The following is a 57,671-nucleotide window of genomic DNA, read 5'->3' as shown; positions in this document are numbered from 1 at the left end:
GCCTGCCGCTACGCCAGCCGATCCTGCCAGTCCAGCCAACGCAGCCGTGCCGGCTTCGCTGGTCGATGCCAATGGCGCACCGGTCAAACCAGCGGGCGAGATTGCGCCTGAAGATGCTTTGCCAGCGGGCGCTGCGCAGGTGGCGACTCCAGCCGCTGAACAGCCACTCGCCGTCGAGCCGGTCGCGGCTCCGGAAGAAGAGGACACCCTGCAGAAGATTCTCGACAACCCGGTATTGCTGGGGTTGATCGGTGGTGCGGTGCTGCTGATTCTGGCGCTGATCCTGCTGTTCATGGCGCGCCGCCGTGCTGCCAAGGCCGAAGCCGAGAAGCACCGCCGCATGGCTCGCGCACTGGCTGAAGAGTCGCAATTCGTATCCGACATGGACATGAACGCACCGCCTGCCAGTTTTGACGGCCTTGATGTCGTGTCGCCTAACGTACGCATGGGCGCAGGTCCCGCTGCCGCAGCGGCAACAGCTGCGCGCGAACGACCGGCCGACCCTCTGGTGCAGGCTGAGATTCACATTGCTTACGGACGTATGAATCAGGCAGTCGAGCTGCTCGAGGAGTCGGTGAAGAACGAGCCCGAGCGTGATGACATCCGCCTCAAGCTGATGGAAATCTACGCTGAACAGGGCAACAACAAGGCCTACGCTGCGCACGAGCGTAAACTGGTGGCCTCGGGAAAGCTTGAAGCTGAGGGCGAGCAGCTAAAAGATTCACACTCGACCCAAACTCCTGTGGCGCCGGTCGTCGCTGAGCCGGCATCGGTGGTCGCTCCTGTGGCAGTGGCAGCAGGCGCCGCCACAGCAGCAGCCCTGGCTGCGGAGCTGGATGCCAAGTATGTCGAAGAACTGCTGGCCGACGATTCTGCAGAGCCAGAGCCAGAGCCGGAACCAATTCTTGAGCCGGAGCCTGAGCCTCTTGTGGCGTCCGAGGTCGAGTCTCCGGTGGTAGAAGAGCCACCCGTCGCCTCCGAAGAGTTCGATCATGATTTCGATCTGAGCCTGGACGAGTTCGACGAGCCTGCAGCGCAAGCGCTGCCGACTGTGACCGATCCTGACGATCTGTTGCTGGACGAGCCGGCCGTTTCCGCTGCGCCTGATGATGAAGAGCTGAGCTTCGAATCGATCATGCGCGAGCAGGAGGCCGCTCGTGCGGCAGCGACACCTGACGACCTGGCTGATTTCGATCTGGACCTCACAGAAGAGGATCCGGTGCTCAAGAACGAGGATGATTTCCTGCTTGGCCTCGGCGACGATCCTGTCGAGCCAGTTGTCGACGCTGCACCGCTGGAGACGCCGCCGGTCAGTGACGATCTGGAACTGCCGGAAGACTTTGACCTGTCGCTGGCTGATGAAATCGAATCGGACCAGGCCAGTCAGGCTTTCGCATCTGAAATCGACGATGTGAATGCCGAGCTGGACCGTCTTTCGCAGAACCTCGAGCATCCGCCTCTCGACGAGCCAAGGTTCACCGCAGAAGACGCCATGGCGCTGGACGATGAGCCGGACTTCGATTTCATGGCCGGTACCGATGAGGCCGCGACCAAGCTGGATCTGGCGCGTGCCTACATCGACATGGGTGATGCCGACGGGGCGCGGGATATTCTCGACGAAGTCGTCAATGAAGGTGATGACGGTCAGAAAAGCGAAGCGCGTGACATGCTCTCGCGGCTTGCCTGAGTTTATTCATGCTGATCCCGGACGGCCGCTTTTGCGGCCGTCCGCATTTGGCGCCCGGTGTGGCGTCTTTTTTTTGCGGCCGTATAATGGCCGACTTTTCGCAAACCGACAGGCTGTAACACCTTGGCGAACATAGATAACCCGGCCGCCGAGATGGCTGCCGAGGGCTTTTCCCGAATCGCGCTGGGCGTGGAATACAAAGGGTCGCGCTATTGCGGCTGGCAGCGTCAGGCGTCCGGCGTGCTGACGGTGCAGGAGACCCTGGAAAATGCCCTGTCCAAAGTGGCCGACTCGCCGGTCTCGCTCATGTGCGCGGGGCGCACGGACGCCGGTGTGCACGCCTGTGGGCAGGTGGTGCACTTCGATACGCAGGCCGAGCGCTCCATGAAAGCCTGGGTCATGGGTGCCAACATCAATCTGCCCCACGATATCAGCGTGACCTGGGCTCGGGTGATGCCCGCCGAATTTCATGCGCGTTTCAAGGCCATCGCCCGCCGTTATCGCTATGTGATCTATAACGATCAGATCCGTCCGGCGCATCTGGGGCAGGAAATCACCTGGAACCATCGTCCGCTCGACGTGACGCGTATGGCCGAGGCCGCGCAGCATCTGGTCGGAACCCACGATTTCAGTGCGTTTCGTGCCGGGCAATGTCAGGCCAAGTCGCCGGTCAAGCAACTGCATCACTTGCGCGTGACCCGGCACGGCAAGATGATCGTCATCGATGTGCGCGCCAACGCGTTCCTGCATCACATGGTGCGTAACATCGCGGGTGTGTTGATGACCATCGGCGCAGGCGAGCGTCCGGTCGAATGGGCGCGTGACGTGCTGGAAAGCAAAGTGCGTCGTACCGGGGGCGTCACCGCGCATCCCTACGGGCTCTATCTGGTGCAGGTCGAGTACCGTGAGCAGTTTCCGTTGCCCGAGCGTTATATCGGTCCGCATTTTCTGACGGGCTTCGCCGAACTTGACGGCTGACGCCCCGGCAAGCATTTGCTAACATCCGGGACTTTCCGAAAGGTCTGAGGTTTTCACCACATGTCAGCCGTTCGCAGCAAGATCTGCGGGATTACCCGCATAGAAGATGCCCTGGCGGCTGTCGAAGCAGGCGCCGATGCCATCGGGCTGGTGTTTTACGCCAAAAGTCCACGCGCCGTGAGCGTGCAGCAGGCGCGTGCAATCATCGCCGCATTGCCGCCGTTCATCACCACGGTCGGTCTGTTCGTCAATGCCAGCCGTTGCGAGCTCAATGAAACGCTGGATGCCGTTGCGCTGGATATGTTGCAGTTTCACGGCGACGAAACGCCGGAAGAATGCGACGGCTATCATCGTCCCTACATCAAGGCGTTGCGCGTGAAAGCGGGTGACGATATCGAACAGGCCTGCCGTGCCTACCGTAATGCGCGCGGCATCCTTCTCGACACCTACGTCGAGGGTGTGCCCGGCGGTACGGGTGAAACGTTCGACTGGGCATTGATTCCGAGTGAACTGAGCAAACCGGTCATTCTGGCGGGCGGGTTGACGTCGGCCAACGTGGCGCAGGCGATTGCCCAGGTCAAACCCTACGCGGTGGATGTCAGCGGTGGCGTCGAAAAAGGCAAGGGCATCAAGGATCGGGAAAAGATTCTCGCGTTCATGAGTGCGGTCCAGGGTGCGTGATGTGACGGCTGCGGTTCGGCCGCCGTCCATAAGCCTGTCCCCGCCACAAGTCCTGCGGGTCGAATTGAGTCAAGGGCGGTGCCGGTGCGCATCGTCCGGGTTGTAAAAAAATCGTGGTAGAGGGTGTGCAGGTCAGGCCGACGGTCGACCGTTCCCCGTCTCATCGCCAACTAACGAATTTAGCTGAGGGCATGCGTCTGGCGTGAAAACGTCATGCGTTCGAGCCACACCGGTACTGGAGAGATAAAGCATGAGCAACTGGTTGGTAGACAAACTGATCCCATCGATCATGCGTTCCGAGGTCAAGAAGAGTTCGGTTCCTGAAGGGCTGTGGCACAAGTGCCCGTCCTGCGAAGCAGTGCTCTATCGGCCTGAGCTGGAAAAGACCCTGGATGTCTGCCCCAAGTGCAACCATCACATGCGTATCGGTGCCCGCGCCCGTCTGGACATCTTCCTGGATGCCGAGGGCCGTGAGGAGCTGGGTGCCGATCTGGAGCCGGTTGACCGTCTGAAATTCCGCGACGGCAAGAAGTACAAGGACCGTCTGACCGCTGCGCAGAAGCAGACAGGTGAGAAGGACGCCCTGATCTCCATGAGCGGCACGCTGTTGGGCATGCCGGTTGTCGCCTCGGCGTTCGAGTTTTCCTTCATGGGTGGCTCGATGGGCGCCATCGTTGGCGAGCGCTTCGTGCGCGCTGCCGACTACGCACTGGAAAACCGCTGCCCGATGATCTGCTTTGCCGCTTCCGGTGGTGCGCGCATGCAGGAAGCGCTGATTTCCCTGATGCAGATGGCCAAGACGTCGGCCGTGCTGGCGCGTCTTCGTGAAGAAGGCCTGCCGTTCATCTCGGTCTTGACCGATCCGGTCTACGGTGGTGTTTCTGCCAGTCTGGCAATGCTGGGCGACGTGATTGTCGCTGAGCCAAAGGCGCTGATCGGGTTTGCCGGTCCTCGCGTCATCGAGCAGACCGTTCGCGAAAAACTGCCTGAAGGTTTCCAGCGCAGCGAGTTCCTGCTGGATCACGGCGCAATCGACATGATCATCGCTCGCAGTGAGCTGCGCCCACGTCTGGGCAACCTGCTGGCGCAAATGATGAACCTGCCGACGCCGAAATTCGTGGCGCCAGTGATTGAGCCGATCGTCGTTCCACCGGCTCCGGCCACGGTATGACCCCGTCGACCCTGGGCGACTGGCTCGCCTACCTCGAGCAACTGCATCCTTCTGCCATCGACATGGGGCTGGATCGGTCGCGAAAGGTGGCGCAGCAACTGGGGCTCACACGTCCGGCGCCTCGGGTCATCACGGTAACCGGTACCAACGGCAAGGGTTCGACCTGCGCCTTTGTCGCGTCCCTGTTGCAGGCTCAGGGGCTCAAGGTGGGTGTCTACAGCTCCCCGCATCTGTTGCGTTATAACGAGCGGGTGAAGGTGCAGGGTGTCGAAGCAACCGATCTTGAGTTGTGTGATGCCTTTGCAGCGGTCGAATCGGCGCGTGGCGATGTCACGCTGACCTATTTCGAAATGGGCACGCTCGCTGCGTTCTGGCTGTTCGAGCAGGCGCAGCTTGACGCAGTCGTGCTGGAAGTCGGTCTGGGCGGTCGCCTGGACGCCGTTAATCTGATTGATGCCGATCTCGCCCTGGTCACCAGCATTGGTGTTGACCATGCCGACTGGCTGGGCGACACGCGCGAATCCGTGGCTTTCGAAAAGGCCGGTATCTTCCGTGCCGGTCGCCCGGCACTCTGCGGCGACCTCGATCCGCCTGAGCCTTTGCTGGCCAAGGCTCGAGAGTTGGGCTGCCCCTTGCTGCTAAGGGGGCAAGACTTTGATCTGTCTGTCGGTCCGCAAGGCTGGGACTGGCGCGGTATCGCTCACGGCGAGTTGGTCGAACTGCGTGATCTGCCGTTACTCGATCTGCCCATGCAGAATGCCGCGCTGGCACTCCAGGCGTTTGCGTTGCTGGGCTACCCCCTGAATCACCAGATCGTCAGCGAGGCGTTGGCACAGACCCGACTCGTCGGCCGTCTCGACCGCCGTACCGTTCATTGGCAGGGCAGGGCGCTGACGCTGCTGCTCGATGTAGGCCACAACCCCCATGCTGCGCAGTTTCTGGCGCACCGCATGGCGCAGCGGCCAGTGGTCGGCAAGCGTCTGGCGGTGTTCGGTCTGCTCTCTGACAAGGATCTTGACGGTGTGGTCCATGAGCTGGCTTCCAGCATTCAGGACTGGGCCGTTGCGCCGCTGCCCACCTCCCGTAGTCGGCCAGCGGCAGAGTTGCAGGTTGCTCTGGAGAACCTTGGGGCGCGCGTGAAGTCCTACCAGAGTATTGCGTCTGCGCTGGAAGCTCAGTGCGCGCATGCCACGCCCGATGACGAAATTCTGCTGTTCGGATCTTTTTACTGTGTAGCCGAGGCCCTGGATTGGCTGGCCCGGCATACCGACGAGGACGCTGCAAATGGCTTTGCTGGATAACGTATTCAAGCAGCGGATGGTGGGTGCTCTGGTACTGATCGCCCTGGCGGTGATCTTTCTCCCGATGCTGTTCACCCGTCAGGACGAGAGCCATCCGGTTCAGGTCGATGCGCCTGCGGCTCCACAGGCGCCTGCGGGTCAGCAGGTACAGGTCGAGCCTGTGACCGTTCCCGAGCCTCAGGCATTGCCACAGGAACCTGTTCCGGATGAGGACAATGTAGCGGCAAGCAATCAGCCGCCGTCGATGCCGATTGCGCCTGCTCCTGCCGCACAGGCTCCAGCGGCCGCTGCGCCACAGGCAGCCAAGCCTGCGCCAGCACCGAAGCCGACACCGGCTCCGGCAGCGCCTGTAACAACGCCTGCTGCACCTGCTGCACCGGCGGTCGCCAAGGCCGCGCCGAGCGGCGTCGATGCCAACGGTCTGTCAGTCAGTTGGTCTGTGCAGTTGGCCAGCATGTCCAACCGTGCCAACGCCGACAATCTGCAGAAAACCCTGCGTACCCAGGGTTACAACGCCTACATTCGCACCGCCGATGGCGTCAACCGGGTGTTCGTGGGTCCTCTGATCGAGCGCGCCGAGGCTGATCGCCTGCGTGACCAACTCGACAAGCAGCAGAAACTCAAAGGTATTGTGGTGCGGTTCCAGCCTGAAAAGGGCTGATCTTCCCGCCCTCTGTACAGGCTCTGCCAAGCCGTTTGCACGGAAAATGACGCCCGCCGATAATCGCTGCTTACCGGCGGGCGGGCGCTCTGCTAAAATGCGCCGCCTTATCTGTCTGCAGGCTGCAACGTGCCATTTACTCCGGTTGACTGGGCAATTCTGGGAATTGTCGCCATCTCCGCCCTGATCAGTCTGAAACGCGGCTTCGTAAAAGAAGCACTCTCGTTGACGACGTGGATCATTGCAGGTGTCGTGGCCTGGATGTTCGGCGCGGGGCTGTCGCAGTATCTGGTCAACTACATAGAAACACCCTCGGCCCGCGTGATCGCGAGCTGCACCATTCTATTTGTCGCCACCTTGCTGGTCGGCGCCATGGTCAACTTTCTGATAGGCGAACTGATTCGCGTCACCGGGCTTTCCGGGACCGATCGTTTTCTGGGTATGGTCTTTGGCGCGGCGCGCGGAGGCCTGCTTGTCGTTGTAGCGGTCGGACTCTTGAGTCTCGGGCCGGTGCAACAGGATCAATGGTGGCAGCAGTCGAGACTGGTGCCGCAATTTCTCATGGTCGCTGACTGGTCGAAGAACCTGATTCTCGGGATGTCCAGCAAGTGGCTCGCCAGCGGCATCAGCGTACCTGCTGATCTGCCGTTCAAGGAGCAGATCCTGCCGTCTACAATACCGCAGGATGTGCTTGGTAAATCCAGTTCCACTAAGTAGGGGTTGTGTCGCATGTGTGGCATCGTCGGTATCGTCGGTAAGTCGAACGTTAATCAGGCGCTGTATGACGCGCTCACCGTCCTCCAGCACCGCGGCCAGGATGCTGCCGGTATTGTGACCAGCCACGACGGCCGGTTATTCCTGCGCAAGGACAATGGACTGGTGCGTGATGTGTTCCATCAACGCCATATGCAGCGTCTGGTCGGACACATGGGCATCGGTCATGTGCGCTACCCGACCGCGGGCAGCTCGACCTCGGCCGAAGCTCAGCCGTTCTACGTCAACTCGCCTTACGGCATCACGTTGGCGCACAACGGTAACCTGACCAACGTCGAGCAGTTGGCCAAGGAGATCTACGAATCCGACCTGCGCCACGTCAACACCAATTCCGACTCGGAAGTGCTGCTCAACGTGTTCGCCCATGAGCTGGCCGTTCGCGGCAAGCTGCAGCCGACCGAAGAAGACATCTTCGCGGCCGTGACCGACGTGCACAATCGTTGCCGTGGCGGCTATGCCGTCGTGGCGATGATCACCGGCTACGGTATCGTCGGCTTCCGCGATCCGGACGCCATTCGTCCCATCGTGTTCGGCCAGCGTCATACCGACGAAGGTGTCGAGTACATGATCGCCTCCGAAAGCGTTTCCCTCGATGTACTGGGTTTCACGCTGATCCGCGACCTGGCACCCGGCGAAGCGGTCTACATCACCGAAGACGGCAAGCTGCACACCCGTCAGTGCGCCGCCAATCCAAAGTACGCGCCCTGCATCTTCGAACACGTCTACCTGGCGCGTCCTGATTCGATAATCGACGGTATCTCGGTCTACAAGGCGCGTCTGCGCATGGGCGAGAAACTGGCCGACAAGATCCTGCGCGAGCGCCCGGATCACGACATCGATGTGGTCATCCCGATTCCGGACACCAGCCGCACGGCTGCGCTGGAGCTGGCCAACCACCTGGGCGTCAAGTTCCGCGAAGGCTTCGTCAAGAACCGTTACATCGGCCGCACGTTCATCATGCCGGGTCAGGCTGCACGCAAGAAGTCCGTGCGCCAGAAGCTCAACGCCATCGAGCTGGAATTCCGCGGCAAGAACGTCATGCTGGTGGACGACTCCATCGTTCGCGGCACGACCTGCAAGCAGATCATCCAGATGGCCCGCGAAGCCGGTGCCAAGAACGTCTATTTCTGTTCGGCCGCTCCGGCGGTGCGTTACCCCAACGTCTACGGCATCGACATGCCGAGTGCTCACGAGCTGATTGCCCATAACCGTTCCACTCAGGACGTTGCCGACCTCATCGGTGCCGACTGGCTGGTCTATCAGGACTTGAATGACCTGATCGAAGCGGTCAGCGGCAGCAAGAAGATCAAGATCGATAACTTCGATTGCTCGGTCTTCGACGGCAAGTACGTGACCGGTGACATCGACGAGCATTATCTGAACAAGATCGAACAGGCGCGTAACGACGCCTCCAAGGTCAAGACCCAGGCAGTGAGCGCGATCATCGATCTGTACAACAACTAATTGGTTTCAGGAGTAGCGGCATGACTCAGGAATGGGATGCAGGTCGTCTCGACAGCGACCTTGAAGGCGTAGGGTTCGATACCCTCGCCGTACGTGCCGGGCAACACCGCACGCCGGAAGGCGAGCATGGCGATCCGATGTTCTTCACCTCCAGCTACGTGTTCCGCACGGCCGCCGACGCGGCCGCGCGTTTCGCCGGTGAAGTGCCAGGCAACGTCTACTCGCGCTACACCAACCCGACAGTGCGTTCCTTCGAGGAACGCATGGCAGCGCTGGAAGGCGCCGAGCAGGCCGTCGCCACGGCGACTGGCATGGCTGCCACGCTGGCGGTCGTCATGAGTCTGTGCAGCGCCGGTGATCACGTTCTGGTGTCGCGCAGCGTGTTCGGTTCGACCATCAGCCTGTTCGACAAGTACTTCAAGCGTTTCGGCATCGAAGTGGACTACGTGCCGCTGGCGGACCTGAGCGGCTGGGATGCGGCGATCAAGGCCAACACCAAAATGCTGTTCGTCGAGTCGCCGTCCAACCCGTTGGCCGAGTTGGTGGATATCGCCGCGTTGGCGGAAGTCGCCCACGCCAAGGGCGCGATGCTGATCGTCGACAACTGCTTCTGCACGCCAGCCCTGCAGCAGCCGCTGAAGCTGGGCGCTGACATCGTCGTCCATTCGGCAACCAAGTTCATCGACGGCCAGGGCCGTTGCATGGGCGGTGTGGTTGCCGGGCGCAGCGAGCAGATGAAGGAAGTGGTCGGATTCCTGCGCACGGCCGGGCCGACTCTGAGCCCGTTCAATGCCTGGATCTTTCTCAAGGGTCTTGAAACCCTGAACCTGCGCATGCGCGCTCATTGCGCCAACGCTCAGGCGCTGGCCGAGTGGCTCGAGCAGCAGGATGGTATCGAGAAGGTCCACTACGCCGGCCTCAAGAGCCACCCGCAGCACGAGCTGGCCCAGCGTCAGCAGAAAGGCTTCGGTGCGGTCGTGAGTTTCGAGGTCAAGGGTGGCAAAGAGGGCGCGTGGCGCTTCATCGATGCAACTCGACTGATTTCGATCACCGCCAACCTGGGCGACACCAAAACCACCATTACTCACCCGAGCACCACGTCCCACGGGCGCCTGGCGCCTCAGGAACGTGAAGCCGCCGGCATCCGTGACAGCCTGATCCGTGTGGCGGTAGGGCTTGAAGATGTCGCAGACCTGCAGGCCGATCTGGCGCTGGGTCTGGCGGCCTTGTGACGACTGAAGTGAGCAGCGACGCGAGCGAGAGCATGAGCGACGACTGGGCGATGAAATTCTCCAGTACCCACAATGGCCGCGTTGCACTGGTTACCGGTGCCGCGCGCGGCATTGGTCTGGGCATTGCAGCCTGGCTGATTGCCGAAGGCTGGCAAGTGGTACTGACCGATCTGGACCGCAAGCGTGGTTCGAAAGTGGCCGGTGCGCTGGGCGAAAACGCCCTGTTCATCACCATGGACGTCGCGAACGAGGAACAGGTCGCAGCAGGCGTTGCCGAGGTGCTCCGGCGCTTCGGGCGACTGGACGCGCTGGTGTGCAATGCGGCGATTGCCGATCCGCATAACACCACGCTGGAAAGTCTTGAGCTTTCGCACTGGAATCGCGTGCTGGGCGTCAACCTTGGCGGGCCGATGCTGTTGGCCAAACATTGTGCGCCTTATCTGCGCGCGCATTGCGGCAGTATCGTCAACCTGACCTCGACCCGTGCCAGTCAGTCAGAGCCTGATACCGAGGCCTACGCTGCGAGCAAGGGCGGTCTGATGGCGCTGACCCATGCGCTCGCCATCAGTCTGGGTCCCGAGATCCGTGTCAACGCTGTCAGCCCCGGCTGGATCGACGCGCGTGATCCTTCAGTGCGCCGCGCCGAACCCTTGTCAGAGGCTGATCATGCGCAGCATCCCGCTGGCCGGGTAGGGACCGTGGAGGACGTGGCGGCAATGGTCGCGTGGCTGCTCTCGCGTAATGCCGGTTTTGTCACCGGGCAGGAATTCGTGGTCGATGGCGGCATGACCCGCAAGATGGTGTACGCCGAGTAGTTGCGCATCCGCGTTTGCAGGCGGGTGTGTTTGGCAGGTTGTGGCGTGTGGTGCGATTGAAGCAGTTTTTAAAAAAACTTCAATCAGGCTATTGACTTAGGTTCGTTAGGTGCGTAAATTTCGCGGCCTCAACGAAGCAAAGGGTGATTAGCTCAGCTGGGAGAGCAGCTGCCTTACAAGCAGCGGGTCGGCGGTTCGATCCCGTCATCACCCACCATCGTTGAGTTTGAAAGCTGAAGCATGAGGGCTTTCAAAGTTGAAACCGGACGCAAGTCCACACTGCGCAGCGGTAGTTCAGTCGGTTAGAATACCGGCCTGTCACGCCGGGGGTCGCGGGTTCGAGTCCCGTCCGCTGCGCCATATTTGTACAGATTCGGTTTTCCGGGTCTGAGGTTGAAAGGCTCAAGCCGCTCAATCCGATGTACAGGAAGCAAACTACCGAAAGTTTGTTTCAAACAGGTTTACAAGCGATACGCAGCGGTAGTTCAGTCGGTTAGAATACCGGCCTGTCACGCCGGGGGTCGCGGGTTCGAGTCCCGTCCGCTGCGCCATACAAAGCTTCAAGGCCCTTGAACTCCTTGAAGCAACAGAAAAGCGACCCAAGGGTCGCTTTTTTGTTGTCTGCGATTTGTGACCGTTTCTATCCGCGTGACGCGCCTTGTATCGAATCGTTGCGAACTCTGCGTTGATCCTGCGTCGGCCTTGTTGCAGACTTGTCGCCATTTCCAGTTTGCAGTCTTGCTGGCAGTCACTTCCTTCCTCAGGATTATCGATGCTTAATTTACTGAACGTTCGTACCGCGTGCGTTGTGTCCATGCTGTTCCTGGCTGCCGGCTGTTCTTCGCCCAAGCAGGCGGTCTACGACCATGAGCATTTCGACGATGCCGGGACGTTTTCCCGCAGCTATCCTGCAACGGATCTGTCTTACTGTGAAGCAGGACGCCGGGCCTTGCTGAGTCAGGGATACATCATCACCAGCAGCGATCCGAAAATGATTGCCGGGCGCAAGAGCTTTCAGCAGACGGGTGACACGCACATCGAGATCAGCTTCAACCTGGTTTGCGCTGCCGACGTGACAGCGGGCAGTTCGACCATGTTCGCCAACGCCCTGCAGGACCGCTACGCACTGAAGAAAACCAATAACTCGGCGAGCCTCGGAGTAGGGGTGCTGGGGTCGGTATCGATGCCGATCGGCTCTACCGATGATTCGATGGTCAAGGTGGCCAGCGAGACGGTTGCGTCTGCCAAGTTCTACGAGCGTTTCTTCGGTCTGGTGGAGAACTTCCTGCCGCCGGAGGTGAAGAAGGCTGCGCATATCGTCGAGAAGCCAAAGGCTGATCTGGGTGTGCCTGACCCGGTGCCTGCCGCAGCCGCGCCCAAGGCCGCAGAGCCTGCGCAGCTGGCACCTAAAGCGGTTGAGGCTGCGCCCAAGGCTGAACCGGTTACCGAGCCCAAGGCCGAGTCCGCAACGCCGGCTGCCAGCGAACCCGTACCGGCACCGGACGAGCCTGCCTCGTTCAAGGCCGAGACCGTCACGCCACCCGAGGCTCAGCCGGTCGAAATGACCACCCCCGCGCCGGTCGAGACCCAGCCAGCGCAGTAGTAGCTTCACACTGATCGTTCCTCAGAGCGTGGGCACGATCAAGATGCCAGCCTTTACGTTGATCGTTCCCATGCTCCGCGTGGGAATGCCGCTCAGGACGCTCCGCGTCCCGGTGTAAGCAGCTTGAAGGCCTCAGCCCAAGAACAACCGGTACGCCGGGTTCTCGCTTTCATCCCAGTACGGATAGCCGATCTCGGCCAGCGCCTGGCTCACCAGGTGCCGCTCGTCCTCAGGCACCACCAGCCCTGCAACCACTCGACCATCCGCCGCACCATGGTTGCGGTAGTGGAACATCGAGATGGTCCAGCGTCCGCCCAGACGGTTAAGAAAGTTGAACAACGCACCGGGCCGTTCGGGGAATTCGAAGCGCAGCACCACTTCATCGCTGACCCGCTCGGCGTGTCCACCCACCATGTGGCGGATGTGCAGCTTGGCCAGTTCGTTGTCGGTCAGGTCCAGCACCGGAAAGCCCTGCTCGGTCAGGCTGGCGATCAACGCGCTGCGCGGATCGTTCTCGGGGTGGGTCTGCACGCCGACGAAGATGTGGGCTTCGCGGTCGGTGTGGTAGCGGTAGTTGAATTCGGTGATCTGCCGTTTGCCGATGGCCTCGCAGAACGCCTTGAAGCTGCCGGGCCGTTCGGGGATGGTCACAGCGATGATCGCTTCGCGGCCTTCGCCCAGTTCGGCGCGTTCGGCCACGTGGCGCAGGCGGTCGAAGTTGACGTTGGCCCCGGAGTCGATCGCCACCAGGGTCTGGCCGCTGACGCCACGCTGCTCGACGTACTTCTTGATCCCCGCCACGGCCAGCGCGCCGGAAGGTTCGGTGATGGAGCGGGTATCGTCGTAGATGTCCTTGATCGCCGCACAGATCTCGTCGGTGCTGACCGTGATCACTTCATCCACGTAATGCCGACAGACCTCAAAAGTGTGATGGCCGATCTGGGCCACGGCCACGCCATCGGCAAACAGCCCGACCTGACTGAGCACCACACGCTCGCCCGCGGCCATGGCGGCTTGCAGGCAGTTGGAGTCGTCCGGCTCGACGCCGATCACCTTGATCTCGGGCCGCAAATACTTCACGTAGGCCGCGATGCCCGCAATCAGCCCGCCGCCACCGACCGGCACGAAGATCGCGTCCAGTTGGCCCGGCTGCTGGCGCAGGATTTCCATGGCAACCGTGCCTTGACCGGCAATGGTGTCGGGGTCGTCATAGGGATGGATGTACACAAAACCCTGCTCATCGACCAGCTTCAGCGAGTAAGCCAGCGCTTCGGGAAACGAATCGCCATGCAGTACCACGGTCGCCCCGCGTGAGCGTACGCCCTCTACCTTGATTTCAGGCGTGGTGCGCGGCATGACGATGGTCGCCTTGATGCCCAGCTCCCGCGCCGCCAGCGCCAGCCCTTGCGCATGGTTGCCCGCCGAAGCCGTGACCACGCCGCGCGCCGCGTCTTCAGCGGTCAGCTGCGCCAGCTTGTTATAAGCGCCGCGAATCTTGAACGAGAACACCGGCTGCAAGTCTTCGCGCTTGAGCAGCACCTGATTGCCGAGCCGTTCGGAGAGCTGACGCGCGCCATGCAGCGGCGTCTCGATGGCGACGTCGTAGACGCGGGAAGTGAGGATTTTGCGGGCGTAGTGATTGAGCAGATCGGGCTGGCCATGACTCATCGCGTCGTGTCCTTGCAGGTCGTTGTTTCGCAGGAGGCGTTGCAGGAAGAGGCAACGATCGAGTGCGCGGTTGCAATGAGGGCGATAGAGCGATGGATAGCGATCATGTCTGACTCCTGTTGAGCATTAGTGGCTCTGGAGGCAGAAAAAAACCCGCCTCCAGGGCGGGTTTTTTGCAAACGTCGGCTAACCCGCCATGACTGGAATGACGGTAATAATAATCTGGCCGAGGTTTTGCTGGATGAGGTTCATGTGGCCGAGGGTAGGGCGGCCGGGGCAATGAAGTCAAGGCTTGATTGCCAACATCCCGAGACGTCCGGCTTCTGAAGATCCTGTCAGGCTTTTTCGTTTATTGATGAGTATCAACATTTTTATTTCACATTGGCACTTTAATGTTGATCCAACGGTCAGTTATTCCAGCTTTACTGACCGTCGTAACTGACCTTGGTAAAACCACTGCATGACTCAATCAGCCGGAGGGCGAAGAAATGGATGAATATCAGGAAGAACTGCTCGAATATCGCGCATCGGAGCTGGACCCGGTAGAACCGGCCGATGACGCTACCGAACTGTGAAGGGCTTCAGGCACTTCGACGCTGGCTGCGGCGGAACTCCCCCGGAGTCTGTCCGTTCCAGCGTTTGAAGGCGCGTTGAAAGGCTTCGGCCGACGCAAAACCCAGCAGATAGGCAATCTCCCCGAACGCCAGTTCGGTGTCGCGAATATACGTCATCGCCAGATCACGTCGCGTGTCATTCAGGATCGCGCGAAAACGGGTGCCTTCTTCGGTCAGCTTGCGGCGCAGTGTCCAGGTCGGCAACTTAAGCCGCGCAGCCACTTCCTCCAGGTCCGGTTCCCTGCCTCCGCTCAATAAAGGTCCCAGCAACTGAGTGATGCGTTCACGCAGACTGCGTGTGCGGGTCAATTGATCCAGTTCCCTCTCGCACAACAGCAGCAGATGCCGCCAGGTGCTCGGACAGTGGTCGGGGTTTTTCAGCGCCAGGCTGTCCAGGTCCAGCCGAAGCTGGTTGGTGGTCGCACCGAACGCAATAGGGTTGTCGCTCAAGTGTGCGTATTGCGCGGCGTACTCAGGTGCTTCGAACTCGATTTCGACCCGTTGAGCGCGCAGTTGGCGACCGGCCAGCGCTGATAGTTGCGCGACCCAGCCGCTCAGGATCGAGTCCACGACAAAGCGGTTGTAACTGTTATAGGGGCTGATGGAATAGAAGCGTATCCACGCCCCGCCAGCCTCTTCATGAAAGCTCGACTGGCCTCGATAGTTTGCGCCGTACAGAGGCTCGAAGCGGATCATGGTGCGGGCTGCCTCGCGTACATTCGGTGCCTGGGCTGCGGTGACACCGGCAAGCCCCGCCTGACCGAGCCTGCTCAGCGCCCCCATGCGCAACCCCAGACCCGGTTGGTTGGTAAGCCGGATGGCGGCGTGGCCCAGTCGCATGTAGCGTGGAATCGACAGCCGTGCGCCGGCTTCGCTCAGGCGTTCTGCATCCAGACCGTATTGTTCGAGCAGCAGGTCGGGGTCGTGCCCGAAACTGCGTACCGCGTCGGTCAGGCTCTGTACGAAACCCACCGAGAGATCGCCCAAGCGCAGGGTCAGGTTCGGCATGTTCAGAGCCAGACGTTGATCAGGCGGGCACCACCGTCAGCAGCATTGTCCAACGGCTGCTCGGCGATGGTCTGACCGCTGCGGCTGACAAAGCTCTGCCCGGAAGTGCCGTGATTCCAGAATTGCCCGTGCATGAACACGCTGATACCGGCCCTGGCGGTGCTCTGTGGTTCGCGTGCGATGAGGGTCAGGCGGTGCCAGGCTTCGCGTTCGCTCAGGCTGCCGGGCTCAAGGTCCAGTGTCGGCGTGTCGTGCGTGCGGGTGCCATGCCACGCACCCGACCAGCTGTTTTTCCCGTTTACAAAGGCAGGTACGACGATCAACTCGACGTTTTGCTGATTCATCCGTGCGTAATTATCGGGGTACCAGCTGTCGGTGCCGATGAGGATCCCCAACCGGCCGGCCGGCGTGTTGATCACATTGATCCGGGAGTCGCCTGCCGCTTTGACGTAACGCTTATGGTAGCGGCTGGTAAACAGCTGGCGTTGGGGCTGGCCCAGCGGCTTGCCGTCACTGCCGAAGGTCACGCTGCTGTTGTACAAGGCGCCGCTGCCGACCTGCAACTGCCCGTCTTCCACGCGTGGGTCAGGCAGTACGATGGAGCCTGCCACCAGCGTTACCTCGAATTCCTTGGCCAGCCCGCCGAAAACGTTCTGATAATCGCGCACCATGGAGCGCGCCTTCATCCGCAGACGCGCATCGTCCACACGTTTTTCGCCCTCGGCAGTCATCATCGCCGTGACGAATTTCAGCGGATTGCTCCAGGCCAGCCAGTCCATGGACTCGTCCACGGTGGCAGCCTGATAGAACTGGTTCTTCTCACCACTGGCATACAACCAGGTGCCGATGTGCTCAGGCAGTACGACGATAGTCCGGGCATTGAGCAGTCCCTGGTCGCGCGCTTGCTGCAGGTAGGCTGCCAGTTTGCGATGCAGATGCGACAGGTCCTGATAATCGGTGGGAAACAGCTCGGGCTCGATGCCCAGCAGGTTGCCCCGTTCGCCGGGCTGCCCTTCATTGATGGCCAGGCGGATGCGCAGATCCGACAGGTAATGCCCCATCGGGCGCTGCTCGGTCCAGAGTGCGTAACTGACAAGGCTGGCCAGGCTCACCAGAATGAGGCACGTGGCAAAGAATTTACGCATAAGAGGGGCGCACGGCTGCCTGAGTGAAATAGTCGACTAGGGTAGGACTACACCCGGCGCTTGCCAAGGGGTGATGCGCGTTTGGATCAATAACTTGTCACTTTCGGTCATTGAGTGTGATCGGGCGGCTCTTTACTGTTGCGCCATAAAGGGTCTACAGGATCCTGATGAAGAGGGCACGCAGAGGTCCTCATCTACCCGTGATTGAAACGATGGAGCTCCGCCATGACTGCTGCTCATTACCCGCATCTGCTGTCCCCGCTGGATCTGGGCTTCACCACGCTGCGCAACCGCAGCCTGATGGGCTCGATGCACACCGGGCTTGAAGAGAAGCCAGGCGGTTTCGAGCGCATGGCGGCGTACTTTGCCGAGCGTGCACAGGGTGGTGTGGGCCTGATGGTGACGGGTGGCATCGCGCCGAACGAAGAGGGCGGCGTCTACGATGGTGCAGCCAAGCTCACGACCCCGGAAGAAGCCTTGCAGCATCGCGTCGTGACCCAGGCGGTTCACGAGGCAGGCGGCAAGATCTGTCTGCAGATCCTGCATGCCGGGCGCTATGCGTACAGCCGCAAGCAGGTCGCGCCCAGTGCGATTCAGGCACCGATCAACCCGTTCAAGCCGCGTGAACTGGACGAAGAGGGCATCGAAAAGCAGATCAGCGATTTTGTGACCTGCTCGACCCTCGCTCAGAGCGCAGGCTATGACGGCGTGGAGATCATGGGGTCGGAGGGTTACTTCATCAATCAGTTCCTGGCCGCGCATACCAACCACCGTACCGACCGCTGGGGCGGCAGTTACGAAAACCGTATGCGTCTGGCGGTAGAGATCGTGACGCGTGTGCGTGAGGCCGTTGGCCCGAATTTCATCATCATCTTCCGCTTGTCGATGCTGGATCTGGTCGAAGGCGGCAGCACCTGGCAGGAAATCGTGCAACTGGCAAAGGCCGTCGAGCAGGCGGGCGCGACGATCATCAACACCGGTATCGGCTGGCACGAAGCGCGGATTCCGACCATCGCCACCAAGGTCCCACGCGCCGCGTTCAGCAAGGTCACGGCCAAGCTGCGTGGTTCGGTGAACATTCCGTTGATCACCACCAACCGGATCAACACCCCGGAAGTCGCTGAACGGATTCTCAGTGAAGGCGATGCGGACATGGTCTCCATGGCGCGGCCTTTCCTGGCTGATCCGGAATTCGTCAACAAGGCTGCGGCCGGGCAGGCAGAACTGATCAACACCTGCATCGGCTGCAATCAGGCGTGTCTGGACCATACCTTCGGCGGCAAGCTGACCAGTTGTCTGGTCAACCCGCGCGCCTGTCACGAAACCGAACTGAATTATCTGCCCACCCGACAGATCAAGAAGATCGCCGTTGTTGGCGCAGGTCCTGCCGGGCTGGCGGCGGCCACCGTGGCTGCCGAGCGCGGACATCAGGTGACCCTGTTCGATTCCGCCAGCGAAATCGGCGGTCAGTTCAACATCGCCAAGCGCATTCCGGGCAAGGAGGAGTTTTCCGAAACCCTGCGCTATTTCACTCACAAGGTGCAGGACACCGGTATCGACCTGCGTCTGAATACCCGCGTGACTGCGCAGGATCTGTTGGGCGCGGGCTTTGACGACGTCATCCTGGCCACCGGCATCGCTCCGCGTACACCGGCCATTCCCGGTATCGACAACCCGAAGGTGCTCAGCTATCTGGACGTGATTCTGCAGCGCAAGCCGGTAGGGCGCAGCGTGGCGGTGATCGGCGCGGGTGGTATCGGTTTCGACGTGTCGGAGTATCTGGTCCATCAGGGTATCGCCACCAGTCTGGATCGTGAGGCGTTCTGGAAAGAGTGGGGCATCGACACCACGTTGGAAGCGCGCGGTGGCGTGGCGGGGATCAAGCCGGAAGTTCATGCGCCGGCGCGTCAGGTTTTCCTGTTGCAGCGCAAAAGCTCCAAGGTCGGCGACGGTCTGGGCAAGACCACCGGCTGGATTCATCGCACGGGCTTGAAGAACAAGCAGGTGCAGATGCTCAACAGCGTTCAGTACCTGAAAATCGACGATGCCGGTTTGCACATCCGCATCGGCGAAGAGGGTGAGGAAAAGCTGTTGCCGGTGGACAATATCGTGATCTGCGCCGGGCAGGACCCGTTGCGTGAACTGTATGACGATCTGGTCGCGGCGAAGCAGAGCGTGCATCTGATCGGTGGCGCGGACGTCGCAGCCGAACTGGACGCCAAGCGGGCGATCGATCAGGGCTCGCGGCTGGCCGCCGGGCTGTGACATCGCTCGCGGGCAGGTAAACTGCGGCTCGTTTCATAACCGGCCTTCACCATGATCCGCGATGCCCTCGACTGGCAACCCGTTGCAGCGCTTGAACCCCTCGACTTCGACTGGCTGCAACAGGCCGGGGTCGAGGTCAAGGTTTTGCGTCTGGACCTCATCGACCCGCTGATCAGCGGCAACAAATGGTTCAAGCTGATCGGGCACCTGACTCAGGCTGTCCGCGTCGGGGCAACGGGAGCGATCAGCCTGGGCGGTGCCCACTCCAACCATCTCCACGCGCTGGCCGCAGCGGGCAAGCGCTTTGGCTTCCCTACTGTCGGTCTGTTGCGCGGTCATCCGCAGGAAACCCCAACCGTGCTAGACCTACAAGCCTTCGGCATGCAGTTGCACTGGCTCGGTTACGCCGGTTATCGCGAGCGTCATGCGGCTGATTTCTGGCTTCCCTGGCAGGCGAGCCATCCGGCGTTCTACCCGATCCCTGAGGGTGGTGGCGGTTTGCCGGGCACCGTGGGCTGCGCCCGGCTGTTGTCGTTGGTTCGCAGCCAGCTTGGGCAATCGGGGTGGGACGATTATCACGGCTGGTGGCTGGCCGCAGGGACCGGCACGACGCTGGCGGGGCTGGTCATCGCCGAGCAGGGTCGCCATCCGGTGTATGGCGCGATGGCGGTGCCGGATGATCATGGCGTCGCGCAGAACGTTGTGACATTGGCCGGTGATGACAAGCCCGGCTGGCAGTTGCTCGATGCCAGCCGAGGCGCGTTCGCCAGAACCGACCCCCTGTTGCTGGAATTCATGACCCAATGTGAAACGCACAGTGGCGTGCCGCTTGAGCCGATCTATACGGGCAAAGCCTTGCTGGCACTGCATGACGAGGTGCTGGCTGGCCGCTTCAAGCCTGGCACCCGTCTGGTTTTTGTCCATACCGGTGGGTTGCAGGGCCGACGTGCGATGGGGCTAAAGCCCGCGCCAGAGCCATTGGCATGAAACCTGTACCGAATGCGCCGAGGCGTCGGCCCTGACTATGCGGATGACTGTTCTGGACTGAGGTGTCCGGGTCGCTGTCTCGATAATCGATCCATTCCAGATCAATACGCCGAGGTCAGCATGACAACTACCGCCGCAGAACACGTGGATCCTGCCACGCTGAGAAAAGTCATCGTGGCCGCTGCCATTGGCAACTTTGTCGAATGGTTCGACTTTGCCGTCTATGGCTTTCTGGCCACCACCATCGCCTTGCAGTTCTTCCCCAGCGGCGACACCAGCGCCGCGCTATTGAAAACCTTCGCCGTGTTTGCCGTGGCGTTTGCGTTCAGGCCGTTGGGCGGCATCTTTTTCGGCATGCTGGGTGACCGAATCGGCCGCAAGCGGACGTTGGCCATGACCATTCTGCTGATGGCGGCGGCAACAACACTGATCGGTTTGCTGCCCACGTACGCCGCCATCGGTGTGACCGCGCCTATTCTTCTGACCATCATCCGCTGCGCTCAAGGTTTTTCGGCGGGTGGGGAATATGCCGGTGCCTGCGCCTACCTGATGGAGCATGCTCCGCGCACGCAACGCGCCTGGTACGGCAGTTTCGTCCCGGTCTCGACGTTTTCCGCCTTCGCGGCGGCGGCCGTGGTGGCTTACGCGCTTGAGGCTTCGTTGTCCGCTGAAGCCATGGGCAGTTGGGGCTGGCGTCTGCCGTTCCTGATCGCCGCGCCGCTGGGGCTGGTCGGTTTGTACCTGCGCTGGAAACTGGACGAAACCCCGGCGTTCCAGGCGGTCACCAAGGAGCACGCGGTCGCTCATTCACCGCTCAAGGAAACGCTGCGTAACCACGCAGCCGCTATCTGTTGCCTGGGCGCGTTCGTGTCGCTGACGGCGCTGTCGTTCTATATGTTCACCACCTATTTCGCGACCTATCTGCAGGTGGCGGGCGGCTTGAGTCGGGCGTCGGCGTTGCTGGTGTCGTTGATTGCCCTGGCGTTTGCCGCCGCGATCTGCCCGCTGGCCGGGGCGTATTCTGACCGGGTAGGGCGTCGCGTCACCATGGCCACGGCTTGCATACTGTTGATGCTGGTGGTGTTCCCGTCGTTTTTGATGGCCAGTTCCGGCTCGTTCGCAGCGTCCGTGATCGGCGTGATGCTGCTGGCGGTCGGCGCGGTGCTGTGTGGTGTGGTTACGGCAGCGCTGCTGTCGGAGACGTTTCCGACCCGAACGCGGTACACCGCGTCGGCCATCACCTACAACATGGCTTACACGCTGTTTGGCGGCACGGCACCCTTGATGGCGACCTGGCTGATCAGCACGACCGGCAGCAACCTGTCCCCGGCGTTCTACCTGATTGCCGTCGCGGTGATGGCGATGGTGGGCGGTCTGGCCCTGCCCGAGACTTCCAGAGTTTCGTTGCATGATGTGGCGGTTGCGGATGAAAGCGTGGCAGCGCCTTCGGCGCACACGCATGCATAACGCCTGCTTACGGATGTGACGCTCCGCGTCACACATGGCACGGACTGCGGACTCAGTGAGCCGAGCGCATGGCTCACGTCCCCTTTTCGCCCCTCGGCGACTCACTTTGACGGAGCAAAGTGAGCAAACTCCTTCGCTCCGGTTTCGGCCCCGGCTTCGCCGGGGTTCCTTCGTCCTGACACTGATTCGGGGGTCGCTGCAAATGGGCCATCCATGGCCCAGTACAGCTCAATCGGCATCCATGCCGATTGCCCCCCGAATCAGCGCCAGGACTCAGCCTTCACCCACGTCGCAATCGGCGGTGTTCGCACTATCGCGCAAAAAAAGCACGGCAGTGCCGCTGTCTCACTGAATAGCCAGATGACTTGTGTATAACGATGAGCGCAGAACGATGGGCACGATCAGTCAAGTCACTGATCACCGATCATTACCACGCTCCGCGTGGTAATGCATCTCAGGACGCTCCGCGTCCCGGCGTGCACGCAGATATACCCCATTGATCAGACCCATTGGGATGCAGAGCGTCCCGAGCGGCATGCCAACGCAGAGCATTGGCACGATCACTGTCAAATACCTTGTCTTTGCCAATGGCTGAACCGGTTTACAAAAACGCAACAAAACGTGGCACACCTGCTCCAAAAAATGGCACATTGGCGCGCCCTGGTACGCGTGACACATCTTGTAATCATCCGTCCGGGGACACCCGAAAATCTTTTATGGATGAATCCCATGGCGACCAGTGCTCAGCCAGGTGCGGCGACGGCCACGACAACCCCACAATCCAGCCCGCTGGTGATGCGCATCATCGGTGCGGTTGCCCTCGCGCACCTGATCAATGACCTGATCCAAGCGATCCTGCCGTCGATCTACCCGATGCTCAAGGCCAGTTATGACCTGAGCTTCACCCAGATCGGCCTGATCACCCTGACGTTTCAGATCACGGCGTCGCTGTTGCAGCCCTGGGTCGGCTATTACACGGATCGCCATCCCAACCCGCTGGTATTGCCAGTGGGTTCGATCTGCACCCTGATCGGCATCGTGATGATGTCGATGGTCGGCACATTTCCGCTGATTCTGCTCGCCGCCGCGCTCATCGGCATCGGTTCGTCCACCTTTCACCCGGAAGCCTCGCGTATCGCGAGACTGGCCTCGGGCGGGCGTTACGGGCTTGCGCAGTCGACGTTCCAAGTGGGTGGCAACACCGGCTCGGCGTTCGGCCCGTTGCTGGCGGCTGCGATCATCATCCCGTTCGGGCAGGGTAATGTGGCCTGGATCGGCCTGTTCGCGTTGTTTTCCCTGGGCCTGCTCTACGCGATCAGCCGCTGGTACCGCGCGCACCTGAACCTGTTCAAGCTCAAGGCCGGGCAGGCCGCCACGCACGGCCTGTCGAGAAAGCGGGTGATCGCCTCGTTGGCCGTGCTGGCGTTTCTGGTGTTCTCCAAGTTCTTCTACATGACCAGCCTGACCAGCTACTTCACGTTCTACCTGATCGAGAAGTTCGACCTGTCCGTAGCCAGTTCGCAGTTGCACCTGTTCCTGTTTCTGGGCGCGGTGGCGGCGGGTACGTTCTTCGGCGGTCCGATTGGCGACAGGATCGGTCGCAAGGCGGTCATCTGGTTCTCGATCCTCGGCGCCGCGCCTTTCACCCTGGCGCTGCCTTACGCAGACCTGTTCTGGACCAGCGTGCTGAGCGTGATCATCGGCTTCGTGCTGGCGTCGGCGTTCTCCGCCATCGTGGTCTACGCCCAGGAACTGGTACCCGGCAACGTCGGCATGATCGCCGGGCTTTTCTTCGGTCTGATGTTCGGCTTCGGCGGTATCGGCGCAGCCTTGCTCGGCAGTCTGGCCGACAGCCACGGCATTCTCTTCGTTTACAACCTGTGTTCGTACCTGCCGCTGCTTGGCATTCTCGCGATCTTCCTGCCCCGGACTAAATGATGCTAATAGCAACGCTGATCTTCCTGTTCACCATCACGCTCGTCATCTGGCAGCCCAAAGGGCTCAGTGTCGGATGGAGCGCAGTGCTCGGGGCGGGTCTGGCGTTGCTGACCGGCGTGGTTCATCTCAGCGATATTGCAGTGGTGTGGGGCATCATCTGGAATGCCACTGCCACTTTCATTTCGCTGATCATCATCACGTTGCTGCTGGATGAGGCGGGTTTCTTTTCCTGGACGGCGCTGCACGTGGCGCGGTGGGGCAATGGCAAGGGGCGGCGTCTGTTCGCATTCTTCGTATTGTTCGGCGCACTGGTGTCGGCGCTGTTCGCCAACGATGGCGCGGTGTTGATCCTGACGCCGATCGTGATCGCGATGATGCTGGCGCTACGCTTTTCCCCGGCCTCGACCCTGGCCTTTGTCATGGCTGCCGGATTCATTTCCGACACTGCCAGCCTGCCGCTGGTGGTGTCGAATCTGGTGAACATAGTGTCGGCGGACTATTTCAAGATCGGCTTCAACCGCTATGCGGCGGTGATGGTGCCGGTCAATCTGGTCAGCGTTGCGGCCACGCTGGCGGTATTGATGCTGTATTTCCGTCGTGACATCCCGCGTGACTTCGATCCGGAGCAGCTTGAGAAGCCGGAAACCACCATCAAGGACCGGGCAACCTTCATGGCTGGCTGGTGGGTGCTGCTGATCCTGCTGGTGGGCTGTTTCGCACTTGAACCGCTGGGGATTCCGATCAGCGCGATCTCGGCGACCTGCGCGGTGCTGTTGCTGGGCATCGCCGCCAAGGGCCATACGATTTCCACGCGCAAGGTCGTCAAGGAAGCACCGTGGCACATCGTGGTGTTCTCGCTGGGCATGTATCTGGTGGTCTACGGCCTGCGCAACGCCGGGCTGACCGGTTATCTGGCCAGTCTGCTGGACTGGTTCGCCGGTTACGGTATCTGGGGCGCGGCGATGGGCACGGGCGTGATGACCGCATTCCTGTCGTCGATCATGAACAACATGCCGACAGTCCTGATCGGTCTGTTGTCCATCGAAGGCAGTCATGCGACCGGTGCCATTCAGGAAGCGATGATTTACGCCAACGTGATCGGCAGCGACCTGGGACCGAAAATCACCCCGATCGGCAGTCTGGCAACCCTGCTGTGGCTGCACGTGTTGCAACGCAAGGGCATCACCATCGGCTGGGGTTATTACTTCAAGGTCGGCATCGTGCTGACCTTGCCGGTGTTGCTGATCACACTGGCGGCGCTGGCAGTGCGATTGGGTTGAACGGATGGCTGGTGTCGGCCAGGTTCGGCCACAGGTCCGACACCAGAAACAATCGCTCGGCTTCTTCCCACTCGCCGTCGGCATTCTCGGTCAGGCGCACCAGCAGCTGCGCCGGTGCCAGCGGGTCGAGTTGGGTCAGCCAGTCCTGTAACTGTTCACTGCTCCACGCCTGTCGATAGTGCGCGGGTGCCAGCCAGGCGTGGCGGGGCAGCGGTTGCCAGCGACCTGTTTCGCTCTGGCTCATGAACCGCTCCCAGTCGCGCTGATGCAGCCAGCGGCCTTTCAAATGCTGATGATGCGCTCCCACAGGTGGATCGGCAGATCCGGGCCAAGGGTAGAGCAGATACCCACCCAGCCACAGCTCGGCGCTGAATGTCTCGATGCCCAGAGCTGCCAGGGTCGAGCGACTTTCCGGTCGTGAAGAAATCGGCAGTTGATGCTGGCTCAGGTGCGCCAGCTTGCGATCCAGCCGGTCGTGACAGCCAGGGCCCAGCCATTGCGTCGGGTCGCTGCCGTCGCCGTCCTGCGGGCCGAGATACAGCTTTATCGCCAGCTCTACATGATGCACGCCGTCGCGGTCGCGCAGCAGCATATCCAGTTCGCCCAGTGTCTGACCGTCCAGGCGGATCGGCAGGTTGGCGGCGATGATCTCCACGCCCGGCGCGTGCTGCACTGCGAATTGCCAGAGTCTTTCGTAATAACGCCCCAGACGGCGCGTGGAGGCCTGCGCGATCCAGTGCTCCAGCTCCCGGCTGTCCTGATCCAGTTCACGAAGGAAATCGGCCAGTCGTTGTGGCGCCTTGACCCAGTCGCTCCCGGCCAGTGGATGGCGTTGCGGCCAGGGCGTGGCATCGAGCATGGGCGGCGCCAGAATGACCCACGCAAGGTCGCGCACCTCAGGGTGTCGCAACTGACGCGGCAGGTCGATCAGATCGGGGAATAAAGTCATGTATCGAGAATAGCTTGAGTCGGGTATGGCAGGTCGAGTGTTTTATCAGACGTCAGGTCGATATTGTTCACACCACAGGCGATCAAATCACTATCACGCTGTCAGGCCGGCCAAAGCGATCATTGCTTTGTAACAATTGCTTCGTAGCAATTCCTTCGCAGCAATTGATTCGTAACAATGACAGGCATATCTTGATGCTGGCATTTTAATACGAGCTTGTATTCAGGCGTTGAATTGCAACAGGCTTGAAAGTCCCTTGTGCTGTTAACAGGATGGCACAGCGAACGGGGCAATATGTGTCGTGATCAGGGTTTGGAAGGCCTGGAGTTTTCAATGAATGCTGAAATGCAGGCCCGGATAAAGAATCTTCTCTCACCTGCCGTTGCACTTGCGCAATGCCTGGCGATCCTGTGCTGGGTCATTGTTCTGCTGGTGACACCGGGCGTCCAGTACGGCGTTCTGGAAATCGCGCTTACCCTGGGGCTTCTTTCTATCTGTGTGGTGCAATGCCGAGCAAGGAATTTCAAGGTCTGGCGGCTGGCGGGCGTTCTCTTCGTGATCATGGTCGCCTGCTGTTTTGCCAGAGCCAGTCAGTTGAACAGCGCCATGGGCATCAATTGGGCATTGCCCATTGCCGTAATGATTATTCTGGGGTCGACATTGTTGATGGTTTATACCCGGGATTATGTCGTCGTGACGATGCTCTCCTGGATCATTCTCTCTCCCGCGCGTGGTATTGAACCCGGCGCGGTGGCTTATATATTCATCGCGTTGCTGTTTATTGCATCGACCAGCCTCGGCATTCTTCTCAATCACACCTACACCCGGACGATTAGAAATGTACTGTCGCTGGAAAGCCGCTTTCGCGAACTTTCATTGACTGATCACCTGACGGATATATTGAATCGTCGCGCCCTGATGGAGTCGCTTGAATATCATCTGGATGCCCGAAGTGCCGGTTATTTTCTGATGCTGGATATTGATGACTTCAAGCGGATCAATGACGAGTCCGGCCATGACGTCGGTGATGACGTGCTGCGATACATGGCCTCGTGCCTCAAACGAACGGATGGCAGCCTCGCGTATGGACGTCTGGGCGGTGAGGAATTCGGCGTGATCCTGCCGGTCTGCGGCGAGCACCAGGCGCTGGACTATGTGAGCCGCCTGCTGGACACCATCAGGCAATCAGCGACCGGTTACCCCTTCACCTGCAGCGCCGGGCTGGCTGAAATCGACGCCGAATCGACCGCTTTTCAAGTGATCAAGACGGCGGACGTCAACCTGTATCAGGCCAAGGGGGCAGGCAAGGACATGGCCTTCTGGAAAAACTCGCCGCTGGCTGACTCGACGGCAGGGCGCTTGTACCCCGAGCGTGATCAGGTGCAGGGGCTGGTGCCGTCTCCCGGCCTGGAGCCCTGAAACGGCGCCTGCTGCTGCACGTCCGTTTGCCGCTGCGCGGTGCTTTCGCCCATAATCCCCTTTTCCAAGCCGTCTCGAACCCGCAGCAGGAGTCTCATGGAGCAATTTCGCAATATCGGCATCATCGGCCGCCTGGGCAGTGTTCAGGTGCTCGATACCGTGCGCCGACTCAAGAAATTCCTGTTGGACCGGCATCTTCACGTCATCCTTGAAGAGACCATCGCCGAAGTGCTGCCGGGTCACGGCCTGCAGACCTCGTCGCGCAAGATGCTCGGTGAAGTCTGCGACATGGTGATCGTGGTCGGCGGCGACGGCAGTCTGCTGGGTGCTGCCCGGGCGTTGGCCAGGCACAACGTGCCGGTTCTGGGTATTAACCGGGGCAGCCTGGGGTTCCTGACTGACATCCGTCCCGACGAGCTGGAGGTCAAGTGCGCCGAAGTGCTGGACGGGCATTATCTGGTCGAGAACCGTTTTCTGCTGCAGGCCGAGGTTCGCCGTCATGGCGAGGCGATCGGGCAGGGCGATGCGCTTAACGACGTGGTGCTGCACCCCGGCAAATCGACGCGGATGATCGAGTTCGAGATCTACATCGACGGCCAGTTTGTGTGCAGCCAGAAGGCTGACGGCCTGATCGTTGCCACCCCGACCGGTTCGACAGCCTATGCGTTGTCGGCGGGCGGCCCGATCATGCACCCCAAGCTCGACGCTATCGTTATCGTGCCGATGTACCCGCACACCTTGTCCGGCCGGCCCATCGTGGTCGATGGCAACAGCGAGCTGAAAATCGTGGTCGCCAAGGACATGACGATCTATCCGCAAGTCTCCTGTGACGGGCAGAACCACTTCACCTGCGCGCCCGGCGACACCATTACGGTCAGCAAGAAACCGCAGAAGCTGCGCCTGATTCATCCTCTGGACCACAACTACTACGAAGTCTGCCGCACCAAGCTCGGCTGGGGCAGCCGGCTTGGTGCTGGAGGCGACTGATGATCGATCCGGCGCGTGGCTACGATCTGATCGGTGACGTGCATGGGTGTGCTCATACCCTGGAGCATCTGCTGGAGCTTCTCGGTTACCGCCTCCAGGCTGGCGTGTGGCGCCACCCTGAACGCATCGCGATCTTTCTCGGTGACATCATTGACCGCGGGCCTCGCATCCGTGAGTCGCTGCATATCGTTCATGACATGGTCCAGGCCGGTCAGGCGTACTGCATCATGGGCAACCATGAATTCAACGCACTGGGCTGGGTCACGCCGGCGTTGCCGGAAAGCGGCCACCGCTTCGTGCGTGAGCACACGCCGCGTCACGCCAAGCTGATCGGCGAGACGCTGGCGCAGTTCGAACAGCATCCCGATGAGTGGAAAGCCTTCGTCGAGTGGTTCTATGAGCTGCCTCTGTACCTGGATGCAGGGCGTTTCAGGGTGGTGCATGCCTGTTGGGATGCAACCCTGATCGATCCGTTGCGCGGTCTGCACGGTACCGGTTGCATCGATAAACACTTCGTCCAGGCCTCGGCCGTGCCCGGCAGTTTTGCCAGCAATGTGTTCAACCGCCTGCTGCGCGGCACCGACATGCGCCTGCCGCACGGTCTGACCCTGACCGGTGGTGACGGCCTAACCCGTGCCTTCTTCCGCACCAAGTTCTGGGAAGACGATCCGCAGACCTACGGCGATATCGTGTTCCAGCCCGACGCGCTGCCCGAGGGCGTGGCCAAGACGCCATTGTCCACTTCCGAAAAGAACGCGCTGCTGCGTTACGGCAGTGACGAGCCGATGCTGTTCGTCGGTCATTATTGGCGCAGTGGTATTCCTGCACCCATCCGGCCGAACCTGGCCTGTCTGGATTACAGTGCCGTGCTCTACGGCAAACTGGTCGCTTACCGACTGGATCAGGAAACACACATCGATCCGGACAAATTCGTCTGGGTCGACGTACAGCGTCCCGAGGTTTCACGATGAACCCTGTTGCAGCACTGCGTCTGCCGTTGAACGCTGACCTGAGCGGTTTCGTGACCCTGTTGCAGCGTCTGCAGATTCCGCACCGGGTCAGTGAGGAAGTGGGCGAACAGGTACTGTGGGTGCCGGACGCGGGAGAGTTGGTGCAAGACGTCCGAGAGCTGTACGAGCGTTTCCCCCAAGGTGACGAAGCCTTTCAATTGCCCGGCAGCACTCAGGCTCCGGTCACCGGTGGTCCCGGTGTGATGCATCAGTTGCGACGTTGCCCGGTGACCGCGCTGGTGCTGCTGGTCACGTTGCTCGTCGCCGGTCTGACCTTGCTGGGCGACAATCTGGAAGCCATTCGCTGGCTGACGTTTCTGGACTTCCGCGTTCAGGGTGATTACGCCACCTTCCTGCCGCTGGATGACATGCTTGCCAGTGGTCAGTGGTGGCGGATCGTATCGCCCATGCTGATTCACTTCGGCATCCTGCATCTGGCCATGAACGGCATGTGGTACTGGGAGCTGGGTCGGCGGATCGAGATTCGTCAGGGCAGCTGGCAGTTGTTGGGTCTGACGCTGCTGTTCTCGGCAGTGTCCAACTATGTTCAGTACCTGTCGTCCGGTCCAAGTCTGTTCGGTGGGCTGTCCGGTGTGCTTTATGGTCTGCTCGGCCATTGCTGGATTTTCCAGATGCTGGCGCCCAATCCTGTCTACCGCCTGCCGCGCGGCGTGCTGGCGATGATGCTGATCTGGCTGGTGCTGTGCCTGTCAGGTCTGGTGAGCATGCTCGGCTTTGGCGAAATCGCCAACGGTGCCCACGTCGGCGGCCTGATCATTGGTTGTATTACCGGCCTGCTGGGTGGTGCGCTCGCGCGCCGCAAGGCCTAAAATTGCCCGCTATTTTCTGGAGTGCGCCATGTCGTCTTTTGTAGAAATGATTGAAAACATCACCCCGGATATCTACGAGAGCCTGAAACTGGCCGTGGAAATCGGCAAATGGTCCGATGGTCGCAAGCTGACCCAGGAGCAGCGTGAGCTGTCGCTGCAGGCATTGATCGCCTGGGAAGCGCAGAACCTGCCTGAAGACCAGCGCACCGGTTACATGGGGCCGCAGGAATGTTCGTCCAAGTCGGCACCGGTGCCCAATATCCTGTTCAAGTCGGATGCCATCCATTGATCGAGATTGGACGCGGCGCCGTAAACAAGATGTCCGTGCGCCAGGACGACGATTCATCGCTGGTGCAGTACGCTTTTCGCCTGGGCGACACTGAAATCGCCGTCAACCCGCTGATCGGCAAGACGGTCCGTCTGGAATTTCTGGGCGCCATTCATTGCAGCCACTGCGGTCGCAAGACCAAGTCCAGCTACAGCCAGGGTTATTGCTACCCTTGCATGCTCAAGCTGGCGCAGTGCGACGTGTGCATCATGAGCCCGGAAAAATGCCATCACGACCAGGGCACCTGCCGTGATCCGTCGTGGGGCGAGCAGTTCTGCATGACTGACCACATTGTCTACCTGGCCAATTCGTCGGGCGTGAAGGTGGGCATCACGCGTTCCACCCAGTTGCCGACCCGCTGGCTGGACCAGGGCGCCAGCCAGGCGCTGCCGATCCTGCGCGTCGCTACGCGTCAGCAGTCGGGCTTTGTCGAAGACCTGTTGCGCAGTCAGGTGGCCGACCGTACCAACTGGCGAGCCTTGCTCAAGGGTGATGCCCAGCCGGTGGACCTCAAGGCTATCCGTCAGGAGCTGTTCGACACCTGCGGCGCGGGCCTGCTGGGATTGCAAGAACGATTCGGTCTGCAAGCCATCCAATTACTTCATGACGCCGAGCCCGTCGAGTTTCGCTATCCGGTCGAGGCTTATCCGACCAAGATCGTAAGCTTCAACCTGGACAAGAACCCGATTGCCGAGGGCACGCTGCTGGGGATCAAAGGCCAATACCTGATCTTCGATACAGGCGTGATCAATATTCGCAAATACACGGCCTACCAGCTGGCCGTGCATCAGTAAAAGGATTCCAGCATGCGCACCGAACAACCGACCATGATCTACCTGAAGGATTATCAGGCGCCCGAGTACCTCATCGACGAGACGAACCTGACGTTCGAGCTGTTCGACGACCACTCGCTGGTCCACGCGCAACTGGTCATGCGCCGTAACCCTGCGCGTGGTGCCGGTCTGCCGCCACTGGTGCTGGACGGTCAGCACCTGGAGCTGCTGTCGGTAAATCTGGACGACGTCGAGCTGACGGCGGTCGATTATCAACTGACCGAAGACCACCTGACCCTGCACCCCAAGGCAGAGCGCTTCACGGTCGACAGTACCGTGCGCATCCACCCGGAAACCAACACCGCACTGGAAGGGCTGTACAAGTCCAGCGGCATGTTCTGCACCCAGTGCGAAGCCGAAGGCTTTCGCAAGATCACCTATTACCTTGACCGCCCTGACGTGATGAGCAAGTTCACCACGACGGTCAGCGCAGAGAAACACAGCTTCCCGATCCTGCTGTCCAATGGCAATCCGGTTGCCAGCGGCGAGGAAGAGGACGGTCGTCACTGGGCGACCTGGGAAGATCCGTTCATGAAACCGGCCTACCTGTTCGCGCTGGTAGCGGGCGATCTGTGGTGTGTCGAAGACACCTTCACCACCATGAGCCAGCGGGTCGTGACCCTGCGCATCTATGTCGAGCCGGAAAACATCGACAAGTGCCAGCACGCCATGAACAGCCTCAAGAAGTCCATGCGCTGGGACGAGGAGACCTATGGTCGTGAGTACGATCTGGACATCTTCATGATAGTCGCCGTCAACGACTTCAACATGGGCGCGATGGAGAACAAGGGTCTCAACATCTTCAACTCCAGCGCCGTGCTGGCCCGTGCCGAGACCGCCACCGACGCCGCTCACCAGCGCGTCGAGGCCATCGTGGCACACGAATACTTCCACAACTGGTCGGGCAACCGCGTGACCTGCCGTGACTGGTTCCAGCTGTCGCTCAAGGAAGGCTTCACGGTTTACCGCGACGCAGGCTTCTCCGCCGACATGAACTCGGCCACGGTCAAGCGCATTCAGGATGTCGCGTTCCTTCGCACTCACCAGTTCGCCGAAGATGCAGGCCCGATGGCCCATGCCGTGCGTCCTGACAGCTTCATCGAGATTTCCAACTTCTACACCCTGACCGTGTACGAGAAGGGGTCCGAAGTGGTCGGCATGCTGCATACCCTGCTGGGCGCCGACGGCTTCCGCAAGGGCAGCGATCTGTACTTCGAGCGGCATGACGGCCAGGCCGTGACCTGCGATGACTTCATCAAGGCGATGGAAGATGCCAACGGCGTCGACCTGACCCAGTTCAAGCGCTGGTACAGCCAGGCCGGTACGCCGCGTCTGGCGGTCAGCGAGTCCTATGACAGCGCAGCCGGCACCTACAGCCTGACCTTCCGCCAGAGCTGCCCGACCACACCGGGTCAACCGGGCGATCAGAAACAGCCGTTCGTGATTCCGGTCGAGCTGGGCCTGCTGGACAGTCAGGGCAACGACATTGCGCTGCGTCTGTCGGGCGAAGCGTCAGCCACGGGTACCACGCGCGTGCTGTCGGTGACCGAGGCCGAGCAGACGTTCACGTTCGTCGATGTCACTGAAAAGCCGTTGCCATCCCTGCTGCGCGGCTTCTCGGCACCGGTGAAGCTGAGCTTCCCTTACGACCGCGACCAGCTGATGTTCCTGATGCAGCACGACAGCGATGGCTTCAACCGCTGGGATGCCGGTCAGCAACTGTCGGTGCAGGTTCTGCAGGAAATGATTGCTCAACATCAACAAGGTCAGGCACTGGTCATGGACCAGCGTCTGGTGACAGCGCTGGGCACCGTGCTGGCTGACGAGCAGTTGGATCAGGCAATGGTCGCGGAAATTCTGTCGCTGCCGGGCGAGGCGTATCTGACTGAAATCAGCGAAGTGGCGGACGTCGAAGCCATTCATGCGGCGCGCGAATTCGCCCGTCAGCAATTGGCGGACAGCCTGTTCGACGGTTTGTGGGCGCGTTATCAAGCCAATCGTGACATCTCCAAAGTCACACCTTACGTCGCCGAGGCCGAGCATTTCGCCCGCCGTGCGTTGCAGAACATCGCGCTGTCGTACCTCATGCTCAGCGGCAAGCCGCAGGTGTTGACCGCGACCATCGACCAGTTCGATACCAGCGACAACATGACCGAGCGCCTGACTGCACTGGCCGTACTGGTCAACTCGCCGTTCACCGAAGAGCGTGACAAGGCGCTGGCCGTGTTCGCGGAAAACTTCAAGGACAACGCGCTGGTCATGGATCAGTGGTTCAGCGTCCAGGCTGGCAGCACCCAGCCGGGTGGCCTGGAGCGGGTCAAAGAGCTGATGCAGCATCCTGCGTTCAACCTCAAGAACCCCAACAAGGTCCGCGCCCTGATTGGTGCCTTTGCCGCGCAGAACCTGATCAACTTCCATGCTGCGGACGGCTCTGGCTATCGCTTCCTGGCGGACCTGGTCATCGAGCTGAACGGCTTCAACCCTCAGATCGCCTCCCGCCAGTTGGCTCCACTGACTCGCTGGCGCAAATACGACAGCGCCCGTCAGGCCCTGATGAAAGCCGAGCTGGAGCGCATCCTTGCTTCCGGCAAGTTGTCGCCGGATGTGTATGAAGTGGTGAGCAAGAGCCTGGCCGAATAAGGGCTTATGTAATGAAGGGTGTGATGTCGGCACTCTGAACAGAAGGGCTGTCCGCTGCGGGGGACGGCCCTTTTTTATGCAGTGAGTGACCGGGCGTTTCAGACACCACAGATTGCGCGCGCAATGATCGCGTGAACATCGAGACAAATCCTACGAAAAATCTCACATGTGATATATATCCAGCCGTGAAAACTTCTGATACGTTGCTCATCAGTTTCATGGCCATACACAAGGGGAAGCGCCAATGCCTCGTAAAACCAAGGGCGATAACGCAACTGACCCGGCCAAGGCATCGAAGAGCTCCACCGACTACATGCGTGAAATGCGTCTGCGACTCAAGGACGCCGGGCTGGTCAAGCGGGAGTTCTGGATACGGCCCGAGAACGTCGATGCCCTGCGGGGGATCGAGAAAGCGTTAAGACAGCCCTTTCTGGGTGACAGGATCAAACTGGAGGATTTCATGACCGAGAACACCAACTGGACGATCAGCTCTCTGCAAAAGGCCCTTTCCGAACTGGATCTGGTCACTGAGGGCAGGATCGAGATGGGCGTTATCGAAGGCGACGCGGCAGGCATCAAGCTGACCATGGCCGACTTCGGTGATCTGCCTATCTACATCGCGGTCGAGGGCGATCAGATTCTGGCCGACGCCACGCTGATCGAAGTGAACAAGATCAAGGATGTCGCCGCCTTCAATGGCGAAGTGTTGCGCAGTCGCGACCTGTTTCCGCTGTCTTCGGTCGGTATCGAAAGTCTGGCTGATGGCCAGGAAGTCTATTGCCTGTTTGGCGCGCTGAGCGCTGCGTCTTCGCTCACAGTGATTGTTCAGGAAATTCTGACCCTCGCGGACAACGTGATCCGTGCGGCCGAAGCCTTCGAAGATCACTTCATTTACTGAACATCCCTGTCAGGAGCAAAGCATTCATGACAACAAGCATCTGGAAAAAACTGGTTACCGCCGTCCGTGGCGGAGCTTCCGAAGTGGGCGAGTCGATCGCCGACGCCAACGCGATCCGTATTCTGGATCAGGAAATCCGTGACGCAGACAGCGCGCTGGTCCGGGCGCGCGACGGCCTGATCACCATCAAGGCCAAGCACAAGCTTTCGGCGCAGCGTCTTGAAGAGCACGCCACCAGTATCGCCAACTGGGAAGGTCGCGCCATGCAGGCCCTGAACAAGGGTGAAGAAGCGCTGGCTGTGGAATGCGCCACCAAGATCGCCGAGATCGAAGCCCTGCGTGATCAGGAAAAGGAACTGGCTGATCAGTTCGGCAAGCAGGTCGGTCTGCTGCAGGAACAGGTCGTCAAAGCCGAGTCGCGCATCAAGAGCCTCAAGCAGCAGGTCGAAATGGCCAAGGCGCGCGAGACCGTACAGAAAGCCCGCGTTGCAACAGCCACTGCCACCGGTGGCGCGAGCGGCGCGGTCGAAACGGCCGTCGGTTCGCTGGCTCGCCTCAAGCAGCGTCAGGACGAACAGGACGCCAAGCTGGAAGCCGCTGAAGAGCTGGCGGGTCAGTCCAACGGCAGCGATCTGGAGCGTCGTCTTCAGGAAGCGGGCATTGGTGCCAAAAGCGGCGGTGCAAATGATGTGCTGGCGCGCCTGAAAGCCAAAAGCCAGACGCCTGCACAGTAATCGTTCATTGAAGGCAGGCGAGGCGACCGGATGAGCTTTTCGGCACGATTGAAGGTCATCCTCGCACTGTCGCTGTTGTTGGTCGCCGTGCAGTTCGTCAATGTGTTCTCGTCCGGCAATCTGGTCACGTACGGTATCATTCCGCGTACAGTTTCCGGTTTGCAGGGCATCGTTTTTGCGCCTTTCATCCATGGTTCGTTCCGGCATCTGCTGGGTAATCTGCTGTCGTTCATGGTGCTGAGCTGGCTGGTGGCGACCGAAGGTGTGAAACGTTATGCCTGGGTCGCAGGGCTGATCTGTGTACTGGGTGGCATTCTGGTATGGCTGTTTGGCCGTTCCAGCATTCATGTCGGTGCAAGTGGCTTGATATTCGGCCTGTGGACCTATTTACTGGCGCGTGCCTGGTATCAGCGCAGTCTGGTCAGCCTCTTTCTGGCGATGATCGCGCTGGCCGGCTACAGCGGACTGATTTATGGATTCGTTCCCATGCCGGGTATTTCATTCGAGTCGCACCTGGCCGGCGCGCTTGCGGGTGTCGTCGTCGCCCGGCTGATGCATTCGAAAACGTTACAGAGTGAAACCACCCGGGTGGTTTGAAGGGCATGCTGTGGATTGCGGGTCGTCGTTGCCGACCCGTCTGGAAGGGAACCTGAATCATGGATTTGCACGCATGACCCTGCTGCTGTTACTTCGGCGTCACGCCTCGGTGTTCTTCGAACGATTCGGCTGGGCCGGGATTGGCGTCCTGCTGCTGACGCACTACATCGTCTCCTGGCTGTTGTTGACGCTGGCGGGCGAGGAACACCTGATTCAGGGTGTCGATTTCACCTACTTCTACCTCACGACGGCGACCACGGTCGGGTACGGCGATCTGTCGCCCAAGTCAGAGTGGGGAAAGCTCATTACCACCACCTGGATCATGCTGGGCGGTATCGCCTTGCTGACGACCGTCATTGGCAAGGCGTCGACTTCGGTCGGTGACATCTGGAGAAGAAACATGAAAGGACAGGGCGACTGCTCGGCTCTCACCGGCCACACCTTACTCGTCGGCTGGGACGGTGAAACCAGCGAACGCATCGTCGAGCTGCTCGGCCAGGACACGTCCACCAGCCGCACAGGACTGGTGATCTGTGACTCGATCATCACGGAAAACCCGATGCCGGGTCGTGCCTCGTTCATCAAGGGCGATTCGCTGGACTCGCCAGCCGTGCTGCTGCGTGCCGGAGCCATCGGCGCGCAACGAATTCTGGTGCACACCCAGTCCGACAGCCTGACCCTGGCAATCGTGCTGACGCTCAAGAGTCTGGGGCCTACCGGGCATGTCGTGGCGCATTTCAACAATTCCGAACGGGCGGCGCTGGCCAGAACCTATGCCCCCGAACTGGAATGCACGTCGAACATGGCCATTGAAATGCTGGTGCGTTCGTCTCAGGATCCGGGCTCGAGTTCGGTGATCACTGAGCTGCTGTGCATCGGCGAGGGCGCCACGCAGTTCCGCCACGTGCTGCCAGACAATTACACCTCATCCTGTGGCGACCTTTACATGCGCCTGCGTCAGGAGTTCAACGCCACGCTGATCGGCTATCGAGCCTCTGCCGTGGCGCAGTTTCAGATCAATCCCGCCAATGATGTACCTGTACACGGTGGGGAAATTTTCTACATTGCCTCCAGTCGGCTTCGAGGAGATGCGCTATGAGTTGGTTCAAACGTGCCATGGGGCTGGAAGCGCACAAGACGTCGGCCAGTGCCAACGGAACGACGGGCCTTTCCAGTCCGCTGGGCCTGGCCTCCGGACGGATGCTGTGCCTGGACAGCTCGCTGAAGATGCTGCTCGACGGGCATTCCTATGTGGTCATTCCCGGCGACGAAAAAGTCTGGTCGGTTGGCCGTATCGACCTTGGCCAGTCCATGGCGCTTCAGCGTTTCTATCTGGATAACGAAGACTACTTTCTGCAAGTGGTCACCAATGGCCCTGCGCCTGAAGATATTCAGGACATCATCCTGTTCGGCTATTACGGTGCCTCGCCGATCACCAGCAAGGACGAGTTGCTGCGCCTGACCGGACCTGCGTCGAAGATCGGGCTGCCGACCTACGAGCACGAAGGCGAGGTATTCGAAAGGCAATGGGGAACCGAACCCGGACAGACCGAGCTGACGCCGCTGGACGAAGACGTTGTCAGCCCTGACGGCGCCTATCGCGTCAAACACCTGAGCATGCTGTACGCCCGTGAGACAGGCCTGATCAATCGTCGGGAGTTCCTGCTGTTCTCGGTCGAGGAAGACGAGGAGGGCGAGATCACCCTCACCACGGCGGTTGGCGTGACGCTGCAATCCACTGATATCAACGTTCTATGACAAGGAAATCCTCATGATCGACGCGCTTCGTATGTCGCTCAACGCCACTGCGGTGTTCGGTTTTGTGATGTACATCCTGGTGGCGGCCATCCTGTTCGCCCTGTTCCAGTTCATCTACAGCCGCATCACGCCGCACAAGGAATTCGCGCTGATCCGCGAGAACAACAGCGCCGCCGCACTTGCGCTGGGTGGTTCGCTGATCGGTTTCGCGCTGCCAGCCAGCAACATCATCACGTACAGCATCAGCATTCTGGACGTGATCGTCTGGGTGGTGATCGCAGCCGTGGTGCAACTGGCCGCGTTTGGCGTGACTAGCGTGGTGCTCAAAGGGCTGTCGACGCGCATTGCCAAGGGCGAAACAGCAGCAGCCATCTACTCGGCCAGCGTCGCGATCAGCGTCGGTCTCCTCAACGCAGCCTGCATGACCCCCTCGGTCTGACAGCAGCGACGGTCAAGGAGACTATCGATGAGACGCAGTTCAGTAAAATGGGTGCTTGTCAGCACGCTGCCTCTGGCTATTTCCGGCTGTGGCGCTGCAGACGAGGAGCCCAACTTCACGGCGCGGGCCAGCTTCAAGTCGGTCCAGGAATGCACCGAATCCAAGGTTCCGGTCGATGTGTGCTCGGACGCATTCATGAAGGCTATGTCGGATCACCGAGCCATCGCTCCGGTCTACGATGACAAGGCTTCGTGTGATGCCGATTTCATCCCGGACTACTGCCAGGTCACGTCCGACGGCAAGTACATGCCCAAAATGGGCGGGTTCGAGCTGGGGTTTGAAGGCAATGTGCCCAAGGATGCTCTGGAACGGGCCCAGCAGGAAGTGGCACAGACTGCACCACCCGGCATGAGCGGCACCACCGGACTGTTGACCGGCCTGCTGATCGGCAACCTGATGAGCAATGGCTTTGGTGGTGGCAGCCGCTACTACTCGCAGCCTATCTACCAGACTCGCGACGACCGCAGCTCGGGCTCGTTCGGTTATTACGGCTCGTCGTTGCCGAGCCAGATGGAGCGTGGCAAGACTTTCGGCAGCTCGACCCAGGCACGCTCAGGCTCCGGCAGCTACGACAGGAATACGCTGGGTCGAAGTCTCGGCAGTTCCGGTTCAGGCTCAGGCTCGAGTTCGGGGTCCAGCTTCGGGTCACGCTCCAGTTCCGGGTCATCGGTGTCTTCGACGGTTTCGCGCGGTGGCTTCGGCAGCCAGGCATCGGCGCGCAGCGGCTGGGGTGGCAAGAGCAGCAGTAGCAGTAGCAGTTTCGGAGGCTGACGGATCCGGCCCATGAAAAAGATCAGCATCGAAGAACGACCTGACTGGCAAGCCACCGTCGAGCGTGAGGGGTTCAACTTCCACACCATCGACGGCGAACGCTACTGGGATGAACGCGGGTATTACCTGTTCACCGAACAGCAGATCACCCGCGATCTGGAAGCGCCGACCCAGGAACTGCATCAGATGTGCATGGATGCCGTGGGACGGATCGTGGACAGCGAAGAGCTGCTGCGCCAGCTCGCCATTCCGGAAGCGTTCTTCGAACTGATCCGCACCTCATGGAAGCAGGGTCACCCGCACCTCTATGCACGTTTTGACTTCGCCTACGATGGCAGCGGTCCGGCGAAGATGTACGAAATCAATGCCGATACCCCGACCAGCCTGATGGAGGCCGGGGCGGTGCAACTGCTGTGGCTGGAAGAGCAGATGGCGCGCGGTGTTCTGCCTGCTCATGCCACCCAGTTCAACTCCATCGCCGAAGATCTTGTGCGAGCGTTCGCCGAGTTTCCCCGTCAGGGTCCGTTTCATTTTTCGGCGATGTCGGGTTCAGTGGAGGATCGCGGCACCACCGATTTTTTGCGTCGGATGGCGGCTCATGTCGGCATCGACGCCCGACATATCGACATCGAAGACATCGGCCTGACCACCGACGGACGCTTTGTCGATCTCGACGCACAGCCCATCGAACGTCTGTTCAAGCTGCATGCCTGGGAGCACATCTTTCACGAGTCGTTCGGCGAGTATGTCGCGGCCAGCGGCACACAGTTCGTCGAGCCGGCCTGGAAGGCCATTCTCAGCAACAAAGGCATTCTGCCGCTGCTGTGGCAATTCAACGAAGGCCATCCCAACCTGCTGGAGTCCCACGTGGATCGTGATCCCCGGCAGGCTGTGCCCAGAGGCTGGGTACGCAAGCCGTACTTCTCCCGCGAAGGCGCCAACATCGAGATGCGCACACCGGGTGATCAGGTCATTGCTGTCGATGGGCCGTATACCGATGCGCCTTACATCATGCAGGCGTACTCGCCACTGCCGCGATTCGACGACAGCTATACACTGATCGGTTCCTGGGTGATCGGTGATCTGGCCTCGGGTATCGGCATCCGGGAAGACGACAGCCTGATCACCAAGGACTCCAGCCGTTTCCTGCCTCACGTCGTCATCGACTGACTGCGATCGACACGTTCTGTATCAGGCTGGCTGATAGCGCATCAATCACAGTCAATGCGCTTAACAAAAGATAACGACATGTCGATTGTCAGCCATTTGCAAAACTGCCTAGGATGGCGAGGCTTGCAAAAGGTACGGCCAGAGCGCTCGCGAGCGTTTGACCCGTGCGAGCGGGCCGGTGTCAGAGCCTAATAACAATAAGAGGGGAACGTCCATGAGTGAGCCTGTCTATCGGCGCACCCGGTTACGCGCGGGCATGTCCCTGGCAATCCTGATGGCGTGCACGGTGTCTGCACCGCTCATGGCCGCGACCGATCCGGCGCCAGCCGCGACCACCAGCACGACCGGCATTTATGCCATTGAATCAGCGAAAGCCGCTCGCGGCCTGCTGCTGGACATCGCCCACGCAGGGGCTCGACTGGTCGCAGTCGGCGATCACGGCCATATTCTTTATTCCGATGATCAGGGCAAGAGCTGGGTCCAGGCCCGCGTGCCGACTCGCCAGTTGCTGACCGCCGTCTATTTTGTCGACGAACAGCACGGCTGGGCGGTGGGACACGACGCACAGATCCTCGCCAGCAGCGATGGCGGCAAGAGCTGGAACAAACAGTTCGAAGACCTTGCACGCGAGGCGCCGTTGCTGGATGTCTGGTTCAAGGACCTGCAGAACGGTCTGGCCGTCGGGGCCTACGGTGCCTTGTTGACCACCACTGACGGCGGACAGCACTGGGAAGATGTCAGTGATCGTCTGGACAACGAAGATCAATACCACCTCAACGGCATCACCCAGGTCAAGGACGCCGGGCTGTTTATCGTCGGCGAGGCTGGCAGCATGTTTCGCTCCCGTGACGAAGGGCAGACCTGGGAAAAGCTTGACGGTCCCTATCAGGGCTCGCTGTTCGGGGTGATCGGCACCGCCAGCCCGTCGACGCTGCTGGCCTATGGTTTGCGCGGCAATCTGTTCCGCTCCACTGACTTTGGTGACACCTGGCAGCCCATTGAACTGCAGGGCGCACGCGGCCCGCTGGAATTCGGTCTGGCCAGCGCTTCGCTGCTGGCTGATGGCTCGCTGGTGCTGGTCGGCAATGGCGGCAGTGTGATGCGCAGCAGCGACGACGGCGAAACCTTTCAGGTCTTCAACCGCCCCGACCGGATCTCGCTGGCGGGTGTGACCTCCAATCTTCAAGGCAATCTGATTCTGGTAGGTCAAGGAGGCGTTCGCATCGCCTCGCCAACGGGCGCCGAGACGACCCAACAATAAGACCTTTCAGGGCGGGGACATTCAGGCATGACCAATCTTCAACACACCCAGCATTCCGGCGGAAAAGAGACCTTTCTCGAGCGCCTGATATTCAACAACCGCCCGGCCGTGATCATTCTGTGCCTGCTGGCCAGCATTTTTCTGTTCTGGCAGGCCACCCAGGTTCGCCCGTCCACCAGCTTCGAGAAGATGATTCCGCTGTCCCATCCGTTCATCCAGAACATGATGGCGCACCGCAACGATCTCGCGAACCTGGGTAACACCGTGCGTATCTCGGTGGAGGCCAGGGATGGCGACATCTTTTCCAAGCAGTACATGGAGACGCTGCGCCAGATCAGCGACGAGGTGTTCTACATCCCCGGCGTCGACCGCTCCGGCCTGAAATCGCTGTGGAGCCCGAGCGTACGCTGGACCGAAGTCACGGAGGAGGGCTTTGCCGGTGGCGAAGTGATTCCGCAGAGCTACAACGGTTCGGATGAGAGTCTGGACCTGTTGCGCAACAACATACTCAAGTCCGGGCAGGTCGGGCGGCTGGTGGCCAACGACTTCAAGTCCAGCATCATCGACGTGCCGTTGCAGGAGTCCTATCCGGACCCTGCTGATCAGGGCAAGTTGCTGGCGCTGGACTATCAACAGTTCTCGCACCAGCTCGAAGAGAAGATTCGCGACAAGTACGAAGCCCAGAACCCCAACATCAAGATTCACATTGTCGGTTTCGCCAAGAAGGTCGGTGATCTGATCGACGGCCTGTTCATGGTGGTGATGTTCTTCGGCATCGCCTTTCTGATCACGCTGGTTCTGCTGATCTGGTTCACCCGCTGCCTTCGCAGCACCATCGCCGTGCTGATCACCACGTTGATTGCGGTGATCTGGCAACTGGGGCTGATGCATGTCGTGGGGTTCGGTATCGACCCGTACTCGATGCTGGTGCCGTTCCTGATCTTTGCCATCGGCATTTCCCATGGCGTGCAGAAGATCAACGGTATTGCCTTGCAATCCAGCGACGCCGAAAACGCATTGATGGCGGCAAAGCGTACTTTCCGTCAGTTGTTCCTGCCGGGCATGATCGCGATTCTGGCCGACGCCGTGGGTTTCATCACGCTGCTGATCATTGATATCGGCGTGATTCGCGAGCTGGCCATCGGGGCGTCCATCGGTGTCGCGGTGATCGTGTTCACCAACCTGATCCTGCTGCCAGTGGCGATTTCCTACGCAGGCATCAGCAAGCGGGCGATCAATCGCAGCAAGCAGGATGCGGTGTCCGAGCATCCGTTCTGGCGGCTGCTGTCCAACTTTGCCAGCGCAAAGGTTGCGCCGGTTTCCATTGTGCTGGCGCTGCTCGCCTTCGGTGGCGGCCTCTGGTACAGCCAGAACCTCAAGATCGGCGACCTGGATCAGGGCGCGCCGGAGCTGCGTCCCGATTCACGCTACAACAAGGACAACGCGTTCATCATCAGTCATTACTCCACCAGTTCGGACGTGCTGGTGGTGATGGTCAAGACGCCTCCAGAAGGCTGCTCGGCCTATCCGACGATGTCGGCGATCAACGAACTGGCCTGGAAGATGGAGAACACTCAGGGCGTGCAATCGGCCATCTCGCTGGTGACGGTTTCCAAGCAGGTCATCAAGGGCATGAACGAGGGCAACCTGAAATGGGAAACCCTGTCGCGTAACAAGGACGTGCTCAACAACTCCATCGCCCGCGCCGATGGCCTGTACAACAACACCTGTTCGCTGGCACCCCTGCTGGTGTTCCTCAACGACCACAAGGCTGAAACCCTCGACCGTGCTGTACATGCGGTGCAGGACTTCGCCAAAGAGAACGACCGCCCGGACATGCAGTTTCTGCTGGCTGCGGGCAACGCCGGTATCGAAGCGGCGACCAACGAGGTGATCAAGAAGTCCGAGCTGACCATCCTGATCCTGGTCTACATCTGCGTCGCCGCCATGTGCATGATCACCTTCCGCTCCTGGGCGGCCACGCTGTGCATCGTGCTGCCGCTGGTCCTGACTTCGGTGCTGGGTAACGCGCTGATGGCGTTCATGGGTATCGGCGTGAAAGTCGCGACCTTGCCGGTGGTGGCACTGGGCGTGGGGATCGGTGTCGATTACGGGATCTACATCTACAGCCGTCTGGAGAGTTTCCTGCGCGCCGGACTGCCGTTGCAGGAGGCCTATTACGAAACCCTCAAGTCCACGGGCAAGGCGGTGCTGTTTACCGGTCTGTGTCTGGCAATTGGCGTGTGCACCTGGATCTTCTCGGCGATCAAGTTCCAGGCCGACATGGGCCTGATGCTGACCTTCATGCTGCTGTGGAACATGTTCGGCGCATTGTGGCTGCTGCCAGCGCTGGCGCGGTTCCTGATCAAACCGGAGAAAATGGCGGGCAAGGTGGGGAATTCACTGTTTTCGCATTGATAGGGCGGTGGCACATGAGTGCGTCTACGCGCCGCGCTCAGTATGGGCATGCATCCCGTGAGGCTCTGCGTCACATTCAAGAGCGGACGCGGAGCGTCCTGGGCGGCGTTACCACGCTGGAGCGTAGGAACGATCATCACCTGCCCCGACACTGATCGTGCCCATGCTCCGCGCTCATCGTTATACACAAGTCTGCTTCAACCCTGATCGTGCCCATCGCTCCGCGTGGGCATGCCTCCCGTGACGCTCCGCGTCACAAATGGCACAGATTGCGGATTAAGTGAGCCGAGCGCATGACGTGGATAACGCTGGAGCTTGTCTACGCATCTGCGCCACATTCGAGAGCGGACGCGGAGCGTCCTGAGCGGCATTCCCACGCGGAGCGTAGGAACGATCAGCGTGATCTCAGGCACGCCGACCATGCCCATGCTGGTGCTCAGCGTTATACCCGAGTCTTGCCGCCTCCCACGGGGTATGCATTCAGTCAGTCACGTTCGTTTTGGCCCCCGTTTTGCGCGTCTTGCGGACTTGTGTATAACGATGAGTGCTCCGCGTGGGCATGCCGCCCGTGACGCTCTGCGTCACAAATGGCTCAGACTGTGGAGCCAGGGAGCCGAGCGCATGGCTCAAATGATCCTTTTGGCTCTTGGCAATCAAACCCCGCCCAGTACCACCGTCAACGCATTGCGCGCATCGTCCAGTTGCACCAGCGAAGCATGGCGGGCGGCGAGGGCGTCGCGGTTCTGGATGGCGGTGAGGATGGCCTTGTGACGCGGCATGGCCAGCTCGTGCAGGTTGGGCCGCTTGTTGGAATACTTCAGCGCTTCGCGCAATGCCAGTGACAGCATGTTGCACAAGTGAGCCAGCAGATCATTGTGGGTTGCGTCGGCGATACGGCTGTGAAAATCCAGGTCAGGTTGCAGCAGGTCTTCCGGCGTCGGGGCCGCTTCCATGCGCTGATACGCCTCATGAATCGACTCGATTTCCTCATCCGTCGCATGCTGCGCCGCCAGCGCTGCAACAGCGGGTTCGATCACCGCACGCACACTGGTCAGCAGGTTAAAGAACTCATTCTGCGGCGAGCTCTGCATCACCCAGTGCAATACATCCGGATCCAGCAGGTGCCATTCGCGCCGTTCCTTGACCACCGTGCCGACGCGTGGCCTCGAGTAGACCAGACCCTTGGCCACCAATACCCGCGTGGCTTCACGCAGCACCGGACGGCTGACGGCGTACTCTTCGCAGAGCAGCGCCTCGGGAGGCAGTTTTTCGTCAGGTTTGAAACGACCGGATACGATCTGCATGCCCAGTTCCTGGACAATGCGCGCGTGCATGCTTTTACGGTCTGAAGGCTTTCGGTAGTCCATGGGAACGTGCGTCGATCCTGGCGGTGAGTGCCGCGCATCATAACACTGCGCATCGCCCAAGGCGGCCGCCCGTGGGAGGGGCAGCCGCTTCTCAGGACAGGGAACTGATGGCAGTCAGCGACTAGTGAGAATGCCTCGGCACTTCAGAGCCTCGGTTGCCGATCAGGAAGTCGAAATCGCAGCCCTGATCCGCTTGCATGACGTGATCGATATACAGCTGGCGATAGCCACCCAGCAGCAATTGAGGTGGTGCCTGCCAGTCGGCCAGACGCGCCGCCAGTTCCGCTTCAGGAATGTCCAGGTGCAAACGCCCGCTGGCGCAGTCCAGTTCGATCCAGTCGCCTTCCTTCACCACCGCCAGCGGTCCGCCTGCCGCCGCTTCCGGTGCCACATGCAGCACCACGGTGCCGTAGGCCGTACCGCTCATGCGCGCATCGGAAATCCGCACCATATCGGTCACGCCCTGAGCCAGCAGCTTGGCCGGAAGCCCCATGTTGCCGACCTCGGCCATGCCGGGATAACCCTTGGGTCCGCAGTTCTTGAGGACCATAACGGAGGTTGCATCGATGTCCAGATCCGGATCGTTGATGCGGGCCTTGTACATCTCGAAATTCTCGAACACCACGGCGCGACCGCGATGTTGCATCAGCGCAGGTGTCGCAGCGGAAGGCTTGAGCACGGCGCCCAGCGGGGCGAGGTTGCCACGCAGCACGCAGATGCCGCCGTCGGCGCGGATCGGGTTGTCCAGCGCGCGGATCACCTGATCTTCGCCATAGATCGGCGAGTTGCAGGTGTTCTCGGCAATGCTTTTGCCGTTGACGGTCAGTGCGTCAGGGTTGGGCAGCAGACCGGCTTCGTTCATGCGTCGCAGCACGGCGGGCAGGCCACCCGCGTAGTAGAACTCTTCCATCAGGAAGCGCCCGGACGGTTGCAGGTCGACGATGGTTGGCATGCCGCGACCGACGCGGGTCCAGTCATCCAGCTCCAGATCGACGCCGATGCGTCCGGCGATGGCTTTCAGGTGGATCACGGCATTGGTCGAGCCACCGATGGCGGCGTTGACCCGGATTGCGTTCTCGAACGCGGCCTTGGTCAGGATCTTCGACAGACGCAGGTCTTCACGAACCATGTCCACGGCGCGCATGCCGGACATGTGTGCGAGCACGTAGCGTCGTGAATCCACTGCCGGAATCGCTGCGTTGTGTGGCAGCGAGGTGCCCAGCGCTTCGGCCATGCAGGCCATGGTGGACGCGGTGCCCATGGTGTTGCAGGTGCCTGCCGAGCGGGACATGCCAGCTTCGGCAGAGAGGAATTCATCCAGGCTGATCGTGCCGGCTTTATAGGATTCATGCATCTGCCAGACGATGGTGCCAGCGCCGATGTCTTTGCCTTCATGCTTGCCATTGAGCATCGGGCCGCCGGTCACGACGATGGCCGGAATGTCGCAACTGGCCGCGCCCATCAGCAGGGCCGGGGTTGTCTTGTCACAACCGGTCAGCAGCACAACGCCATCGATCGGGTTGCCGCGAATCGCTTCCTCGACATCCATGCTCGTCAGGTTGCGGGTGAACATCGCGGTAGGGCGCAGGTTGGATTCACCGTTGGAGAACACCGGGAATTCAACCGGCCAGCCACCGGCCTCGATCACGCCGCGTTTGACGTGTTCGGCAATCTGACGGAAGTGGGCGTTGCAAGGCGTCAGCTCGGACCAGGTGTTGCAAATGCCGATGATCGGCTTGCCTTGAAACTGATGGTCGGCGATGCCCTGATTCTTCATCCAGCTACGGTACATGAAGCCGTTCTTGTCGGCAGTGCCAAACCACTGGGCAGAACGAAGGGTCGGTTTTTTATCGGAGTCAGACATGATCGGCTCTCTTATTGTAAGACTTAATGTCGATGCTGCTGGCTAAGGTAAGCCTAAAAAACGCCGATTGGAAGAGTTGTCAGTTTAAATAGTATTACTATATAGTCGTTTTCAGTTGAGGGACGACCCTTGCCTCGGTGTTGCTGCATATCGGCACCCAGGTACTGAGGCGATCCCCGCAGGTTCCATAACAAAAACAATGGGAGACCGCCTTCATGAGCCAGGAACTGCGGCTTATACGTCGCATTACGTTCAAACTGATTCCCTTTCTGATCCTGCTTTACCTGATCGCCTACGTGGACCGCTCTGCCGTGGGCTTTGCCAAGCTGCACATGGGTGCCGACATCGGTATCGGCGACGCTGCCTACGGGCTGGGTGCCGGGCTGTTTTTCATCGGTTACTTCCTGCTGGAAATCCCCAGCAACCTGATGCTCGAACGCTTTGGCGCACGCCGCTGGTTTGCCCGGATCATGATCACCTGGGGCGCCATCACCATTGGTATGGCCTTCGTTCAGGGGCCGCACAGCTTCTACGTGATGCGCTTTCTGTTGGGCGCGGCCGAGGCGGGCTTCTTTCCTGGCGTGCTGTACTACATCACCCAGTGGTTTCCGGTCCGCCATCGCGGCAAGATCCTGGGCCTGTTCATCCTCTCGCAACCCATCGCCATGATGATCACCGGTCCCGTGTCCGGCGGTCTGCTGGGCATGGATGGCGTTTTGGGCCTGCATGGCTGGCAGTGGCTGTTCATTGTCATCGGTACCCCTGCGATTCTGCTGACCTGGCCGGTGTTGCGCTGGTTGCCTGACGGTCCGCAGCAGGTCAACTGGATGAGTCAGGACGAGAAGGACTGGCTGACCGGCGAGCTGAAGAAAGATCTGGAGGAGTACGGCCAGACCCGCCATGGCAATCCGCTGCATGCGCTCAAGGACAAGCGCGTGTTGTTGCTGGCGCTGTTCTACCTGCCCGTGACCTTGAGCATCTATGGACTTGGCCTGTGGCTGCCGACGCTGATCAAGCAGTTCGGCGGCAGTGATCTGACCACCGGTTTCGTGTCTTCAGTGCCTTACATTTTCGGGATCATCGGCCTGCTGATCGTGCCGCGCAGTTCCGACCGCCTCAACGACCGTTACGGCCATCTGGCGGTGCTGTATGTGCTGGGCGCCATCGGTCTGTTCTGCAGTGCCTGGCTGACGTTGCCGGTCGCGCAACTGGCAGCATTGTGTGTCGTGGCCTTCGCGCTGTTTTCCTGCACGGCCGTGTTCTGGACCCTGCCGGGCCGTTTCTTCGCCGGTGCCAGTGCCGCTGCCGGCATTGCGTTGATCAACTCGGTCGGCAACCTGGGCGGCTATATTGGACCGTTCGTGATCGGCGCCTTGAAAGAGGTGACCGGCAGTCTGGCGTCAGGTCTGTACTTCCTGTCCGGCGTCATGGTCTTCGGCCTGGTGCTGACCGGCATCGTTTATCACGTGCTGGAGCGCAAACATGTGCTGCCAGCCTCCGAGTTCGCCGCCAGCGCCAAGGCGCGCTAGGTCCGGCTTTTCACTGTCTGAAAGGAGATTTCCATGCGGTTGGTGCAATTTGAATTGAACAACGGTGAGCGTCGGGTCGGTTTGGTGGACGGCGATCAGGTGCGTGAAGTGCAGGGCGTAGAGAGCGTGCGCGAACTGGCATTGGCGGCGATCAAGGCAGGTTCAGGGCTTGCGCAGCAGGTCGAGCAGCGCGGTGTTGGCGAGGCGCATGATTACGCGCAACTGCTGGAAGAGCTGCGCATTCTGCCGCCACTGGATCACCCGGATCCGGCGCACTTGCTGGTCAGTGGTACGGGGCTGACGCATCTGGGCAGCGCTTCTGCGCGGGACAAGATGCATCAGCAGTCGGGTGACGAGTCAGCCATGACCGACACCATGCGCATCTTCAAGTGGGGCGTGGAAGGTGGCAAACCGCAAGCCGGGCAGGTCGGTGTGCAGCCGGAATGGTTCTACAAGGGTGACGGCAGCATTGTCGTGCGTCCGGGCGAGTCGTTCTCGCTGCCGCCGTTCGCTGAAGATGGCGGGGAAGAGCCGGAGTTGAGCGGTCTGTACGTGATCGGCCACGACCACAAGCCTTACCGGCTGGGCTACGCGATCGGCAATGAATACTCCGACCACATCATGGAGCGCCGCAATTACCTGTACCTGGCCCACTCCAAGCTGCGCGCCTGCTCGTTCGGGCCGGAACTGCGCGTGGGTGATCTGCCGCAGAACCTGTCGGGTACCAGCAAGGTCTGGCGTGACGGTAAAGTGCTGTGGGAGAAAGAGTTCCTCAGCGGCGAGGCCAACATGTGCCACAGCCTGGAAAACCTTGAGTACCATCACTTCAAATACGCCCAGTTCCTGCGTCCAGGTGACGTGCACGTACACTTCTTCGGCACCGCGACGCTGTCCTTCGCCGACGGCATCCGGACCCAGCCGGGGGATAAGTTCGAAGTCAGCCAGGCTGAATTCGGCAAGCCGCTGGTCAACGGTCTGGCACCGAGCGAAGCGGTGTTCCAGCCGGGCGGGATTGGCAAGCTGTGAGATAAGGGCACGCATGTTGTTCTGCGCCATCTCCTCAAGGTGACGCAGAGCGTCACAAATGGCACAGATTGCGGATTCAGTGAGCCGAGCGCATGACGTGGATAACGCTGGAGCTTGTCCACGCATCTGCGCCACATTTAAGAGCGGACGCGGAGCGTCCTGGGAGGCATTCCCACGCGGAGCGTAGGAACGATCAGCGTGATCTCAAGCACGTCGATCATGCCCATGCCCATACTTGTGCTCAGCGTTAAACCCGAGTCTTGCTGCGACCACGGGTTATGCATTCCGTCAGTCACTTTCGTTTTAGCCCCCGTTTTGCGCGTCTTGCGGACTTGTGTATAACGATGAGCGCGGAGCATGGGCATGATCGGTGTGCGTGAGACCACTGCTCGTTCCCACGCTCCAGCGTGGTAACGCCGCCCAGGACGCTCCGCGTCCGCTGGTGGACGTTGCAGAGTTCGCGAAGATCATGGCAAGTCATCGCGCTATTGCCCTATCATTCGCGCTTTTGCAGCCCGGATACTCTCATGACCACTACCCCAGACACCTTGTTCTCCGCCCTTGAAACTTCTTCGATGTTGGAAATCGACGGTCTTCACGCCTGGGATTTTTCCCTGGGTGAAGAGCTGAACATCGAGTGCATGGACGGACGCGAGCGCAAGGTATGGCGTTTCACGCTGGATCAGGTCAAGGCTGCGGTCTTCGACGAGTCGCTGCAAAGCTGGGTCGTCAACGATGGCAACGCCGACCACCGCATCGTCTGCCTCGATGCCTTCACGCCTAGCGATGAAGACGACGCCGACGAAGCTTGATCCAGATCAAGTCCGCTTTACCGGTTAGTCGCTAGATTCGACGCTGTACACACTGGCTTCGCCAGTGTCGGCCCAATGGACTGGGCCGAAACCAAAAAGATAGGGAGATCCAATGTCTACTCAAGGTGCGTTGAGTCGTGCACGTCTGTTGCCGACGTTTCTGGGCGTCCTGCTGCTGGGGCTGGGCATCATCATGGTCATCGGCGGCTTCAGGCTGTCGGGCCTGGGCGGTTCCTTCTACTACATGCTTTGCGGGTTCGGCTTCTCGGCCATCGGTATTTTGCTGGTGATCGGGCTGCGCTTCGCTGTCTGGCTGTTCACGCTGATGCTGTTGCTGAGCACAGTATGGGCGCTCTGGGAGGTTGGCCTGGACCGTCAGCGCCTGATGCCGCGCCTGTTCGTGTGGTTTCTGGTCGGGCTGGTGCTGGTACTGCCGGTTGCACGTCAGGCGCTCAAACCTTCCCGTCAGCGCGTGTCCGTCAGTAGCCTCATCATCGCTTTGGTCCTGGCGGGCATCACGCTCGACCCCATCGGTCAACTCAAGTACTTCACTCACCATACGCAGGAAATCGTGGCCACGCTGGTTCCGGGCATGGAGCTGCCGTGGGTGTCATTTGCCGAGGCACAAGCCGGGTTCCGGCAGCCGGAAGGCTAGTCGGCGCAGATCCATTGCAGGCTCTGCAAAACTACACCCCGTTGTCAGTGTCATAGAGCTGATTGCCGCGTGACAGGCGTCATAACTTCAACAAAAGGGATGCCCCCATGCCCCACAAAATTCTGCCTTGGCTGGCGATGGCCAGTGCCATGAGCGCTTTCACCCTGCAGGCTCAAACCATGACCGATTCCGAATTGCTGCTGGGTTCCTATACCCAGGGAACAAGCGAGGGGATCTACCGTTTTGGCTTCGACAGCAAGACTGGCATGATCAGCCCCAAGCCGCTTCAAGTGATCAAGACCGAGAACCCGTCCTGGCTGACGGTTTCCAAAGACCAGCGTTACCTGTTCGTCGTCAACGAGAACGGCCCTGGCCAGACCGATACGGTGGGCAAGGTCAGCAGTTTCTCCATCGAACCCAAGACCTTCAAGGTTGCGCCGATCAATCAGGTCGAAACCAAGGGCGAGGAGCCGACTCACTCGAGCCTGAGCAAGGACGGCCGCTACCTGTTCGTGGCGAACTACGCGGTGAACCCTGATCCGGGTGGCGCGTTGTCCGTGATGCCGGTCGGCAAGAATGGCCAGTTGAGTGATGCCGTTCAGGTCCTGCCATTGGGCCCTGGCAGCAAGGTCAATCCGGAACGGCAGGCCTCGTCCCATGTTCACCTCGCAGTGCCGACTCCGGATGGCAATTACGTGGTAACGGCCGACCTGGGTGCCGACAAACTGTTCGTCTACCGCTACAACGCCGATCAGGCCAAACCCCTGCAGCCTGCCAAGGTGCCGACCGTGCAGTTGCCTGCGGGCAGTGGTCCCCGTCATGTGCTCTTCAGCAGCAACGGTAAACATGCCTGGCTGGTACTGGAAATGTCGGCTCAGGTGGTGGTGTTCGACTACCTGGACGGCGGCTTCAAGCAAACCCAGATACTGGACATGAAAAACAAGGGCGTTGACCAGAAGAACGGCGGCGGCGCCTTGCACGCCTCACCCGACGGCAAGTTCCTGTACGTGACCAACCGTGGCGAGGCCAATCAGGTCGTGGTGTTCCGCATTGACCCTGCCAGCGGGAAGCTTGAGGAAATCCAGCGTCGCACTGTTGAAGGCAAGGAGCCTCGTGAGTTCAGCTTCGACCCCAGCGGCAGGTTCATGCTGTTTGCCAATCAGAAGAGTAACCAGATCGTGACCGTACGCCGTGATCCGCAAACCGGCATGGTCGGCGAAACGGTGCAGAAACTCGACGTGGATGCACCTTCTTATGTGCATTTTCTGAGCGACAAATAGGATACAAACGCTTCAGCCCGCGCAAACCGCGGGCTGAAGCCGTTATCAATCCTGATGATATAAGTTAGTGCTACAAAAGATTTCTGCTGAATCACCCTCAGGCGTAAGTTTGAGTCACGGCCAAGACGGCCAGAACTCACAGCAGCACAGAAGCAGCGTGCAGCGCCGACATAGAGAGGTGACCAACATGAACTTCAATCTTTTCTCCATCATTGCTGCATCGGCTATTTCCGCTTCCGTGGCACTTCCTGCCAGCGCCAGTGTTGAAGTCAGCGACAAGAAAGCCCACGCGACACAGACCTACACAACCAAGTATCTGCAACAAAGCGCCAACTTCTACGCCGCGCTGGATCACAAGTCCGCCCAGTGAAACGTGCGTGAATCCATTCCCCGTTAACGAAGGTTTCGATACCGGGGAATGGATTCGTGAACGGCAATGCTTTCGCGAGCATGTTCGCCCACACAGGTCCACGCGACCACTGCCCATTGCGTGGCAGACAAGGCATGGACTGTTACGTGAGCCTGCTCGCGAAAGCGTTGAATCCCCTTGACCCCGTTACCTCATCCGTAACGGGGATTTTTTTGTGCCGGAAAAAGACAGTCAAGGGCAATTGGTCTATTTGCGCATGACCGCGTCAAACAGATCGGAGTCCAGAAAGCGCTGCAGCCAGTTGCGCAAGGCAGAGTAGGGACTTTGCGCAAACCAGTCCGGATCGACAAAGCAGAACTGGCGAATGAACGGCGCGAGGGCGATGTCAGCCAGTGTCTGGCGTTCACCCAGCAGATAAGCCTGCGATTGCAGTCGATCTTCCAGCTTGCGCAGAAAGACTTCGCCCAGCGCTCGGTAATGCTCGGGTGGATGCTCTGGGTGGCGCACGGCGTACTTGTAGCGGTCCAGATTCAGCTTGAAAACCTGATCGTTCTCTTCGATCAGGTCGGCGATCTGCCGTTGTCCCGCAGGAGCCTGCGCCAGCAGCCAGTCATCCGGGTCATTCTGCGCCAGTGCCCAGTGCATGATGTCCAGGCTCTGTTCCAGAACACGGTCCTCCAGGACCAGCACCGGAACCGTGCCCTTGGGCGAGCGCTCGAGCATTTCCGGCGGCTTGGCCTTGAGGCTGACTTCATGGATATCCACCTGGCAGCCCGCGTAACGCAGCGCCATGCGGGCGCGCATGGCGTATGGGCAGCGGCGGAACGAGTAAAGCATCGGCGTCATGAGCTGCCGACTTCGATGGTGCTCAGCCCGTTGCCCTGACGGCGGACCTTGATCTGTACCGGGATGCGCTCGTGCATTTCCTGAACGTGGGAAATGACGCCCACCTTGCGACCCTGAGCCTGCAGGCCGTCCAGTGCATCCATGGCCAGTTGCAGCGACTCCGGGTCGAGGCTGCCGAAGCCTTCGTCGATAAACAGCGATTCGATACGCAAGGTGCTGGACGCCATCGATGCCAGGCCCAGCGCCAAAGCCAGCGACACCAGAAAGGTTTCTCCGCCCGACAGTGAATGCACCGATCGGGTCTCGTCGCCCATCTCGGTGTCCAGCACCAGCAGGCCGAGCATGCTGCCGCCGCGCTTGAGGCGGTAGCGGCGCACCAGTTGTTTCAGTTGCGCGTTGGCGTGGTGCACCAGCAGATCGAGGTTGTAGGCCTGGGCGATCTTGCGGAATTTGTCGCCTTCGGCCGAGCCGATCAGCGCAGCCAGTCGTGCCCAGCGTTGGTATTCGCCGGTGGCGTCGTTGATGCGCGTCTGCAATTCACTGTTGGCGTTGCGGCGGCGCTGGTCTTCGCTCAGTTGCGCGCGCAGTTCGGCACAGTGCTGTTCGCTCAGGGCCGTCTGTTCCTGCGCCTGCAACAGGGCGACATTCAACGCGTCGCTGTCGGTCAGGCCGGCATGTTGCGCCTGATGCTGCTGCACGCGCTGTTCGCGTTCGTTGAGCAGGATTCGCGCCTGCTCCAGCGCTTTCTCGGCTGCCTGCGACTGCTGGCGCAACTGCTCGACCTGCTCGTCATCGTAGGTGAGGAGCGTGTCCAGCGCCGCGTCATCCAGTTCTGCGTGCTGAGTGCGCCAGTCTGTAAGGGTGGCGTCCAGCTCCGTCAGTTCCTGCTGCAAGGCCTGCTGCTGTTGCTCACCGGACTTGAGTTCGGCAGCCAGCTGTATCAGCTGACTCTGGATATCCTGCAGAGACTGGGCGGCCGAGCTTTCGGCCTGACGGGCCTGCTCGACGGCGTGTTCCAGCGTCTGCTGCCACTGCTCGGCGCTGGTGTGGTCGCCCAGCAGGTCCTGCAACCGTTGCTGGCTTGCCTGCTGCTGTTCGCTGAGGGCGGCCACGGCCTGCTGCTGTTCTGTAACACGCTGCAGACGGTTCTTCTGCTCGACCTGTTCGCTGTCGATGCGCTGCTGGCGTTCACGCTGTTCCTGCTGCTCTTCGCCTTGCTGCTCCAGTTGATCGAGGCGCTGCACCACTTGCTGCTCTAGCTGCATCACGGTGGTCGAGGCATCACTGCGCAGCCCATCCAGAGTCTGCGAAGACACCAGCGGCGCGAGTGCAGCCAGTTCTTCGTCTAGACGCTGCTGATCAGCGCTCAGTTGCTGGAGCTGTTCGGTCACGTGATGGGCTGCGGCCTGACTGGCTTCCTGCGCGGTCTGCACCGACTGCTGCAGGCGTGCGGCATCTTTCTGCAGATTGAGCAGGGCTTGCTGGCGCTGCTCGTCGCGCAGAATGATTTCGTTCAAGTGGCTGAGCTGCTGGCTCAGCCAGGCATCGCGTTTGGCAGGGTCACGGTCCAGCAACTGGGCGCCGAGCGGATGCGCTTCAAGGTCCGGAGCCAGTGTCTGATGGCGTTGCGTCAGTTGGTCGTGCTGGCGTAGCAGTTCTTTCTGCCGGGCGATGATTCCGCCGACCTGCTCGCGCAATTGGTTGCGCTGCTCGGTCAGGGTGTCGACGGCCTTTTGTGCGCTGGCCTGCTCATCTTCGTCGTGTTGGGTCAGGCTTTGCAGCAAGGCTTGCGGCTGATGCCACGGGTGCTCGGCACTGCCGCAGACCGGGCAGGGCTGGTCGTCCTGCAACTGGGTACGCAGTTCTTCGACGCTGGCGCTGCGGGCCAGACGCTGGCGCTCCAGCAACTGGCGGGTCACGTTAAGGGTCTGTTCGGCTACGGTCAGCTCGTCCTTGACCTTGATGCCCTGGGTAACCAGTGACTCGCGTTCCTGCTGGGCTTCCTGCTGCTGCCGAGTCAGCGCCTGCAATTGGTGTTCGATGTCCTGCTGGCTGGCCCACAGACGCGTCAGTTCCTCGAAAGCGCGCTGCTGCTTGCGGTTGTCCTGCAACAGGCTGCCGAGGATCTGCAGCTGTTCGGTGACGGCAGCGACTTCGCAATCGGCCTCGCGGTACAGCAATTCCAGCGCGTTGCGCTGTTCAGTCAGTTGTTGCTCGGCCTCGCTGGCGCGCTGTTGCAGCGCAGGCAGCTCACGATTGCCGTGCTTGAGGCGATTGGCAGTGAGCGTCAGGGTTTTCAGGCGGTCGCGCCACGCGTTCCAGCCTTGGGCCAGCGGTGCCAGATCGCTGCTGTCCGCCAGTTGTCCGGCGATGCGCTCAAGACGCTGGGCAACTTGTTGCTGCTGGTCGAGCAGAATGTCCAGGCCGGTCTGGCCCTGGGTGCAGAGGTGCTCGGCCTGCTGCTGGTGTTCCGAGGCCTTGGCCAATTCCTGAGCGAGGCGGTTCAGCGTGCTTTGCGCATCGAACGCCTGCTGCAACAGTGGTTTGGCGGTGTTGTGCGCCTGCTGGGCGTCCTGTAACCGAAGCTGCGCCTGGCTGCGTTGATTGTGCAACTGCTGCTGGCCGGTTTGCAGCGCGATCTGCTGCTCGTGGTGCTGGCGAATCTGCTCGGCCAGTGGCGCGAGCTGAGCGTTCAGGGTGATCCGGCGTGCGAAGCGGTGCCGTTGCGGACCGAGGCGTTCAAGCTGCCCCAGTGTCTGACGCTGGCTGCTCTGGTCGTCCCACACCTGCTGCGCGCCGGTCAGGCTTTTCTGAGCGGCGAGTTGTTCGTCGCGCAGCCGATGCAGTTCGGTCAGCCATTGCTGCTGCAGTTCCAGCTGGCGCTGTTGAGCCTGATGGAGCTTGAGCTGTTGCTGGGCATCGCTCATGCGCTGCTCGAGCTCGGCAAGCTGTTCGGGATCCAGCGGGCTGATATGACTGGCCTGGGCGGTCAGGGCCTTGAGGGCTTCTTCGGCTTCCTTGCTCTTACTGTAGGCGCGTCGCCCGAGCTGGCTGTAGATCGCCGTGTTGGTCAGCTTCTCCAGCAGTTCGCTGCGTTCCTTGTCGTCGGCCTTGAGAAAGGCGCTGAACTCGCTCTGGGCGAGCATCACGGCACGGGTGAACTGTTCGAAATTGAGGCCCAGACGGCTTTCGATCAGTTGCTCGAATTCGCGTTTGCTCTGATTGCTGAGGATCTGCTCGCTGTCCAGATCGGTCAGGGTCTGGCGGCTGGCCTGAAGTTTCTTCGCGGCGTTGTCCCGCGCGCGGTTGGTTTCCCAGCGTGCCCTATAGCGGCGTTGGTCGATGCCGATGAAGTCCACTTCGGCGTAACCGCTGCCGGTGCCACGGCGCAGCAGGGTGCGTGGATCGCTGGTGGTAATGTCGCCGTCGATGTCGGGGACCTTCGACTGGCCGATGTTGCTCAGCCGCGGAATGGCCCCGAACAGCGCCAGGCACAACGCATCGAGCAGCGTGCTCTTGCCTGCACCGGTCGGGCCGGTAATGGCGAACAGGCCGGCGCTGGCCAAGGGTTCTGCGGTGAAGTCCAGTTCGAACGGTCCGGCCAGCGAGGCCAGGTTTTTCAGGCGAATGGCAAGAATCTTCATGGCTGTTCGCTCTCCTGCTGCACTTCACGCAACAGTGTGGCGAAGTCGGTCAGGGTCTGTTCATCGACCTCGCTGCCGAAGTTGTCCTGCCAGGCGCGGCTGAACAGTTCCTGCGGGCTGAGCTGATCCAGTTCGATCAGCGCGGCATCGTCATCACTGCCGACGGCGCTGCCCTTGCCTGCGTATTCGGCACCGATGCGCACCAGTCGCACGGCCTTGCCCTGCAGGGCGGTTTCGATCTGGTTGCGCAGGTCCGGCTGCGGCTCGTCGAGGCGCACGCGCACCTCCAGCCACGGCTGTCGATCCGGGTCGGCCAACAGATCGACGTTGGGCAGTTCCTTGAGCTGCACCAGCAGTTCGGCCAGCGGTGCAGGGCCCAGGCGTTGCAGGTTGACGGCGCGTGGAATCAGGCAGGTGTCGACGCTGGTCAGGGTTTC

General features: G+C 60.5%; 48 protein-coding genes and 3 tRNA genes (2 of these 51 running past the window's edge). 42 read left to right on the top strand and 9 right to left on the bottom strand.

Annotated features, from left to right (window positions below):
* From CFBP1590_RS18875 to CFBP1590_RS18810, 14 genes are all read left to right on the top strand, one after another.
* A protein-coding gene (locus tag CFBP1590_RS18875; protein ID WP_088235724.1) for a motility hub landmark protein FimV crosses the window boundary here: on the top strand, window positions 1-1,687 show its 3' portion. Its footprint begins 1,166 nt before the window's first position; the window shows 1,687 of its 2,853 coding nt (coding positions 1,167-2,853); its start codon lies off the left edge, out of view; the stop codon is at window positions 1,685-1,687.
* A 153-nt stretch (window positions 1,688-1,840) separates the two neighbouring features.
* Complete coding sequence (gene truA / locus CFBP1590_RS18870) at window positions 1,841-2,665, top strand: tRNA pseudouridine(38-40) synthase TruA (RefSeq protein ID WP_032664147.1); 825 nt, start codon at window positions 1,841-1,843, stop codon at window positions 2,663-2,665.
* A 60-nt stretch (window positions 2,666-2,725) separates the two neighbouring features.
* Complete coding sequence (locus CFBP1590_RS18865; protein ID WP_025994109.1) at window positions 2,726-3,346, top strand: phosphoribosylanthranilate isomerase; 621 nt, start codon at window positions 2,726-2,728, stop codon at window positions 3,344-3,346.
* Between the two features lie 250 nt (window positions 3,347-3,596).
* Entirely contained in the window at window positions 3,597-4,517 is a 921-nt protein-coding gene (gene accD / locus CFBP1590_RS18860) for an acetyl-CoA carboxylase, carboxyltransferase subunit beta (protein ID WP_004884545.1), read from the top strand.
* Window positions 4,514-5,818, top strand: coding sequence for a bifunctional tetrahydrofolate synthase/dihydrofolate synthase (folC, locus tag CFBP1590_RS18855; RefSeq protein ID WP_088235723.1), 1,305 nt, complete (start codon window positions 4,514-4,516; stop codon window positions 5,816-5,818). The genes accD and folC overlap by 4 nt, the downstream gene beginning before the upstream one ends.
* On the top strand, window positions 5,802-6,479 hold the full coding sequence (locus tag CFBP1590_RS18850; RefSeq protein ID WP_043305624.1) for an SPOR domain-containing protein: 678 nt from the start codon (window positions 5,802-5,804) through the stop codon (window positions 6,477-6,479). Before folC ends, CFBP1590_RS18850 begins: the two co-directional genes overlap by 17 nt.
* Window positions 6,480-6,608: 129 nt before the next feature.
* Window positions 6,609-7,196 (top strand): CvpA family protein, encoded by a 588-nt coding sequence (locus CFBP1590_RS18845; RefSeq protein ID WP_004884542.1) that lies wholly within the window; start codon window positions 6,609-6,611, stop codon window positions 7,194-7,196.
* A 12-nt stretch (window positions 7,197-7,208) separates the two neighbouring features.
* A complete protein-coding gene (purF, locus tag CFBP1590_RS18840; protein WP_004884541.1) occupies window positions 7,209-8,717 on the top strand; it encodes an amidophosphoribosyltransferase in 1,509 nt (502 codons plus the stop codon).
* A gap of 20 nt (window positions 8,718-8,737) precedes the next feature.
* A complete protein-coding gene (locus CFBP1590_RS18835; RefSeq protein ID WP_025994112.1) occupies window positions 8,738-9,949 on the top strand; it encodes an O-succinylhomoserine sulfhydrylase in 1,212 nt (403 codons plus the stop codon).
* 32 nt (window positions 9,950-9,981) lie between these two features.
* Complete coding sequence (locus CFBP1590_RS18830; protein WP_050575443.1) at window positions 9,982-10,764, top strand: SDR family oxidoreductase; 783 nt, start codon at window positions 9,982-9,984, stop codon at window positions 10,762-10,764.
* Between the two features lie 141 nt (window positions 10,765-10,905).
* Window positions 10,906-10,981 (top strand) — tRNA-Val (locus tag CFBP1590_RS18825).
* 66 nt (window positions 10,982-11,047) lie between these two features.
* Window positions 11,048-11,124, top strand: a tRNA-Asp gene (locus CFBP1590_RS18820).
* 114 nt (window positions 11,125-11,238) lie between these two features.
* Window positions 11,239-11,315, top strand: a tRNA-Asp gene (locus CFBP1590_RS18815).
* Window positions 11,316-11,536: 221 nt separating this feature from the next.
* Window positions 11,537-12,367 carry a DUF2242 domain-containing protein gene (locus tag CFBP1590_RS18810; protein ID WP_025994114.1) on the top strand — a complete coding sequence of 277 codons (831 nt, stop codon included), beginning with the start codon at window positions 11,537-11,539 and terminating at the stop codon, window positions 12,365-12,367.
* A 132-nt stretch (window positions 12,368-12,499) separates the two neighbouring features.
* Here CFBP1590_RS18810 and ilvA read toward each other — a convergent pair whose 3' ends face one another.
* The 3 genes from ilvA to CFBP1590_RS18790 form a co-directional block, all read right to left on the bottom strand.
* On the bottom strand, window positions 12,500-14,035 hold the full coding sequence (gene ilvA / locus CFBP1590_RS18805; RefSeq protein WP_088235722.1) for a threonine ammonia-lyase, biosynthetic: 1,536 nt from the start codon (window positions 14,033-14,035) through the stop codon (window positions 12,500-12,502).
* Between the two features lie 581 nt (window positions 14,036-14,616).
* Window positions 14,617-15,657, bottom strand: a complete 1,041-nt coding sequence (locus CFBP1590_RS18795; RefSeq protein ID WP_088235721.1) for an AraC family transcriptional regulator — start codon at window positions 15,655-15,657, stop codon at window positions 14,617-14,619.
* Between the two features lie 2 nt (window positions 15,658-15,659).
* A complete protein-coding gene (locus CFBP1590_RS18790; RefSeq protein ID WP_088235720.1) occupies window positions 15,660-16,802 on the bottom strand; it encodes a carbon-nitrogen hydrolase family protein in 1,143 nt (380 codons plus the stop codon).
* 225 nt (window positions 16,803-17,027) lie between these two features.
* Here CFBP1590_RS18790 and CFBP1590_RS18785 point away from each other — a divergent pair, with 225 nt between their 5' ends.
* From CFBP1590_RS18785 to CFBP1590_RS18765, 5 genes are all read left to right on the top strand, one after another.
* A complete protein-coding gene (locus tag CFBP1590_RS18785; protein WP_088235719.1) occupies window positions 17,028-19,067 on the top strand; it encodes an NADPH-dependent 2,4-dienoyl-CoA reductase in 2,040 nt (679 codons plus the stop codon).
* Between the two features lie 51 nt (window positions 19,068-19,118).
* Entirely contained in the window at window positions 19,119-20,054 is a 936-nt protein-coding gene (locus CFBP1590_RS18780) for a 1-aminocyclopropane-1-carboxylate deaminase/D-cysteine desulfhydrase (RefSeq protein WP_088235718.1), read from the top strand.
* Between the two features lie 120 nt (window positions 20,055-20,174).
* A complete protein-coding gene (locus CFBP1590_RS18775) occupies window positions 20,175-21,521 on the top strand; it encodes an MFS transporter (RefSeq protein ID WP_088235717.1) in 1,347 nt (448 codons plus the stop codon).
* A gap of 729 nt (window positions 21,522-22,250) precedes the next feature.
* Entirely contained in the window at window positions 22,251-23,459 is a 1,209-nt protein-coding gene (locus tag CFBP1590_RS18770) for an MFS transporter (protein ID WP_029243575.1), read from the top strand.
* A complete protein-coding gene (locus CFBP1590_RS18765) occupies window positions 23,459-24,739 on the top strand; it encodes an arsenic transporter (RefSeq protein WP_088235716.1) in 1,281 nt (426 codons plus the stop codon). Before CFBP1590_RS18770 ends, CFBP1590_RS18765 begins: the two co-directional genes overlap by 1 nt.
* On the opposite strand, the gene CFBP1590_RS18760 is transcribed toward CFBP1590_RS18765, so the two are convergent.
* A complete protein-coding gene (locus CFBP1590_RS18760; RefSeq protein ID WP_088235715.1) occupies window positions 24,705-25,688 on the bottom strand; it encodes a DUF1853 family protein in 984 nt (327 codons plus the stop codon). The two genes, CFBP1590_RS18765 and CFBP1590_RS18760, sit on opposite strands and share 35 nt — an antisense overlap.
* Window positions 25,689-26,021: 333 nt before the next feature.
* On the opposite strand from CFBP1590_RS18760, the gene CFBP1590_RS18755 reads away from it, so the two are divergent.
* The 17 genes from CFBP1590_RS18755 to CFBP1590_RS18675 all read left to right on the top strand — a co-directional run bounded on the left by CFBP1590_RS18755 (window position 26,022) and on the right by CFBP1590_RS18675 (window position 43,841).
* Complete coding sequence (locus tag CFBP1590_RS18755) at window positions 26,022-27,107, top strand: GGDEF domain-containing protein (RefSeq protein ID WP_162999141.1); 1,086 nt, start codon at window positions 26,022-26,024, stop codon at window positions 27,105-27,107.
* Between the two features lie 96 nt (window positions 27,108-27,203).
* A complete protein-coding gene (locus tag CFBP1590_RS18750) occupies window positions 27,204-28,094 on the top strand; it encodes an NAD(+) kinase (protein ID WP_004884525.1) in 891 nt (296 codons plus the stop codon).
* Complete coding sequence (locus tag CFBP1590_RS18745; RefSeq protein ID WP_004884524.1) at window positions 28,094-29,065, top strand: metallophosphoesterase; 972 nt, start codon at window positions 28,094-28,096, stop codon at window positions 29,063-29,065. Before CFBP1590_RS18750 ends, CFBP1590_RS18745 begins: the two co-directional genes overlap by 1 nt.
* Window positions 29,062-29,934, top strand: a complete 873-nt coding sequence (locus CFBP1590_RS18740) for a rhomboid family intramembrane serine protease (RefSeq protein WP_025994377.1) — start codon at window positions 29,062-29,064, stop codon at window positions 29,932-29,934. Before CFBP1590_RS18745 ends, CFBP1590_RS18740 begins: the two co-directional genes overlap by 4 nt.
* A gap of 28 nt (window positions 29,935-29,962) precedes the next feature.
* The gene (locus tag CFBP1590_RS18735; protein ID WP_004884522.1) at window positions 29,963-30,223 is read left to right on the top strand and encodes a YeaC family protein; all 261 of its coding nucleotides are present in this window, start codon (window positions 29,963-29,965) and stop codon (window positions 30,221-30,223) included.
* Window positions 30,220-31,056, top strand: a complete 837-nt coding sequence (locus CFBP1590_RS18730; protein ID WP_004884521.1) for a DUF2797 domain-containing protein — start codon at window positions 30,220-30,222, stop codon at window positions 31,054-31,056. Before CFBP1590_RS18735 ends, CFBP1590_RS18730 begins: the two co-directional genes overlap by 4 nt.
* A 12-nt stretch (window positions 31,057-31,068) precedes the next feature.
* A complete protein-coding gene (pepN, locus tag CFBP1590_RS18725) occupies window positions 31,069-33,735 on the top strand; it encodes an aminopeptidase N (RefSeq protein ID WP_088235713.1) in 2,667 nt (888 codons plus the stop codon).
* A gap of 244 nt (window positions 33,736-33,979) precedes the next feature.
* Window positions 33,980-34,633, top strand: a complete 654-nt coding sequence (locus tag CFBP1590_RS18720) for a YjfI family protein (protein WP_057410525.1) — start codon at window positions 33,980-33,982, stop codon at window positions 34,631-34,633.
* A 26-nt stretch (window positions 34,634-34,659) separates the two neighbouring features.
* Window positions 34,660-35,367 (top strand): PspA/IM30 family protein, encoded by a 708-nt coding sequence (locus tag CFBP1590_RS18715; protein WP_004884518.1) that lies wholly within the window; start codon window positions 34,660-34,662, stop codon window positions 35,365-35,367.
* A gap of 30 nt (window positions 35,368-35,397) precedes the next feature.
* Window positions 35,398-35,964, top strand: a complete 567-nt coding sequence (locus tag CFBP1590_RS18710) for a rhomboid family intramembrane serine protease (protein WP_088235712.1) — start codon at window positions 35,398-35,400, stop codon at window positions 35,962-35,964.
* Between the two features lie 73 nt (window positions 35,965-36,037).
* Window positions 36,038-37,063, top strand: a complete 1,026-nt coding sequence (locus CFBP1590_RS18705) for an ion channel (protein WP_088235711.1) — start codon at window positions 36,038-36,040, stop codon at window positions 37,061-37,063.
* Window positions 37,060-37,722 carry a YjfK family protein gene (locus CFBP1590_RS18700; RefSeq protein WP_088235710.1) on the top strand — a complete coding sequence of 221 codons (663 nt, stop codon included), beginning with the start codon at window positions 37,060-37,062 and terminating at the stop codon, window positions 37,720-37,722. Before CFBP1590_RS18705 ends, CFBP1590_RS18700 begins: the two co-directional genes overlap by 4 nt.
* A gap of 13 nt (window positions 37,723-37,735) precedes the next feature.
* Entirely contained in the window at window positions 37,736-38,161 is a 426-nt protein-coding gene (locus CFBP1590_RS18695) for a DUF350 domain-containing protein (RefSeq protein ID WP_004884514.1), read from the top strand.
* Between the two features lie 27 nt (window positions 38,162-38,188).
* Window positions 38,189-38,992: a DUF1190 domain-containing protein gene (locus tag CFBP1590_RS18690; protein ID WP_088235709.1), complete on the top strand. Its 804-nt coding sequence runs from the start codon at window positions 38,189-38,191 to the stop codon at window positions 38,990-38,992.
* Between the two features lie 12 nt (window positions 38,993-39,004).
* Window positions 39,005-40,162 (top strand): glutathionylspermidine synthase family protein, encoded by a 1,158-nt coding sequence (locus CFBP1590_RS18685; protein ID WP_088235708.1) that lies wholly within the window; start codon window positions 39,005-39,007, stop codon window positions 40,160-40,162.
* 214 nt (window positions 40,163-40,376) lie between these two features.
* Window positions 40,377-41,423, top strand: coding sequence for a WD40/YVTN/BNR-like repeat-containing protein (locus CFBP1590_RS18680; RefSeq protein WP_088235707.1), 1,047 nt, complete (start codon window positions 40,377-40,379; stop codon window positions 41,421-41,423).
* Between the two features lie 27 nt (window positions 41,424-41,450).
* On the top strand, window positions 41,451-43,841 hold the full coding sequence (locus CFBP1590_RS18675; protein WP_004884510.1) for an efflux RND transporter permease subunit: 2,391 nt from the start codon (window positions 41,451-41,453) through the stop codon (window positions 43,839-43,841).
* A gap of 653 nt (window positions 43,842-44,494) precedes the next feature.
* Here CFBP1590_RS18675 and CFBP1590_RS18670 read toward each other — a convergent pair.
* Together CFBP1590_RS18670 and CFBP1590_RS18665 are read right to left on the bottom strand one after the other, a co-directional pair.
* Window positions 44,495-45,208 (bottom strand): FadR/GntR family transcriptional regulator, encoded by a 714-nt coding sequence (locus CFBP1590_RS18670; RefSeq protein ID WP_004884509.1) that lies wholly within the window; start codon window positions 45,206-45,208, stop codon window positions 44,495-44,497.
* A gap of 121 nt (window positions 45,209-45,329) precedes the next feature.
* Window positions 45,330-47,072: an IlvD/Edd family dehydratase gene (locus tag CFBP1590_RS18665; RefSeq protein WP_088235706.1), complete on the bottom strand. Its 1,743-nt coding sequence runs from the start codon at window positions 47,070-47,072 to the stop codon at window positions 45,330-45,332.
* A gap of 215 nt (window positions 47,073-47,287) precedes the next feature.
* On the opposite strand from CFBP1590_RS18665, the gene CFBP1590_RS18660 reads away from it, so the two are divergent.
* The 6 genes from CFBP1590_RS18660 to CFBP1590_RS18630 all read left to right on the top strand — a co-directional run bounded on the left by CFBP1590_RS18660 (window position 47,288) and on the right by CFBP1590_RS18630 (window position 52,744).
* Window positions 47,288-48,601 (top strand): MFS transporter, encoded by a 1,314-nt coding sequence (locus CFBP1590_RS18660; protein WP_004884507.1) that lies wholly within the window; start codon window positions 47,288-47,290, stop codon window positions 48,599-48,601.
* 33 nt (window positions 48,602-48,634) lie between these two features.
* Window positions 48,635-49,627, top strand: coding sequence for an AraD1 family protein (araD1, locus tag CFBP1590_RS18655; protein WP_029243404.1), 993 nt, complete (start codon window positions 48,635-48,637; stop codon window positions 49,625-49,627).
* Window positions 49,628-50,154: 527 nt separating this feature from the next.
* Entirely contained in the window at window positions 50,155-50,439 is a 285-nt protein-coding gene (locus tag CFBP1590_RS18645) for a DUF5629 family protein (RefSeq protein WP_058430585.1), read from the top strand.
* Window positions 50,440-50,551: 112 nt separating this feature from the next.
* On the top strand, window positions 50,552-51,094 hold the full coding sequence (locus tag CFBP1590_RS18640) for a hypothetical protein (RefSeq protein WP_058430586.1): 543 nt from the start codon (window positions 50,552-50,554) through the stop codon (window positions 51,092-51,094).
* A gap of 107 nt (window positions 51,095-51,201) precedes the next feature.
* Window positions 51,202-52,374 (top strand): lactonase family protein, encoded by a 1,173-nt coding sequence (locus CFBP1590_RS18635; protein WP_043306476.1) that lies wholly within the window; start codon window positions 51,202-51,204, stop codon window positions 52,372-52,374.
* Window positions 52,375-52,561: 187 nt separating this feature from the next.
* The gene (locus CFBP1590_RS18630; protein WP_004883855.1) at window positions 52,562-52,744 is read left to right on the top strand and encodes a hypothetical protein; all 183 of its coding nucleotides are present in this window, start codon (window positions 52,562-52,564) and stop codon (window positions 52,742-52,744) included.
* Window positions 52,745-52,990: 246 nt separating this feature from the next.
* On the opposite strand, the gene CFBP1590_RS18625 is transcribed toward CFBP1590_RS18630, so the two are convergent.
* The 3 genes in view from CFBP1590_RS18625 to CFBP1590_RS18615 are tightly spaced (each overlapping or abutting the next) and all read right to left on the bottom strand, a layout consistent with a single transcriptional unit that may run on beyond the window.
* The gene (locus CFBP1590_RS18625) at window positions 52,991-53,590 is read right to left on the bottom strand and encodes a glutathione S-transferase (RefSeq protein ID WP_058430587.1); all 600 of its coding nucleotides are present in this window, start codon (window positions 53,588-53,590) and stop codon (window positions 52,991-52,993) included.
* Complete coding sequence (locus tag CFBP1590_RS18620) at window positions 53,587-57,234, bottom strand: AAA family ATPase (RefSeq protein ID WP_088235705.1); 3,648 nt, start codon at window positions 57,232-57,234, stop codon at window positions 53,587-53,589. Before CFBP1590_RS18620 ends, CFBP1590_RS18625 begins: the two co-directional genes overlap by 4 nt.
* Window positions 57,231-57,671, bottom strand: the end of a protein-coding gene (locus tag CFBP1590_RS18615; protein WP_058430589.1) for an exonuclease SbcCD subunit D C-terminal domain-containing protein. Its footprint extends 804 nt past the window's final position; only the last 441 of its 1,245 coding nucleotides appear in the window; its start codon lies off the right edge, out of view — the gene reads right to left on this strand; the stop codon is at window positions 57,231-57,233. The genes CFBP1590_RS18620 and CFBP1590_RS18615 overlap by 4 nt, the downstream gene beginning before the upstream one ends.

It is taken from the genome of Pseudomonas viridiflava, assembly GCF_900184295.1.
GTDB lineage: Bacteria > Pseudomonadota > Gammaproteobacteria > Pseudomonadales > Pseudomonadaceae > Aquipseudomonas > Aquipseudomonas viridiflava.
The sequence above is the reverse complement of the archived record's forward strand: the minus strand, read 5'-3'. Positions and strand labels throughout refer to the sequence as shown.

What these genes read in the sequence shown, in the direction of transcription:
- CFBP1590_RS18675 (WP_004884510.1), top strand. Translation starts at nt 41,451, where the DNA reads ATGACCAATCTTCAACACACCCAGCATTCCGGCGGAAAAGAGACCTTT.
- CFBP1590_RS18770 (WP_029243575.1), top strand. Translation starts at nt 22,251, where the DNA reads ATGGCGACCAGTGCTCAGCCAGGTGCGGCGACGGCCACGACAACCCCA.
- CFBP1590_RS18670 (WP_004884509.1), bottom strand. Translation starts at nt 45,208, where the DNA reads ATGGACTACCGAAAGCCTTCAGACCGTAAAAGCATGCACGCGCGCATT.
- CFBP1590_RS18720 (WP_057410525.1), top strand. Translation starts at nt 33,980, where the DNA reads ATGCCTCGTAAAACCAAGGGCGATAACGCAACTGACCCGGCCAAGGCA.
- CFBP1590_RS18660 (WP_004884507.1), top strand. Translation starts at nt 47,288, where the DNA reads ATGAGCCAGGAACTGCGGCTTATACGTCGCATTACGTTCAAACTGATT.
- CFBP1590_RS18830 (WP_050575443.1), top strand. Translation starts at nt 9,982, where the DNA reads ATGAGCGACGACTGGGCGATGAAATTCTCCAGTACCCACAATGGCCGC.
- pepN (WP_088235713.1), top strand. Translation starts at nt 31,069, where the DNA reads ATGCGCACCGAACAACCGACCATGATCTACCTGAAGGATTATCAGGCG.
- CFBP1590_RS18690 (WP_088235709.1), top strand. Translation starts at nt 38,189, where the DNA reads ATGAGACGCAGTTCAGTAAAATGGGTGCTTGTCAGCACGCTGCCTCTG.
- CFBP1590_RS18705 (WP_088235711.1), top strand. Translation starts at nt 36,038, where the DNA reads ATGACCCTGCTGCTGTTACTTCGGCGTCACGCCTCGGTGTTCTTCGAA.
- CFBP1590_RS18620 (WP_088235705.1), bottom strand. Translation starts at nt 57,234, where the DNA reads ATGAAGATTCTTGCCATTCGCCTGAAAAACCTGGCCTCGCTGGCCGGA.
- CFBP1590_RS18710 (WP_088235712.1), top strand. Translation starts at nt 35,398, where the DNA reads ATGAGCTTTTCGGCACGATTGAAGGTCATCCTCGCACTGTCGCTGTTG.
- CFBP1590_RS18740 (WP_025994377.1), top strand. Translation starts at nt 29,062, where the DNA reads ATGAACCCTGTTGCAGCACTGCGTCTGCCGTTGAACGCTGACCTGAGC.
- CFBP1590_RS18795 (WP_088235721.1), bottom strand. Translation starts at nt 15,657, where the DNA reads ATGCCGAACCTGACCCTGCGCTTGGGCGATCTCTCGGTGGGTTTCGTA.
- CFBP1590_RS18700 (WP_088235710.1), top strand. Translation starts at nt 37,060, where the DNA reads ATGAGTTGGTTCAAACGTGCCATGGGGCTGGAAGCGCACAAGACGTCG.
- CFBP1590_RS18780 (WP_088235718.1), top strand. Translation starts at nt 19,119, where the DNA reads ATGATCCGCGATGCCCTCGACTGGCAACCCGTTGCAGCGCTTGAACCC.
- CFBP1590_RS18635 (WP_043306476.1), top strand. Translation starts at nt 51,202, where the DNA reads ATGCCCCACAAAATTCTGCCTTGGCTGGCGATGGCCAGTGCCATGAGC.
- CFBP1590_RS18680 (WP_088235707.1), top strand. Translation starts at nt 40,377, where the DNA reads ATGAGTGAGCCTGTCTATCGGCGCACCCGGTTACGCGCGGGCATGTCC.
- CFBP1590_RS18755 (WP_162999141.1), top strand. Translation starts at nt 26,022, where the DNA reads ATGAATGCTGAAATGCAGGCCCGGATAAAGAATCTTCTCTCACCTGCC.
- CFBP1590_RS18750 (WP_004884525.1), top strand. Translation starts at nt 27,204, where the DNA reads ATGGAGCAATTTCGCAATATCGGCATCATCGGCCGCCTGGGCAGTGTT.
- CFBP1590_RS18745 (WP_004884524.1), top strand. Translation starts at nt 28,094, where the DNA reads ATGATCGATCCGGCGCGTGGCTACGATCTGATCGGTGACGTGCATGGG.
- purF (WP_004884541.1), top strand. Translation starts at nt 7,209, where the DNA reads ATGTGTGGCATCGTCGGTATCGTCGGTAAGTCGAACGTTAATCAGGCG.
- CFBP1590_RS18775 (WP_088235717.1), top strand. Translation starts at nt 20,175, where the DNA reads ATGACAACTACCGCCGCAGAACACGTGGATCCTGCCACGCTGAGAAAA.
- CFBP1590_RS18640 (WP_058430586.1), top strand. Translation starts at nt 50,552, where the DNA reads ATGTCTACTCAAGGTGCGTTGAGTCGTGCACGTCTGTTGCCGACGTTT.
- CFBP1590_RS18685 (WP_088235708.1), top strand. Translation starts at nt 39,005, where the DNA reads ATGAAAAAGATCAGCATCGAAGAACGACCTGACTGGCAAGCCACCGTC.
- araD1 (WP_029243404.1), top strand. Translation starts at nt 48,635, where the DNA reads ATGCGGTTGGTGCAATTTGAATTGAACAACGGTGAGCGTCGGGTCGGT.
- CFBP1590_RS18810 (WP_025994114.1), top strand. Translation starts at nt 11,537, where the DNA reads ATGCTTAATTTACTGAACGTTCGTACCGCGTGCGTTGTGTCCATGCTG.
- CFBP1590_RS18760 (WP_088235715.1), bottom strand. Translation starts at nt 25,688, where the DNA reads ATGACTTTATTCCCCGATCTGATCGACCTGCCGCGTCAGTTGCGACAC.
- CFBP1590_RS18625 (WP_058430587.1), bottom strand. Translation starts at nt 53,590, where the DNA reads ATGACGCCGATGCTTTACTCGTTCCGCCGCTGCCCATACGCCATGCGC.
- truA (WP_032664147.1), top strand. Translation starts at nt 1,841, where the DNA reads ATGGCTGCCGAGGGCTTTTCCCGAATCGCGCTGGGCGTGGAATACAAA.
- CFBP1590_RS18695 (WP_004884514.1), top strand. Translation starts at nt 37,736, where the DNA reads ATGATCGACGCGCTTCGTATGTCGCTCAACGCCACTGCGGTGTTCGGT.
- CFBP1590_RS18665 (WP_088235706.1), bottom strand. Translation starts at nt 47,072, where the DNA reads ATGTCTGACTCCGATAAAAAACCGACCCTTCGTTCTGCCCAGTGGTTT.
- CFBP1590_RS18765 (WP_088235716.1), top strand. Translation starts at nt 23,459, where the DNA reads ATGCTAATAGCAACGCTGATCTTCCTGTTCACCATCACGCTCGTCATC.
- accD (WP_004884545.1), top strand. Translation starts at nt 3,597, where the DNA reads ATGAGCAACTGGTTGGTAGACAAACTGATCCCATCGATCATGCGTTCC.
- CFBP1590_RS18850 (WP_043305624.1), top strand. Translation starts at nt 5,802, where the DNA reads ATGGCTTTGCTGGATAACGTATTCAAGCAGCGGATGGTGGGTGCTCTG.
- CFBP1590_RS18865 (WP_025994109.1), top strand. Translation starts at nt 2,726, where the DNA reads ATGTCAGCCGTTCGCAGCAAGATCTGCGGGATTACCCGCATAGAAGAT.
- folC (WP_088235723.1), top strand. Translation starts at nt 4,514, where the DNA reads ATGACCCCGTCGACCCTGGGCGACTGGCTCGCCTACCTCGAGCAACTG.
- CFBP1590_RS18835 (WP_025994112.1), top strand. Translation starts at nt 8,738, where the DNA reads ATGACTCAGGAATGGGATGCAGGTCGTCTCGACAGCGACCTTGAAGGC.
- CFBP1590_RS18735 (WP_004884522.1), top strand. Translation starts at nt 29,963, where the DNA reads ATGTCGTCTTTTGTAGAAATGATTGAAAACATCACCCCGGATATCTAC.
- CFBP1590_RS18785 (WP_088235719.1), top strand. Translation starts at nt 17,028, where the DNA reads ATGACTGCTGCTCATTACCCGCATCTGCTGTCCCCGCTGGATCTGGGC.
- CFBP1590_RS18630 (WP_004883855.1), top strand. Translation starts at nt 52,562, where the DNA reads ATGAACTTCAATCTTTTCTCCATCATTGCTGCATCGGCTATTTCCGCT.
- ilvA (WP_088235722.1), bottom strand. Translation starts at nt 14,035, where the DNA reads ATGAGTCATGGCCAGCCCGATCTGCTCAATCACTACGCCCGCAAAATC.
- CFBP1590_RS18645 (WP_058430585.1), top strand. Translation starts at nt 50,155, where the DNA reads ATGACCACTACCCCAGACACCTTGTTCTCCGCCCTTGAAACTTCTTCG.
- CFBP1590_RS18790 (WP_088235720.1), bottom strand. Translation starts at nt 16,802, where the DNA reads ATGCGTAAATTCTTTGCCACGTGCCTCATTCTGGTGAGCCTGGCCAGC.
- CFBP1590_RS18715 (WP_004884518.1), top strand. Translation starts at nt 34,660, where the DNA reads ATGACAACAAGCATCTGGAAAAAACTGGTTACCGCCGTCCGTGGCGGA.